51 protein-coding genes, 1 pseudogene and 1 riboswitch (1 of these 53 running past the window's edge) are annotated in these 57,671 nt (G+C 36.7%); of the genes and pseudogenes, 40 read left to right on the top strand and 12 right to left on the bottom strand.

The annotated features are described in order from the left end of the window. The 5 genes from MOC86_RS08735 to MOC86_RS08715 form a co-directional block, all read left to right on the top strand. Window positions 1-433, top strand: partial view of a hypothetical protein gene (locus MOC86_RS08735; RefSeq protein WP_268583794.1) — the 3' portion only. The gene continues 251 nt to the left of window position 1, outside the view; the window shows 433 of its 684 coding nt (coding positions 252-684); its start codon lies beyond the left edge, outside the window; it ends in the stop codon at window positions 431-433. A 166-nt stretch (window positions 434-599) separates the two neighbouring features. Beyond that, complete coding sequence (locus MOC86_RS08730; RefSeq protein ID WP_268583793.1) at window positions 600-1,202, top strand: alpha/beta hydrolase domain-containing protein; 603 nt, start codon at window positions 600-602, stop codon at window positions 1,200-1,202. Window positions 1,203-1,226: 24 nt separating this feature from the next. Then, the gene (locus MOC86_RS08725) at window positions 1,227-2,528 is read left to right on the top strand and encodes a CitMHS family transporter (protein WP_268583792.1); all 1,302 of its coding nucleotides are present in this window, start codon (window positions 1,227-1,229) and stop codon (window positions 2,526-2,528) included. A 10-nt stretch (window positions 2,529-2,538) separates the two neighbouring features. Continuing rightward, window positions 2,539-3,873 (top strand): acyclic terpene utilization AtuA family protein, encoded by a 1,335-nt coding sequence (locus tag MOC86_RS08720; protein WP_268583791.1) that lies wholly within the window; start codon window positions 2,539-2,541, stop codon window positions 3,871-3,873. Further along, window positions 3,857-4,165, top strand: a complete 309-nt coding sequence (locus MOC86_RS08715) for a hypothetical protein (protein ID WP_268583789.1) — start codon at window positions 3,857-3,859, stop codon at window positions 4,163-4,165. The genes MOC86_RS08720 and MOC86_RS08715 overlap by 17 nt, the downstream gene beginning before the upstream one ends. A gap of 29 nt (window positions 4,166-4,194) precedes the next feature. Here the strand turns inward: MOC86_RS08715 and MOC86_RS08710 are convergent, their stop codons facing one another. Continuing rightward, window positions 4,195-4,797 carry a DUF4241 domain-containing protein gene (locus MOC86_RS08710; protein WP_268583788.1) on the bottom strand — a complete coding sequence of 201 codons (603 nt, stop codon included), beginning with the start codon at window positions 4,795-4,797 and terminating at the stop codon, window positions 4,195-4,197. 271 nt (window positions 4,798-5,068) lie between these two features. On the opposite strand from MOC86_RS08710, the gene licT reads away from it, so the two are divergent. The 5 genes from licT (at window position 5,069) to MOC86_RS08685 (ending at window position 13,538) form a co-directional block, all read left to right on the top strand. Continuing rightward, entirely contained in the window at window positions 5,069-5,917 is an 849-nt protein-coding gene (gene licT / locus MOC86_RS08705; RefSeq protein WP_251456470.1) for a BglG family transcription antiterminator LicT, read from the top strand. Window positions 5,918-6,034: 117 nt separating this feature from the next. Further along, a complete protein-coding gene (locus MOC86_RS08700; RefSeq protein ID WP_268583787.1) occupies window positions 6,035-7,906 on the top strand; it encodes a beta-glucoside-specific PTS transporter subunit IIABC in 1,872 nt (623 codons plus the stop codon). 22 nt (window positions 7,907-7,928) lie between these two features. Next, entirely contained in the window at window positions 7,929-9,386 is a 1,458-nt protein-coding gene (locus MOC86_RS08695) for a glycoside hydrolase family 1 protein (RefSeq protein ID WP_268583785.1), read from the top strand. Window positions 9,387-9,674: 288 nt separating this feature from the next. After that, complete coding sequence (locus MOC86_RS08690; protein ID WP_019392190.1) at window positions 9,675-10,235, top strand: TetR/AcrR family transcriptional regulator; 561 nt, start codon at window positions 9,675-9,677, stop codon at window positions 10,233-10,235. Window positions 10,236-10,379: 144 nt separating this feature from the next. After that, window positions 10,380-13,538, top strand: a complete 3,159-nt coding sequence (locus MOC86_RS08685) for a bifunctional cytochrome P450/NADPH--P450 reductase (RefSeq protein ID WP_268583784.1) — start codon at window positions 10,380-10,382, stop codon at window positions 13,536-13,538. Window positions 13,539-13,571: 33 nt separating this feature from the next. Here the strand turns inward: MOC86_RS08685 and MOC86_RS08680 are convergent, their stop codons facing one another. From MOC86_RS08680 to MOC86_RS08675, 3 genes and pseudogenes are all read right to left on the bottom strand, one after another. Continuing rightward, complete coding sequence (locus tag MOC86_RS08680) at window positions 13,572-13,754, bottom strand: YolD-like family protein (protein WP_019392192.1); 183 nt, start codon at window positions 13,752-13,754, stop codon at window positions 13,572-13,574. Between the two features lie 135 nt (window positions 13,755-13,889). Further along, window positions 13,890-14,069, bottom strand: a pseudogene (locus MOC86_RS27465) (helix-turn-helix transcriptional regulator); the annotation flags it as partial. Between the two features lie 25 nt (window positions 14,070-14,094). After that, window positions 14,095-14,928, bottom strand: a complete 834-nt coding sequence (locus MOC86_RS08675; RefSeq protein ID WP_268583782.1) for a hypothetical protein — start codon at window positions 14,926-14,928, stop codon at window positions 14,095-14,097. 138 nt (window positions 14,929-15,066) lie between these two features. Here MOC86_RS08675 and MOC86_RS08670 point away from each other — a divergent pair, with 138 nt between their 5' ends. The 9 genes from MOC86_RS08670 (at window position 15,067) to MOC86_RS08630 (ending at window position 24,736) form a co-directional block, all read left to right on the top strand. Further along, the gene (locus MOC86_RS08670; RefSeq protein ID WP_268583781.1) at window positions 15,067-15,756 is read left to right on the top strand and encodes a class I SAM-dependent methyltransferase; all 690 of its coding nucleotides are present in this window, start codon (window positions 15,067-15,069) and stop codon (window positions 15,754-15,756) included. A 224-nt stretch (window positions 15,757-15,980) separates the two neighbouring features. Next, window positions 15,981-17,309 (top strand): gluconate:H+ symporter, encoded by a 1,329-nt coding sequence (locus MOC86_RS08665; RefSeq protein WP_268583779.1) that lies wholly within the window; start codon window positions 15,981-15,983, stop codon window positions 17,307-17,309. A 414-nt stretch (window positions 17,310-17,723) separates the two neighbouring features. Further along, window positions 17,724-20,057 carry a heavy metal translocating P-type ATPase gene (locus MOC86_RS08660; RefSeq protein WP_268583778.1) on the top strand — a complete coding sequence of 778 codons (2,334 nt, stop codon included), beginning with the start codon at window positions 17,724-17,726 and terminating at the stop codon, window positions 20,055-20,057. 120 nt (window positions 20,058-20,177) lie between these two features. Then, complete coding sequence (locus MOC86_RS08655; protein ID WP_268583777.1) at window positions 20,178-20,876, top strand: thioredoxin domain-containing protein; 699 nt, start codon at window positions 20,178-20,180, stop codon at window positions 20,874-20,876. After that, complete coding sequence (locus MOC86_RS08650) at window positions 20,873-21,295, top strand: disulfide oxidoreductase (RefSeq protein ID WP_243518934.1); 423 nt, start codon at window positions 20,873-20,875, stop codon at window positions 21,293-21,295. The genes MOC86_RS08655 and MOC86_RS08650 overlap by 4 nt, the downstream gene beginning before the upstream one ends. 232 nt (window positions 21,296-21,527) lie before the next feature. Then, the gene (locus MOC86_RS08645) at window positions 21,528-21,866 is read left to right on the top strand and encodes a bile acid:sodium symporter (protein WP_268583776.1); all 339 of its coding nucleotides are present in this window, start codon (window positions 21,528-21,530) and stop codon (window positions 21,864-21,866) included. Between the two features lie 80 nt (window positions 21,867-21,946). Next, on the top strand, window positions 21,947-22,513 hold the full coding sequence (locus MOC86_RS08640; protein WP_268583775.1) for a TetR/AcrR family transcriptional regulator: 567 nt from the start codon (window positions 21,947-21,949) through the stop codon (window positions 22,511-22,513). Window positions 22,514-22,590: 77 nt separating this feature from the next. Beyond that, window positions 22,591-23,535, top strand: a complete 945-nt coding sequence (locus tag MOC86_RS08635; protein WP_268583774.1) for an NAD(P)H-binding protein — start codon at window positions 22,591-22,593, stop codon at window positions 23,533-23,535. 184 nt (window positions 23,536-23,719) lie between these two features. Next, a complete protein-coding gene (locus MOC86_RS08630) occupies window positions 23,720-24,736 on the top strand; it encodes an alpha/beta hydrolase family esterase (RefSeq protein ID WP_268583773.1) in 1,017 nt (338 codons plus the stop codon). A gap of 28 nt (window positions 24,737-24,764) precedes the next feature. Here MOC86_RS08630 and MOC86_RS08625 read toward each other — a convergent pair whose 3' ends face one another. Further along, window positions 24,765-25,790, bottom strand: coding sequence for an AI-2E family transporter (locus MOC86_RS08625; protein ID WP_268583772.1), 1,026 nt, complete (start codon window positions 25,788-25,790; stop codon window positions 24,765-24,767). A gap of 262 nt (window positions 25,791-26,052) precedes the next feature. Further along, on the bottom strand, window positions 26,053-27,486 hold the full coding sequence (gene putP / locus MOC86_RS08620) for a sodium/proline symporter PutP (RefSeq protein ID WP_419146625.1): 1,434 nt from the start codon (window positions 27,484-27,486) through the stop codon (window positions 26,053-26,055). A gap of 466 nt (window positions 27,487-27,952) precedes the next feature. Next, a riboswitch (cobalamin riboswitch) is annotated at window positions 27,953-28,140 on the top strand. Window positions 28,141-28,276: 136 nt separating this feature from the next. Between putP and MOC86_RS08615 the strand changes: the two genes are divergently transcribed. The 12 genes from MOC86_RS08615 (at window position 28,277) to MOC86_RS08560 (ending at window position 41,790) form a co-directional block, all read left to right on the top strand. Beyond that, window positions 28,277-29,809, top strand: a complete 1,533-nt coding sequence (locus MOC86_RS08615; protein WP_268583770.1) for an ABC transporter substrate-binding protein — start codon at window positions 28,277-28,279, stop codon at window positions 29,807-29,809. Continuing rightward, the gene (nikB, locus tag MOC86_RS08610) at window positions 29,810-30,739 is read left to right on the top strand and encodes a nickel ABC transporter permease (RefSeq protein WP_268583769.1); all 930 of its coding nucleotides are present in this window, start codon (window positions 29,810-29,812) and stop codon (window positions 30,737-30,739) included. Between the two features lie 11 nt (window positions 30,740-30,750). Further along, window positions 30,751-31,563, top strand: a complete 813-nt coding sequence (locus tag MOC86_RS08605; RefSeq protein ID WP_268583768.1) for an ABC transporter permease — start codon at window positions 30,751-30,753, stop codon at window positions 31,561-31,563. Between the two features lies 1 nt (window position 31,564). After that, on the top strand, window positions 31,565-32,281 hold the full coding sequence (locus tag MOC86_RS08600) for an ABC transporter ATP-binding protein (RefSeq protein WP_268583767.1): 717 nt from the start codon (window positions 31,565-31,567) through the stop codon (window positions 32,279-32,281). Beyond that, a complete protein-coding gene (locus tag MOC86_RS08595) occupies window positions 32,272-33,021 on the top strand; it encodes an ABC transporter ATP-binding protein (protein WP_268583765.1) in 750 nt (249 codons plus the stop codon). The genes MOC86_RS08600 and MOC86_RS08595 overlap by 10 nt, the downstream gene beginning before the upstream one ends. A gap of 191 nt (window positions 33,022-33,212) precedes the next feature. Further along, window positions 33,213-33,941 (top strand): polysaccharide deacetylase family protein, encoded by a 729-nt coding sequence (locus MOC86_RS08590; RefSeq protein WP_268583764.1) that lies wholly within the window; start codon window positions 33,213-33,215, stop codon window positions 33,939-33,941. Window positions 33,942-33,944: 3 nt separating this feature from the next. After that, window positions 33,945-34,523 (top strand): DedA family protein, encoded by a 579-nt coding sequence (locus MOC86_RS08585; protein WP_268583762.1) that lies wholly within the window; start codon window positions 33,945-33,947, stop codon window positions 34,521-34,523. Window positions 34,524-34,540: 17 nt separating this feature from the next. Next, complete coding sequence (locus MOC86_RS08580) at window positions 34,541-35,674, top strand: MGDG synthase family glycosyltransferase (protein ID WP_268583761.1); 1,134 nt, start codon at window positions 34,541-34,543, stop codon at window positions 35,672-35,674. A 714-nt stretch (window positions 35,675-36,388) separates the two neighbouring features. Then, window positions 36,389-38,086, top strand: coding sequence for an NAD-dependent malic enzyme (locus MOC86_RS08575; protein WP_268583760.1), 1,698 nt, complete (start codon window positions 36,389-36,391; stop codon window positions 38,084-38,086). A gap of 77 nt (window positions 38,087-38,163) precedes the next feature. Beyond that, entirely contained in the window at window positions 38,164-39,120 is a 957-nt protein-coding gene (locus MOC86_RS08570) for an AEC family transporter (RefSeq protein WP_268583759.1), read from the top strand. A 172-nt stretch (window positions 39,121-39,292) separates the two neighbouring features. Then, entirely contained in the window at window positions 39,293-40,045 is a 753-nt protein-coding gene (locus MOC86_RS08565) for a MerR family transcriptional regulator (RefSeq protein WP_268584093.1), read from the top strand. Window positions 40,046-40,050: 5 nt separating this feature from the next. Then, a complete protein-coding gene (locus tag MOC86_RS08560) occupies window positions 40,051-41,790 on the top strand; it encodes an ABC transporter ATP-binding protein (protein ID WP_268583758.1) in 1,740 nt (579 codons plus the stop codon). 34 nt (window positions 41,791-41,824) lie between these two features. Here MOC86_RS08560 and fumC read toward each other — a convergent pair whose 3' ends face one another. Then, on the bottom strand, window positions 41,825-43,213 hold the full coding sequence (fumC, locus tag MOC86_RS08555; protein WP_268583757.1) for a class II fumarate hydratase: 1,389 nt from the start codon (window positions 43,211-43,213) through the stop codon (window positions 41,825-41,827). 291 nt (window positions 43,214-43,504) lie between these two features. Between fumC and nirB the strand changes: the two genes are divergently transcribed. Then, window positions 43,505-45,916, top strand: a complete 2,412-nt coding sequence (gene nirB, locus MOC86_RS08550) for a nitrite reductase large subunit NirB (protein WP_268583756.1) — start codon at window positions 43,505-43,507, stop codon at window positions 45,914-45,916. Between the two features lie 13 nt (window positions 45,917-45,929). Then, window positions 45,930-46,250 (top strand): nitrite reductase small subunit NirD, encoded by a 321-nt coding sequence (gene nirD, locus MOC86_RS08545; protein ID WP_268583754.1) that lies wholly within the window; start codon window positions 45,930-45,932, stop codon window positions 46,248-46,250. Between the two features lie 31 nt (window positions 46,251-46,281). On the opposite strand, the gene MOC86_RS08540 is transcribed toward nirD, so the two are convergent. Both MOC86_RS08540 and MOC86_RS08535 read right to left on the bottom strand, forming a co-directional pair. Beyond that, on the bottom strand, window positions 46,282-46,704 hold the full coding sequence (locus MOC86_RS08540) for a pyridoxamine 5'-phosphate oxidase family protein (protein WP_268583753.1): 423 nt from the start codon (window positions 46,702-46,704) through the stop codon (window positions 46,282-46,284). A gap of 81 nt (window positions 46,705-46,785) precedes the next feature. Beyond that, complete coding sequence (locus tag MOC86_RS08535) at window positions 46,786-47,580, bottom strand: N-acetylmuramoyl-L-alanine amidase (protein WP_268583752.1); 795 nt, start codon at window positions 47,578-47,580, stop codon at window positions 46,786-46,788. A gap of 182 nt (window positions 47,581-47,762) precedes the next feature. Between MOC86_RS08535 and MOC86_RS08530 the strand changes: the two genes are divergently transcribed. Next, complete coding sequence (locus MOC86_RS08530) at window positions 47,763-48,176, top strand: hypothetical protein (protein ID WP_268583751.1); 414 nt, start codon at window positions 47,763-47,765, stop codon at window positions 48,174-48,176. Window positions 48,177-48,210: 34 nt separating this feature from the next. On the opposite strand, the gene MOC86_RS08525 is transcribed toward MOC86_RS08530, so the two are convergent. After that, window positions 48,211-48,792, bottom strand: a complete 582-nt coding sequence (locus MOC86_RS08525; protein WP_268583750.1) for a YhcN/YlaJ family sporulation lipoprotein — start codon at window positions 48,790-48,792, stop codon at window positions 48,211-48,213. Between the two features lie 260 nt (window positions 48,793-49,052). On the opposite strand from MOC86_RS08525, the gene MOC86_RS08520 reads away from it, so the two are divergent. Beyond that, window positions 49,053-50,426: an aspartate kinase gene (locus tag MOC86_RS08520; protein WP_268583748.1), complete on the top strand. Its 1,374-nt coding sequence runs from the start codon at window positions 49,053-49,055 to the stop codon at window positions 50,424-50,426. Window positions 50,427-50,607: 181 nt separating this feature from the next. On the opposite strand, the gene MOC86_RS08515 is transcribed toward MOC86_RS08520, so the two are convergent. Together MOC86_RS08515 and MOC86_RS08510 are read right to left on the bottom strand one after the other, a co-directional pair. Continuing rightward, window positions 50,608-51,180 (bottom strand): Mur ligase family protein, encoded by a 573-nt coding sequence (locus MOC86_RS08515; RefSeq protein WP_268583747.1) that lies wholly within the window; start codon window positions 51,178-51,180, stop codon window positions 50,608-50,610. Continuing rightward, window positions 51,146-51,490, bottom strand: coding sequence for a Mur ligase family protein (locus MOC86_RS08510; RefSeq protein WP_268583746.1), 345 nt, complete (start codon window positions 51,488-51,490; stop codon window positions 51,146-51,148). The genes MOC86_RS08515 and MOC86_RS08510 overlap by 35 nt, the downstream gene beginning before the upstream one ends. Window positions 51,491-51,881: 391 nt before the next feature. Here MOC86_RS08510 and MOC86_RS08505 point away from each other — a divergent pair, with 391 nt between their 5' ends. From MOC86_RS08505 to MOC86_RS08485, 5 genes are all read left to right on the top strand, one after another. Further along, window positions 51,882-52,445 carry a superoxide dismutase family protein gene (locus MOC86_RS08505; protein WP_268583745.1) on the top strand — a complete coding sequence of 188 codons (564 nt, stop codon included), beginning with the start codon at window positions 51,882-51,884 and terminating at the stop codon, window positions 52,443-52,445. 189 nt (window positions 52,446-52,634) lie between these two features. Beyond that, window positions 52,635-53,387, top strand: coding sequence for a DeoR/GlpR family DNA-binding transcription regulator (locus MOC86_RS08500; protein ID WP_019392229.1), 753 nt, complete (start codon window positions 52,635-52,637; stop codon window positions 53,385-53,387). Beyond that, the gene (pfkB, locus tag MOC86_RS08495) at window positions 53,384-54,301 is read left to right on the top strand and encodes a 1-phosphofructokinase (protein ID WP_268583743.1); all 918 of its coding nucleotides are present in this window, start codon (window positions 53,384-53,386) and stop codon (window positions 54,299-54,301) included. The genes MOC86_RS08500 and pfkB overlap by 4 nt, the downstream gene beginning before the upstream one ends. Window positions 54,302-54,313: 12 nt before the next feature. Next, complete coding sequence (locus MOC86_RS08490) at window positions 54,314-56,179, top strand: PTS fructose transporter subunit IIABC (RefSeq protein WP_268583742.1); 1,866 nt, start codon at window positions 54,314-54,316, stop codon at window positions 56,177-56,179. 180 nt (window positions 56,180-56,359) lie between these two features. Further along, window positions 56,360-57,616, top strand: coding sequence for a dicarboxylate/amino acid:cation symporter (locus tag MOC86_RS08485; RefSeq protein WP_268583741.1), 1,257 nt, complete (start codon window positions 56,360-56,362; stop codon window positions 57,614-57,616). Window positions 57,617-57,671 lie beyond the last annotated feature (55 nt).

Here is a 57,671-nt window from a genome sequence, read left to right as displayed (position 1 = left end):
CAGTCCAAAAGAAGTGAAAGGAAAAGAAATTCGGGGAGCGTTTGAAGACGCTCGTTTTGTTATTCGAGTTCCCAGGGACTGGAATGGAAAGCTTGTTGTTTCAGCTCCAGGAGGAAATGCGAGTGAAATGTCTAATGATCTTCTCTTCAGTGATTATGTATTAGAAAAAGGATATGCATATGCTTCAACAGATAAAGGAACATTTGGTGGAGACAATGCACTTATTTCAAAAGACGACTCCCTAGCAGAATGGCATATGAGATTTCGGCAATTAACGAAAGCCGCTCAATCGTATTTATCAGAGCATTATAAAAGTAAACTTATCTCTCCTCAAGCTGAAGGGGCAGGGAAGCTCGTTTCATTAAAGCATCCTATCCCAACATATGCTGTTGGTTATTCTAATGGTGGATATGTTGTACGGCTATGCGCTTGAGCATGATAATGAAAAAAATCCTCTCTTTGATGGTGGAGTTGATATGGCGGGAGTACTATGGAGAGCAAATGAACCAAACTAGATTACATCTTATACGCAAATTGTTCAACATGCAGGAGCCGCTCTTTACGGAAAAGGCAAGAAGAAAGAAAAAGCCATTGAAGAGATGTATGAAGCAGGTCTTCCTAAAGGAACAGAAAACTACTGGTTTTATTCAGATCAGCATAAATGGTTCAATACGTTAAATAGATATCGAGATGAGCTGGATCCAACAGCTAAAAAAACAATACCGTGGCAGCAGTATACGAACTATGATCACTTTGGGCTGCGCAACAGGTCCAATGACTATATTTTTAACGGCTATCATTTTGATAAAAGACCAGATTATGTGAAAAAAACGGTGAAAGAAATTGAGAATACAGGAGAAATCAAAGCCCCGCTTATTACTGTTTTTGGAACATGGGACGCTGTTTTATTCCCTGATGTTCATGCCTATCCGTATGAAAAGCTTGTTAAAAATAATGGAAGCGATGATTATCGTCTTTATATGATTGAAAAAGGTGCGCATTCTGATGCTCTTGTACGTAGTGAATATGACATCGGAAAAGATAGACAGCCGCTTGCTCCTTATGTTCATCAGAGCTTTGACCTTGTTATTGAATGGGTAGAGAACGGCCAAGAGCCACCAAGAAGCAAAAAAATCGCTACACCACAAAATAGACTCAAAGTAGAAAGCATTCAAAATGGAAAGGAAATAGAACCTTATTAGCCGAAACAAGATAGGGGGAAAAACATGATCGCGTTGTTAGGTTTATTAACAATCGGAACTTTTCTTTTTCTCCTCATGACAAAACGGGTTTCTGTTTTAGTTTCTTTAGTACTTGTACCAATTTTGTTTGGTTTAATTGGCGGGTTTGGCCGTGACTTAGGAAATATGATGTTAGACGGACTTATCCAAGTCGCCCCAACCGGAATTATGATTGTTTTCGCTATTTTATACTTTGGCTTAATGCTTGATGCAGGGCTGTTTGATCCAATGATTGTAAAAATAGTGGCTGTCGTAAAAGGTGATCCCTTAAAGATTGTAGTAGGAACAGCTTTTCTGACACTAGTTGTCCATCTAGACGGAGACGGAGCAGCAACATTCATGATTACAATTTCAGCGCTTTTACCTATTTATAAAAAATTGAACATGAATCCTCTTATTCTATCAGGAGTTGTAGGCTTAGCTGCAGGAGTTATGAACATGACACCATGGGGAGGACCAACGGCAAGGGCAATGGCAACACTTGATGCCCAGTCTTCAGATATCTTTAATCCTATTATTCCAGCAATGCTTGGAGGAATGGTTTGGGTCCTATTTGTTGCTTATATATTAGGGAAAAAAGAACAGAGAAGACTTGGGGTTTTAAAAACCGATGAAGACTATAAAATGCTGTCAGAACAAGCAGCAGCTGTTGATGAAAGTGCAAAACGCCCTAATTTATTTTGGTTCAATATTTTATTAACTTTAGCTTTGTTAGTTTCCCTTATTGTTGAACTGCTTCCAATGCCTGTTTTATTCCTTGTGGCCTTTGTTATTGCCTTGTTTATTAACTATCCGCATCCAAAAGACCAGCAAGAAAGGCTTACAAATCATGCAAGCAATATTATTGTTGTTTGTACAATGATTTTTGCTGCAGGTATTTTCACAGGAGTTTTGACAGGAACTAAAATGATTGAAGAGATGTCTTTATCACTTGTCTCTATTATTCCAGATTCACTTGGGGGATATCTTCCTGTTCTTGTTGCTATAACAAGTATGCCACTCAGTTTAGTTTTCACTCCTGATGCGTATTATTTCGGAGTTTTACCCATTTTGAGTGAAACTGCTGCAAACTTTGGAGTGAACCCTCATGAAATTGGAAGAGCAGCTATTTTAGGACAAATGACAACAGGATTTCCGCTTAGTCCTCTAACGGCCTCTACCTTCATTCTTATTGGACTAACAGGAGTAAGCCTAGTTGATCATCAGAAATTTATTTTTAAATGGGCTTTTGGTACAACGCTTGTTATGACTGTTCTCGCTCTTTTAACAGGAGCTATTTCTATTTGAGGTGATAAATATGTTAAGAATCGGATCTGGAGCGGGGTTTTCAGGAGATCGGTTAGAACCTGCGCTTTTATTAGCACAAAGTGGGAAGTTAGACTATCTTGTTTTAGAATGTTTAGCAGAACGCACGATTGCTCTTGCTCAAAAGCGGAAGCAAAAAAATGAAAAAGAAGGGTATGATCTTCTTTTAGAAAAAAGAATAGAGCTTCTTTTACCTTCGCTTCACAAACATAACGTTCGTCTTATTACAAATATGGGTGCTGCAAATCCCATTGAAGCTGCAAAAAAAGTAGTTGAGATTGCCAAAAAGCTTAATATTCCTGTGAAAGTAGCAGCTGTAACTGGTGATGATGTTTTTCACAGCATTGATTTGACAACACCTTCTTTAGAAACAAATGAGCCGTTGTACTCGTATCAAAAAATTGTATCTGCTAATGCGTACATTGGTATAGAGGGGATTATCTCTGCTTTAGAGACAGATGCGGACATTATTGTCACAGGTAGAGCTGCTGATCCTTCCCTTTTTTTAGCTCCTATTGTGCATCACTATGGTTGGTCATTGACAGATTACAATAAGCTTGGGCAAGGAACAGTTATTGGTCACTTGCTTGAGTGTGGAGGGCAAGTTGCAGGAGGATATTTTGCAGATCCTGTTAAAAAACCTGTACAGGACCTCGATACATTAGGGTTTCCGTATGCAGAAATTGAAAAAGACGGAAGGGCGGTTATTAGAAAGTTAGAGGGAACAGGAGGGGAAATAAATTTAGCAACAGTGAAGGAACAGCTTCTCTATGAAGTACTAAATCCTTATGAATATATAACTCCTGATGTACGCGCTGATTTTACTTCTGTCCATTTAGAACAAGTGGAAAAAGATGCTGTTCTCGTTTACGGAGGTAGTGGAAGCGAGAAGCCTGAACATTTAAAAGTAAGTGTTGGCTATCATGCTGGTTTCATTGGGGAAGGGGAAATTTCCTATGGCGGAGAGCATGCACTTAAACGAGCGGAACTTGCAGGAGAAGTTATAGGAAGACGTCTAAATGATTTTTTTCCAGATCTTCAAATCGATTATATCGGCTGTTCTTCGCTGCACTATTCATCATTTAATCATAGAAATCAACCATATGAAGTGAGGATGCGAGTTGCAGGAAGGACAGATACGCTAGAGAGGGCAAGGTTAATAGGAGAAGAAGTTGAAGCTCTCTATACGAACGGACCTGCTGGCGGTGGAGGAGCTAGAAAATATGCTTATGATGTTATTGGGATTGTGTCATCCTTTATACCTCGAGATAAAGTAAAGCTAAGTATAACAGTAGAGGAGCATATAACACATGAAAAAACTATATGATATCGCTCATAGTCGAGCAGGTGACAAAGGGAACACGCTTATGCTTTCCCTTATCCCTTATAATGAACAAGATTATCGTTTGCTTTGTGAAAAGATAACAGCAGAAAAAGTGAGAAAACATTTAGAAGGAATTGTAGAAAGGGAGGTTATCAGATATGAACTTCCTAATATTTCGGCTTTACAATTTGTGTGTTATAACGCTATGCGTGGAGGTGTGACAACATCATTAAGCATTGATACACACGGAAAGAGCCTTAGCTATGCTCTGTTGGAAATGGAAGTTGACGTGTAAAAAAGTCCTGCCTTGTAGGCAGGATTCTCTTACAAAATATTAAAATCTGTCACAAGAGAAACAACATTTCCTTTTTCATCAATCCCCCAATAGGAGGCATAAAATCCATCTCCATATCCAGAAGAGAAGATTAGGGTATTAAGATTATGTTCTTCATCAAGGATTAAATTTCCCCACATATCATCGTGTTCTTCAAGTTTTTCTTCTAGAACGTCATCATAGAAGCTAATAAAGTCATCTCCAAGCTCGTTGATTTTCTTCCTTTCGAGCTCTTCCATCTTTAGTACAGCACTTCCATCAGCAAAACAGCTTAAACCTGTATCAACAGGATGACCAAAAATCATATTTTTCTCAAGATTTTTAATATGTTGACCAGGTTTTGTTGCCATTTCAAAGCGAACTGGCTTTTGATTTGAAAACGTAATAAGAGCTCCGGCGACAGAGTTTTCTTTATCTAATAGTAAAGAAACAGGATATGAGCCAGGTTGAATATTTTTTTGGAAAGGGGTACTTTCCTCAAAAAAATTAGGATCACATGCAACGACATTTCCAGATATAATGGTAATGTTCTCGATAGATTGATAGTGTAGGTTTTCTTCCTCATGAAGAAGAAAAGAAAGTAGCTCTTGCATATGTTTTCATCCTTTCTAAGCCAATAGTCTTTCTTAGTATAACAGCAAATAAGAAAAGAAATTTCAACTCTATACGTTTTTAGTGAAAATAGTACTAAAAAAGTGTTTGCAAGCGCAATCATTATGTTGTATACTAAGTTCATAGACAAGGATTGTTACTGTTCGGCAGGCAAAACCTGAATTCATTAGAGTGTTATAGGCTTCTATAATGCTGTCATGAGTTCGGGTTTTTTTGTTAGCGAACAAAATCTCAGTGACAAGGTGAATCATTATGCGCATAAAGAAAATTTTCAACAATAACGTTATTCTTTCAGAAAGTGAACATAATCAAGAAATAGTTGTAATGGGAAGAGGACTCGCTTTTCAAAAGAAAGCAGGAGACGAAGTTGAGGAAGAGAAGATTGAAAAAACATTCGTTATTCACTCAGAATCTACTGCTAACAAATTATCTGAACTTCTCAAAGATATTCCGTTTCTTCATTTAGAAGTATCAAATGACATTATTGAATTAGCTCAAAAAAAGCTATCATGTCAGCTTAATGAGACGGTATACCTTTCATTAACAGATCATATTCATTTCGCACTAACCCGCTTTAAAGAAGGACTTATCATTAAGAACCCGCTTTTATGGGAAGTTAAGAAATTTTATAAAGATGAACACGCTGTTGCTCTTCTTGCTTTAAATTTGATTGAAGAGCGTACAGGCATCCGTTTACCAGAAGATGAGAGCGCATCAATTGCTCTTCACCTTTTCAATGCCCGTCAAGATTCATCAGGCATGGAAGAGACAATGGAAATGACAAATATCGTCAATAGTGTTGTAAATATTGTGAACTACCACTATGGTATTTCCTTTGATGAAGAGTCTATTAATTACAATCGTTTTATTACACACTTACGCTATTTTGCTTACCGAATGCTACGCGGGGAGCTTGAGCATGATGAAGAAGAAAATTCTCTCTATGAACAAGTGAAAAATCAGTATCCTGCAGCAGATGAATGTACAAAAAAAGTACAGAAATATTTACAAAAAGAGTACAATGTTAAAATGACGAAAGACGAGTTATCATACTTTATTATTCACATTCATAGAGTTTCTAATCGAGAAAAAAATAAATAACGACACTCATTTAGGATTGTTACTGGTTAGCAGGCAAAACCTGAAGAGAACAGAGAAAAGACTACGATCTTTTTGTGTTCCCTTCAGGTTTTTTACGTTAAAAAGGAGGAAAGAGATATGGATAACAAGCAGCTTGGTAATGAAATTGTAGAACTAGTTGGTGGAAAAGGAAACATCATATCCCTTGTCCATTGTGCAACACGCCTTCGTTTCAAGCTTCGAAAGCATAGCGAAGCAAATAAAGATGCTCTAACGAATCACCCAGAGGTGATTACAGTTGTTGAAAAGGGCGGGCAGTTTCAAGTTGTGGTTGGAAACCGCGTTGGAAAAGTATACAGCGAGATTATGAAAAACCATGCGATTAAAGGTGGAGATGAAGGAGCAGAAGGCGGCGGAGAAAAGGTTAGCGTTGTCTCTCGCGTCTTTGAATATATTTCAGGAACGTTCTCGCCGCTTATTCCCGCTTTAGCAGGAGCAGGGATGATCAAAGCCCTCCTTGCCGTGTTAACTCTTTTAAACGTGTTGGATGCTAAAAGTACAACATATGCCGTTTTAAATGCCGCATCTGGAGGAGTGTTTTACTTTCTCCCAGTCTTTGTTGGTATTACAGCAGCACGGAAATTAAATGCAAATCCATTTGTAGGGGGAGCCATTGCAGCAGGACTTTTGGAACCCAATTTTACGGCTCTTATTGAACAGAGTGGAAATATAAACTTTTTAAATATTCCACTTCTTGCAATTGATTACTCTTCAACGGTTTTCCCGATGCTGATTGCGATTGCGATTTATGCACTGCTTGAGAAAGTATTAAAGAAATACACGCCAGATACAATTCAACTATTCTTTGTACCAATGATCAGCTTGCTTATTATGGTTCCTTTGACGGCGCTTGCATTTGGTCCTTTTGCTGAATATGTAAGTGCCGGCATTGCAGCAGGAATTGTCTTTATGCTAGATAAATCAGCAATTCTTACAGGAATTTTAATTGCTGCTGTTTGGCCGATCCTCGTTATTTTAGGAGTTCACTGGGGAATTACGCCAATTTCGATTGCGAACTTTTCACGCGGTGGAGATATGATTAACCCAATTACAGCAGCCGCAACATTTGCTCAAATGGGAATTGCGCTTGGTGTTTACCTTCGCGCTCGCAAAAACAAAAACTTGCAGTCCCTTTCATTAGCTGCCCTTTTATCAGGATTATTTGCAGGGGTAACAGAGCCAATTCTTTATGGAATTATTCTACGCTATAAAAAGCTTATTCCAATCTTACTTGCATCAGGCGGACTTGGAGGAGCCTTTATTGCGGTGTTCGATGTAAGAGTGTTTACGTTTGTATTTAACAGCATGTTCACAATTCCTGCTTATTCTCCAATGGTAGGATATGTGATTGGAATTAGTATTTCATTTGCAGCCGCAACGATTTTAACCTTTATTATTGGAGCTGAAGGCAAAAAGAAAGAAGTGGAAAAAGAAGAAGGAAAAGCAGAGGTAGCAGCAACTGCAGAACCTGCTGTGACTAATATGAAAAACAGTCAAAAAACTGAACTTTCTTCTCCATTAGTTGGAGAAATGATTCCATTAGAAAATGTGGAAGACCCTGTTTTTTCAAGCGGTGCAATGGGAAAAGGTGTAGCTGTTGAACCAACAGAAGGGGTTGTATATGCGCCGTTTGATGGAGAAGTATCTATTTTATTTCCAACAAAGCATGCAATTGGCTTAAAAAGTGAGGATGGAATCGAACTGCTGATCCACGTTGGACTTGACACAGTACAGCTTGATGGCAAACATTTCTCAGCATACGTTTCTCAAGGAGAGAAAGTGAAAAAGGGAACTAAGCTCGTCACATTTGACATTGAAGGTATTCAAAAAGAAGGATACCGAACAACAACGCCTGTTATTGTAACAAATACAGATCAATATTTAGATGTTGTGACATCAACATTTAAGCCTGTGAATAGTAAAGAGCCTGTGTTTACCGTTATAAAATAATAAACTGAGAGGAAGATGAAAAATGGCTACATTTAAACCAACATTTCCAAAAAACTTTTACTGGGGTGGAGCAACTGCTGCTAACCAAATCGAAGGAGCATTTAACGAAGATGGAAAGGGATTATCAGCTGCAGACTTTGTAGAATATATTCCAAAAGAAGAGCGCACAAAAGATAATGCAATGGAAATCACCTCAGAACAAATTCGTAAAACACTTAGCGGTGAGAGTACAGGACGTTTTCCAAAACGTGAAGGAGTAGACTTCTATCATCGCTATAAAGAAGATATCGCTCTTCTTGCTGAAATGGGTTTTACAGCTTTTCGACTTTCTATTCATTGGTCAAGAATTTTTCCAAACGGCTATGATGAAGTGCCAAACGAAGCTGGTCTAGCTTTTTATGATCGCGTGTTTGATGAACTCGCAAAATATAACATTGAGCCAATTGTAACGTTATCTCATTATGAGACACCAAACGGACTAACAGAGAAATATAACGGATGGGCAGGACGTGAAGTGATTGATCATTTTGTACGCTACGCGGAGACGGTCTTTACTCGCTACAAAGACAAAGTAAAGTTTTGGATTTCGTTTAATGAAATTAACGTGATTACATTAAGTCCATTTACAGGAGGAGGGATTGTGTCAGACCGTGAGGAAAATCCGGTACAAACGAAATACCAAGCTCTTCACCATCAGTTTGTAGCAAGTGCTCTTGCGACGAAAAGATTGCATGAAATCAATCCAGAAGGAAAAATGGGTTGCATGTTAGCAAGAATGAGTCACTATGCAAATACACCAAACCCTGAAGATGTCTTAAAAGCTCAAAAAGACAATCAAGATAATTTGTTCTTTACAGATGTTCATGCAAGAGGTGAATATCCAAAATATATGGAGCGTTTCTTCATTGAAAATGATATTAAAATTATCAAAGAAACAGGAGACGATGAAATTATTAAACAGTATCCTGTTGACTATATTACAATTAGTTACTATATGTCTATGCTGTCATCCTCTGCTCCTGAAGGAGAGCGTACAGATGGAAACTTGATGAATTCTCTTAAAAACCCTTATTTAGAAGCATCTGATTGGGGTTGGCAAATTGATCCTGTTGGTTTGCGAATCGTGTTGAATGATATGTATGACCGCTATAGACTTCCAATCTTTATTGTTGAAAATGGCTTAGGTGCATATGACAAAGTAGAAGAAGACGGATCAATTCATGACACGTACCGTATTGATTATTTACGCAAGCACATTGAGCAAATGAAAGAAGCGATAGGAGATGGAGTTGAACTGCTTGGTTACACATCTTGGGGACCAATTGATTTAGTTTCGATGTCAACGAGCGAAATGTCTAAACGATATGGATACGTTTACGTTGATAAAGATGATGATGGAAATGGTACATTAGAAAGAAAGAGAAAAGATTCGTTTTATTGGTATAAGCAAGTCATCGCAAGCAATGGAGAAGAACTATAAGAAACGAAAAAACCGGTATGAACTTACATGCCGGTTTTTTAATCTGTAAATAGAGACCGTTTATTTTGTATGTAATGGAGAAGAAGGGATTTTGGATGCTAAATCTATAGAGTGAAAAAAGAGAGTATTTTTGTGTAAAACGGGAACAGTGATAAGAGATGAAGTTCTTTTCTACACGATTTTCAGAAAGTGTGAAAAGTTTGACTGCTGAACGAGAAAGAAGGTAAAATGAAAATAGAATGAATATTCATTCTTACTTAAGAGATGCTTGTTGAGAGGATGGACATCATGCAAAATAAGCGCGATAAGATTATGGATGCTGCACTCGAGCTTTTTGCAGAGCGAGGTTTTAACGCTACAACAGTTCCAACAATCGCTTTAAATGCTGAAGTAGGAGCAGGGACCATTTATCGTTATTTTGAGCATAAAGAAGCTCTTGTTAATGCTGTTTTTCAGCGGTGCGTAGAAAGCTTTTCACACCATTTACAAGAGAACTATCCGAGTGATTCCGGTATTAGAGAACAGTTTCGACACTTGTTTTTTAAAGTAGTTGGTTTTGCCCGAGATCATGTTTATGCTTTTTCATTTTTAGAAAGCCAAAGCAATGCGCCCTATCTAGATTCAAAAAGTATTGACATTTTCCAAGAAATGATGGATTTTTTCTATCAATTTTTAGAGGAAGGAAAGAAAGTAAATGTTATTCGCTCTGTACCAACAGAAGCGCTGTTTGCGATTGTGTACGGTGCATATGTTGAGATAGCAAAACTTTTGCGTAAAAAGATTCTTTCAGAAAGTGATCAGCTTATGAATAGTTTAGAAGCGTGTTGTTGGGATGCGGTGAGAGTGTAGAAATTCTACCGCTTTCTTATTAAGGAGAAAAGAATGAACATTCATTCCGTTACATTAATTTATGAAAATAGAATGATAGATACCTATATTTTTCGTCAGTCTATCTTATGAAACAATTGCACAAAAAAAGAGGAGGCTTTTCTCATGGAAAAAGAACGTACTATTCCACAACCTAAAACTTATGGACCGTTAGGCAGCTTACCGCTTATGGATAAAGATAAGCCAATGCAAACATTTATGAAAATTGGTCAGGAACTAGGCCCTATTTTTCAATTTCAATTTCCACACGCTTTAGGAACATTTGTCTCAGGACATGATTTAGTTGCTGAAGTATGTGATGAAGAGAAGTTTCAAAAGCAGCTAGGAGTGTCTCTTACAAGCGCTAGAGAGTTTGCAGGTGACGGACTTTTTACAAGTTATACAGAAGAGCCGAATTGGAAAAAAGCCCATAATATTTTATTACCAAGCTTTAGTCAACGCGCAATGAAAGGTTATCATCATATGATGCTTGATATTGCAACACAGCTTGTTGAAAAATGGGAACGTCTAAATAAAGAAGAAGAAATTGATGTACCAGAAGATATGACTCGTTTAACACTAGATACCATCGGTCTTTGCGGCTTTGGTTATCGTTTCAATAGCTTCTACCGAGAAGGAGCTCATCCATTTGTAGATAGTATGGTGAGAGCATTGGATGAATCAATGAATAAAATGAATCGTTTACCTATTCAAGATAAGCTGATGGTGCGTAAAAAACGTCAATTTCAAGAGGACAAAATGTTCATGTTTGAACTAGCTGATGAGATTATTAAAGAGCGTAAAAAACAAGGAGAGGTAGATGGAGACGATCTTCTTGCCCATATGCTAAATGGAAAAGATCCTGAAACAGGAGAGAAACTAGATGATGAAAATATTCGCTACCAAATGATTACGTTTTTAATTGCGGGTCATGAAACAACGAGCGGTCTTTTATCATTTGCGATTTACTATCTCTTGAAAAATCCGCGCGTGCTCAAGAAAGCATACAAGGAAGTTGATGAAGTATTAACAGGAATGCCTACTTATGAAGATGTAAGAAAGCTAAAATATATTCGAATGATTTTAAACGAAGCCCTACGACTTTGGCCAACTGCTCCAGCTTTTTCTCTTTATGCGAAAGAGGATATTATGCTAGGAGGAAAATATCCAATAGAAAAGAACCAAAGCGTAAGCGTTCTTTTAGGAAATCTTCACCGAGACAAAAGAGTGTGGGGAGAAAATGTGGAAGAATTCCGACCAGAACGGTTCCAAGATGAAGAGAAAATTCCAATGCATGCGTACAAACCGTTTGGAAACGGTCAGCGCGCATGTATTGGTCAACAGTTTGCACTACATGAAGCAACGCTTGTACTAGGAATGATCCTGCAAAGATTTAATATTGTAGATCACAGAAACTACGAACTAAAAGTAAAAGAAACTTTAACATTAAAACCTGATAATTTTACAATTCAAGTAAGTCCTCGAGAGCGCGAATATGCAGCTCTAAACGATCATACAAGCGAAAACAAAGCAGCTGAAAAAGTAGAACAAGACGTTATCATTGAAGAGCATAACACACCGCTTCTTGTTCTTCATGGATCAAATTTAGGCACTGCTGAAGGAATTGCAAATGAACTTGCTGAACTTGGCGAGAGATACGGTTTCTCCACAACTATTGCTGCTTTGAACAGCTATAGTGGCAAGCTGCCAACATCAGGCGTTGTCTTAATTGTTTCAGCTTCCTATAATGGAAAAGCTCCAGATAATGCAACGGAGTTTGTGAACTGGTTAGAAACGTCAAAAAATGATTTATCAGGTGTTCACTATGCTGTGTTTGGATGTGGGGACAGAAACTGGGCAAGTACGTATCAACGCATACCGAGAGTTATTGATGAAAAAATGACTGAGCTTGGTGCAGAACGGATTGTAGATAGAGGAGAAGGAGATGCAAGCGGCGACTTTGAGCTTCATCTTGATGAGTGGAAAAATCAATTGACGAAAAAAGTGAAAGAAACATTTAACGTCGAAGAAACGAAAGAAGTAGCAGAGAAAAAAGGATTAAACGTGACATTTGTAAAAGAAAACGTTCAGCATCCACTTGTCAAAACGTATAAAGCACAAGAAGCAGAAGTTCTGTTAAATAAGGAGCTTCAGCGAGAAGAAAGTGGTAGAAGTACACGTCATATTGAAATCTCTTTACCAAATGGTGTTTCTTATAAGGAAGGAGATCACCTCGGTATTCTTCCGCAAAATAGTGCTGAGCTTGTTAATCGAGTATTGAAGCGTTACGGATTAGACGGCAGTGAGAGCATTATGTTAGAAGGCGATGAATATGGACTTCAACACTTACCGTTGAACAAACCTGTACGAGTGCGAGATGTTTTAACTTTTAATGTTGAATTGCAAGAACCTGTTTCAAGAAAAGCACTACAGGAGTTAGCGGAAGCAACCGTTTGTCCGCCACATAAATATGAACTTGAAGCCCTCCTAGGAGATCACTATAGTGAAAACGTGACGAACAAACGATTAACAATGCTGTCTCTTCTTGAAAAATATGAGGCATGTGAATTGTCATTTGAGCGCTTTTTAACACTTTGCCCACCGTTAAAACCGCGCTATTATTCTATTTCAAGTTCACCGCTTAAGAGCAATCAAAAAGCAAGTATTACAGTAAGTGTAGTAGAAGAAAAAGCATGGAGTGGAGATGGAATGTATCATGGTGTTGCTTCATCTTACCTTGCTCAATGTCAAGCTGGTGAAAAAGTGATGATGTTTATTAATACACCTCAGTCTCGTTTTGAGCTTCCAGCTGACGAAAGTACACCGCTTATTATGGTTGGACCAGGAACAGGCGTTGCTCCGTTCAGAGGCTTTTTACAAGCCAGATCTGTGTTAAAAGAGAAAGGAAAAACACTCGGAGAAGCCCATCTTTATTTTGGTTGCCGAAATGAAGCCCATGATTTTATTTACAAAGATGAACTTGAAAAAGCAGAAAGTGACGGTATTGTAACACTGCATACGGCATTTTCAAGAATGGAAAGCTGTGACAAAACGTACGTTCAACACTTAATAGAACAGGATGCAGCAGAAGTGATTTCTATTCTTGTTGAAAAAGAAGGAGCTCTTTACATTTGCGGAGACGGCAAAAGTATGGCTCCTGCTGTAGAAAGTACGTTGAAAAAGGCATATCAAGACATAGAACATAAAAGTGAAGAAGAAGCAGAGCGTTTTCTTCTCGATTTAGAAGAACAAGGCCGCTTCGCAAAAGATGTTTGGGCAGGATAAATAGCAAAAGGAGCTAACTAAAGTTAGCTCCTTTTATTGTATATCTTGAATGCCTGATAAACGAATCGAAAAAATATTTTGCTTTTCATCTTTCAGAAATAAAGTTTGATCTAAGAGGTTAAGATTATGAACGCGCCCTTGACAAGTTTGCAGAAGCCCATCTTCATAATAGTTAATTGTAAGCAACCGGTTTTTTCGTAGCGCTTTTAAAATCATGACATTCTCCTTTGTTATTTATATTAAAATTTTTAATGTTTTATAGAATTTCCTTACTTTTATTATATACAAAAAAGGTAAGCGTTTTCAATAAAGTTATGAACAATTTGTGAATCATTGTGCAAAAGAAAAAAATTAGGGAATGGTATAGCGGGTAAACAGCTTAAAAACAAGCTCTCTTCGTGTGAATACACCTGTTTTAAGAAAGATAGATTTTAAATGATCTTGCACTGTATAAGGAGAAAGAAAGAGATCATTTGCTATTTCTTTAGTTGAAGAACCTTTAATTAAATAATCTAGGATATTACTTTCACGTTTTGATAAATTATAATACTTTTTATTAAATGGTTAGAATATCTGTTGAAGAGGCCTGAGCAATATTTATGGCTATGTTGAAATCCTCTTTATCTTTTATTAAGAGTAAAGAGGAAAGCGTTAGAAATCCGTACTTTTGAAGAGCAAGTAACGTATGTGCTGACCCTTCCTCACTTCCTAGTGTCCGGTAGCAGAGAGCTTGAATTGACTTTGGCAATTTGTCTCCTTCTAACGATTCAGAAGCTCTTAGGGTATCTAACATCTTTATCCCTGTTTTTGTATAAGATATCAGTTTAAGATCAGGAGAAAATAACAGCATTTTAGGTTGTAAAGGAACGGGTTCTAAAAATAAATGATAAAAGGTCTGAAGTCCACGACCAATCGAGGAAGAAAGGTTTTCAATAAGCTCTTTTTCTTCACTTTGAAAGTGTTCTTCTGTTTTGAATAACGTTAAATACCCAAAACATTGATTTTTATATACCAAAACAGCACGAAGTTCGTCCTTGAATCCGGCGGGTTTTAAGATAGATGTGTATCTGTAACTTTTCTTAAGTTGTTCTTCTTTTTGTTCACTTAGCACGGCTACTCGTATTTCTTCATAAAAAAGTCTTGCATAGTGATTTACGTCTTGTTGTAAATATTCATTTTTAAAAATCTGATGATGAATACTTTCAATGTTATGCTCTGTAACAGCTCCTATAGAAAGTAATGTGTGAGGGTCTACTGCAGACAGGCAATATGCTTGAAAAGAGAGTTCTTGCTGTAAAAGTGTGATAACACGTTGCCGGTATGTCCAAGACGATGTGTATGTTTTTTCTAAGCGATGTAAAGCTGTATCAATTTCACGCCACTTTTTCATATCATTGCTCCTGATATTTTTATTTCCCCATGTTTCTGGGATCGTCTTTTTTTTCTTCTTCTTTATAATTGAGAATAGTTCTTAATTAATTTTATCGAAAAGAGTAGAGATTAGAAAGACTTTATAGGAGGAGAAAAGATGAAGGAAGTAAGCAATATGAATTGGCATAGTGATGAAGTATATAATTATCAAGCGAAAATACCCTTGAAAATTCCAGGATATGATGAACTTTATAAGATGATGAATTATCTTATGTCAGTATATGTCTCTTCAGAAAACAAGCATATTCATATGCTTATCGTTGGGGCTGGAGGAGGACAAGAACTTATAACTCTCGGGAATAGAAATAAGGGATGGGCATTTACAGGAGTAGACCCTTCTATAAAAATGCTTAGTATCGCACAACAGCGCACTAAGAAAGCAGGGATAAACGCCACTTTTATACATGGAGAGGTAGAAAGCATAACAGGAAAATTCACAGGTGCAACTTACATGCTTGTGCTTCACTTTTTGAAGGAAGCAGAACAAGAGAAGTTGCTAAAAGAAATAAGTGAGCGATTAAAAAGTGGCGCTCCTCTTTTTGTAGCTTCTATTGTTGGTGAAAAGGGAAGCGAGTTTCAATGGCAGATGAAAGCATGGAAAGAATACATGCTTTCAAACGGAATTCCTATTGAAGAGTGGCTTAACTTTGAAAAATCAATAGATAATACCATTCATCTTATTTCAAGTGCGAAAATGAAGCATCTTTTAAACAGATCAGGATTTACAGAAGTAACAAAGTTTTATAAAGGTTGTTTAGTAGAAGGGTGGGTGGGGATAAATGGATAAAAAGCATTTTAATGGTTCTTTTTTCCTGTCTTTCATAAAAAATCGATAAAAAATAAAAAGATTAAATTTTTTTTAGTCAAATCCATTGATATAAGAAATATTTTTCCTTATAATTGATTTATAGATTGAAAGTGCTTTCAGAAAACAGTACGTTTTGAAAGCGCTCGCCATATACTAAAAATTTGAAATTCAGACATGATATACAACAGGAAGGGGAATGAACCTTGGATTTCTATCTACTAATTATGACGCTAATATCTATCGCAATTGTGGTTGTTGGAGTTTCGGTGTTCAAATGGCATGCTTTCATTAGTTTGCTTGTAGCTAGTTTATTTTTGGCTATAACATCAGGACTCTCGTTAGATAAAATTGTAACCTCTTATGAAAGCGGTGTCGGCGGTGTACTTGGACACCTAGTTGGAATTTTAGCACTTGGAACAATTTTAGGAAAAATGATGGCTGAATCAGGAGCCGGTATGAGAGTTGCTGACTTCTTCATTCGATCTTTCGGACGTAAGAAACTTCCATGGGCAATGCTTATTTCAGGATTTGTTATCGGTATTCCGGTCTTTTTTGAAGTAGGAATTATTATCTTAATTCCACTTGTTATTTCGATTTATAAAACAACAAAGCAAAACATTCTATTAATTGCACTTCCAGTTATCGCAGGTCTTTCGATTGTGCACGGAATTGTACCTCCGCACCCTGGGGCAATGACAGCCATTGGGATTTATAACGCAGACCTTGGCAAAGTTTTAATTTATTCTCTTATTATTGCCATTCCAGCTGCAATTGTTGCAGGACCAGTTTTTGCAAAATGGGTTCATAAACGAGTAATTCCAGAAAAAGAGCCCGAGCTTATTCGTATTAATACATCATCAAGCAGTTTACCAAGCACAGGCGTTTCGTTTTTCGTTATTTTACTTCCGATTCTTTTAATGGTTCTGTCTGTTGTAGCACCTACAATTGAAGCGTTACCAAAGTTTGTTATTCAGGCATTAGAGTTTATTGGTAATCCACTTGTAGCTCTTTTACTTGCATGTTTTGCTGCTTTCTATCTTTTAGGATTCCGTCAAGGCATGGATAAAAATATGGTGAAAAAGCTTACTGAAGATGCTGTACTGCCTGTTTGTTCTATCATTTTAATCGTTGGTGCTGGTGGAGGATTTAAACAAATTTTAATTGATAGCGGTGTTGGAGAGTCAATTGCTCAGATGGCTGAGCATCTATCCCTTTCACCAATTGTCCTTGCCTTTTTAGTAGCTGGTCTAATTCGTATTGCAACAGGTTCTGCAACTGTTGCCCTTACAACAGCTGCTGGTATTGTATCACCTGTTGTCGCAAACATGACAGGCGTGAACTTAGAGCTTCTTGTTATTGCAACAGGCGCAGGTTCACTTATGTTCTCCCACGTCAATGATGCTGGCTTCTGGCTTGTTAAAGAGTATTTAGGTTTAACTGTAAAAGAAACGTTCAAAACATGGACTGTACTTGAAACACTTCTTTCCTTCATTGCTTTTGCTGGTGTGTTAATTTTCGATATTTTTGTATAAGCAATAAAAAAGGCGTTCTTCTCTTTGGGAAGAACGCTTTTTTATAATGGAGTTCATCGCTGATTAAGGCGTTAGCCTCTACTATACTGGTGGAGGTATGGCGATTCTTCTTTTCCTCCTATCATGGTCTTTCACTATTCAAATTTATAAAAGAAAAGACATTTAAAGCCTGCTTACAACAGGCTTTTTTTATATGACAAAAACACAAATTTAACCTTTGTACGAACCTCTTTAAAATGCATTGGATATGAATAAACAAACGTTAATATTCCGAAAATAGAGATTGACACAAAATGGCCCTATTGAATATAATGAAGTTAATACATGAACATATGCTCATATAAGGCGGTTAAGTCTTTTGATCTTTATTCATAGGAAAAATGTATTTTTATGGAGAAAGTAAGGTGAGGGCTAGTGGAAGATCGGAGAGAAAGAGTGAAGAGAGAACTTTTGTTAGAAGGTCTTGATTGTGCGAACTGTGCAATGAAAATCGAAAATGGAGTAAAGGCACTAGAAGGTATTGATCGTTGTACAGTGAACTTTGCGACTAAAATGTTGACATTTGATGTAGAAATGAACGAAGAAGAGAAAGCGCTAGAAAGTGTTAAAAAGAAAGTACATTCACTTGATTCACATATTAAAATTAAAGAAAAAGGTGTAGAGACGTATACGCTCTATTTGAACGGTCTTGATTGTGCGCATTGCGCAGGGAAAATAGAGTCAGAAATGGGCAAGATTCCCGCTGTTCAGAAAGCAAGCGTTGATTTTGTTTCAAAAATGCTTCACATCACGCTTGCTTCTGAAGCTTCCTGGAATAGAGAAAAAGAAAAAGTTATTCAAAAAATTAATAAAATTGAATCTGGAATCACAGTGGAAGAGGAAGAAAGTTCTTCAAAGGAAAAGGATGAGCATGGGCGTTCTATATTATGGCGTTTAGGTGGAGGAGTTTTGCTAACAGGAATAGCGATGTTTGCTTCTTTACCGTTTCCTTTTGAATTTGCACTGTTTCTTATCGCATACGCTATTGTTGGTGGAGACGTTGTGTATAGGGCAGCAAGGAACATTATTAGAGGGCGCGTGTTTGATGAGCATTTCTTAATGACCATTGCAACGATTGGGGCATTTCTGATTGGCGAATATGCAGAGGGCGTTGCTGTTATGCTTTTTTATCAAACTGGTGAATGGTTCCAAAGTCTAGCTGTTAATCGTTCTCGTAAATCAATCAGCGAAATGATGAACATTCGTCCTGATTATGCAAATCTTAAAGAAAGTGAAGGGAACAAGAAAGTTTCACCAGAAGAGGTGAAACAAGGCGATATTATTGTTGTGAAGCCTGGCGAAAAAATTCCTTTAGATGGGATGGTCCTAAATGGAAGTTCATCAGTAGATACTTCCGCTCTTACAGGAGAATCGCTTCCACGTGAGGTTGAGAAAGGAAGCGAAGTGCTGAGCGGATTCGTAAATAAACAAGGTTTATTAGAAGTAACGGTTACAAAAGAATACGGAGAATCAACGGTTTCAAAAATATTAGATCTTGTTCAAAACGCGAGCAGTCGAAAAGCGCCCACTGAAAATTTTATTACTAAATTTGCCCGCTATTATACGCCTATTGTTGTCATTATTGCTTTTCTTCTCGCTTTCTTGCCTCCACTCCTTTTCACAGGGGCAACGTTAGCTGACTGGACATATAGAGCACTTGTCTTTCTTGTTATTTCATGTCCATGTGCGCTTGTTGTTTCTATTCCACTAACGTTTTTTGGAGGAATTGGAGCAGCATCTAGACGAGGTATTCTTGTAAAAGGTGGAAACTATTTAGAGGCACTAAATGATGTGAGATATGTTGTGTTTGATAAAACAGGAACACTCACAGAAGGTGTATTTGAAGTTGTTCATGTACATGCTGAAAAAAGTTTTACGAAAGAACAAGTCTTATATTATGCGGCATATGCTGAGCAACATTCTAATCATCCAATTGCAGAATCAGTAAAAAAAGCATACAACGGTAAAGTGAATGAAGGGCTAATTACAAGCTATAGTGAAAAAGCGGGTCATGGGATTGAAGCAGTTGTAGATGAAGCACAAGTTTTAGCTGGAAATGAAAAACTTATGAATTTGTATTCTATTTCCTATAGCAGAGCAAGTGAGTATGGAACAATTATTTATGTTGCAGTAAATAATCGCTATGCAGGCTATCTTGTTATTTCCGATAAAATAAAACAAGATGCTAAAAAAGCCCTAAAGTCTTTAAAAAGGCTTGGTATTAAAAAAACAATGATGCTTACAGGAGATCAAAAAAGCGTTGGAGAAAACGTTGGAAAACAATTAGGGATTGATGGAGTATATGCTGAGCTTTTACCACAGCACAAAGTTGAAAAAGTAGAAGAGCTTGACAAGGCTAAAGAAAAAGCGGAAAAACTGATTTTTGTGGGAGATGGGCTCAATGATACGCCTGTTCTTGCTAGAGCTGACGTTGGGATTGCAATGGGAGGACTTGGATCTGATGCAGCGATTGAAGCAGCAGATATTGTTATTATGACAGATGAGCCTTCTAAAATTGCTGAAGCAATCTCTCTTGCTAAACGAACAAGAAAAATTGTATGGCAAAACATTAGCTTTGCTCTTGGCGTTAAGGCAATTTTTCTTCTTCTTGGAGCGTTTGGAATTGCTACAATGTGGGAAGCTGTATTCTCAGATGTAGGTGTTACGCTTTTAGCTGTCTTAAATGCGATGCGAATTTTAAAAAGATAGGGAGAAAAGCCGAATTTTCGGCTTTTTTTCTTGAAAAGAAAAAAGGAGAAAGAAAAGGGTTTCTGCTATACTAATGAAGAATACTAGTTTAGAAGAAACTGATAGGAACGAGGTGATGAATTGAAAAGTAACCAAAGCTTTCGTTTGAAAGTAGCTGCTCTTATTACAGGGGTGTTAGCAATGGGTATCGCTTTTTTTCTTTTATCAGCAAACAGCAATTCAACTAAAACAAGTACAACTTCTTCAGAGGATGAAATAGCTCATTCCTTTTCCTTAAACAACCAACCGTTGCTTGGTGAGGAAGATGCACCTGTTACAGTTGTTGAATTTGGAGATTTTAAATGTCCAGCATGTAAAGCATGGGGAGAAGAGATTTTTCCAAAGCTTCAAAAAGAATATCTTGAAAAAGATAGCGTGAATTTTTCATATGTAAACGTGCTTTTCCATGGGGAAGAGTCTGAGCTAAGCGCTCTAGGAGCTGAATCGATACTAAAGCGAGATCCTAAGTCTTACTGGAATTTTCATAAAGCTTTATTCAATGCCCAACCAACGCAAAATCATAATGAAAAATGGGTAACTGTTTCAAAGCTTACAGAGATTGCAGGAAATACAACAAATGTGGATCTTGTGCAGTTTAAACAAGATATCGAGGCAAAAAGTATGCTTTCAGATGTTGAAAAAGATATGTCTCTTGTGGAGGATTATCATGTTGTTTCAACTCCAACTGTAATGATTAATAACAAAGTTGTAGAAGATCCGTTCAACTATAGCGAAATTCAAAAAGCAATTGAGGAAGAACTAGAGGAGAGTACATCATGACTGAAAAAAACAATCGTTCCATCATCTTTTTATACGTTGCTTGGCTTGCTTCTATTATTGCAACGTTAGGAAGTTTATATTTTAGTGAAGTACGCGGATATGTGCCGTGCGAGATGTGCTGGTATCAGCGCATTGCTATGTATCCTTTAACAGTAACAATGGGGATTGCTGTTTTTAAAAGAGATCTGGCTGTTAAAAAATATGTTTTACCAGCCTCTATTATTGGCGGGCTGATTTCTGTTTTTCATTATTTAGAACAAAAGGTACCAGGATTTGCAGCCATTAAACCATGTTCAATGGGTGTTCCTTGTAGCGGAGAGTATATTAACTGGTTGGGCTTTATTACCATTCCATTCTTAGCTTTCGTTGCTTTTCTTATTATCACAATTTGCTTACTGTTTGTAAAAAAGGAAGACTAAAATGAGCATAGTGGAAAAGATGCAGCCACTTGTAATTTTAAGCGCTATGATGATAGGATTCTTCCTTTCTAAAATAGCGCTTTTTGCTACATATGCACCTCTCTTTCTTTTGCTTTTTCTATTTTTTATATGTTTTTGCTTCCTTTCCTTTTAGCGATCATTATAAAAAGGAGAAAGGGGAGTACAAAAGTGGAGAGCATTTTTTACAAGCAAAGGAATGCTATTCTTAAGTTTGTCTGTAATGATGATGTTTACTTCAGAAGGAAGCTATCTTTCTCGTCATTTCTCAGTTTTATACGTGTTATTGCTTCCTCTTCTTGTTTTCTTTACCATTGCTTTTCTAGCCGTTTTTTTAATTAGTAAAATATTAAGATTTAAAACAAGTGATAGAGTAAGTCTTCATTTTATTACACTTGCAAGAAATTCACCACTTGCCCTTGCTATGGCTGCAGCAGCCTTTGAAAATCAACCAGAGGTTTCTCTTGCACTTATCCTTGGACCACTTATTGAGCTCCCGCTGCTAGCCTTTGTTGCTTATTTATTGTTGCAGAGAAAGGAATATCGGAATTGATATTTCTTTCTTTGTAATTGACAAATGTAGGGGTTTTTTCTATAATTTTATTGAACATCGGTCAATAAAGGGGAGAAATGATGTCACCTCGAAAAGCTGTAAAACATGAGCTAACAAGAGAAATGATATTAAACGTAGCACGAAAGCTATTTGCTACAGAAGGATATAGTCATGTCTCAATGAGGAAGATTGCTAAAGAGCTAGACTATAGCCATGGAGCGCTCTATTATCACTTTCAAAACAAGGCAGAGCTTTTTTCTGCACTTGTTAAAGAAGATTTTTCACTTTTAGATGAAAAGTTTTATGAAGTGATGAAAAGAGATATAGGCGCTGACGAGAAACTTCAGTCTGTGCTTTTAACTTTCATTGAATTTGGTCTCACATATCCAAATCACTATGAGGTTATGTTTCTTACAAAAGATAAAGAAGTAAAGTTTTATCACCATAGTGGCCCAGAAGAAAGCTACAAAAGGTTTGCAGAGGCTCTTAGTACACTTTCTAAAACGAAGCTATCGATAAGTGAAGCATGGTCTATCTTCTTATCTCTTCATGGATTTGTAGCACACTACTCATACTGTGAGCAGTCGTTTGAAGAAGTGAAGGATATGGCAAAAGCACACGTTATGTTTTTATTAAAAAAGATTTAAAAATAGATGAGGAGTTTCCTCATTTATTTTTACCTTTTAATTAACCGGTGGTCAAAAAATAAAAGGAAGTGATGGATATGAAGAAAGCTCTTGTTATAGGAGCAACAGGTGGAATGGGGAGTGCTCTTGTATATGAATTGATTGAAAGAGGAATCAAAGTTATTGCTTTTGCTCGAAATGAAAGAAAACTTCACCGTTTTTTCGGAAAAGAAGACCTTGTTACAATTCAAACAGGGGATGTTTTTCATAATTTATCTTCCTCTGTTGCCGGAGCTGAAATTATTTTCCATGCTGGGGCACTTCCATACGCCCAATGGCAAGAAAAACAGGAACCATTTATGAGGTGTATCATAAAAGCAGCAAAAGAAAACAAAGCGAAGCTTGTCGTTGTTGACAATATCTATGCTTATGGAAGAAGTAAAGGAGAAAAAGTGAGAGAAAATGACGAGAAAAGCCCTCATACAAAAAAGGGGAAGATTCGGCTTCGCTTAGAACACTTGTTAGAAGAATCAAAAGTTCCTTATCTTCTTGCTCATTTTCCCGATTTTTACGGCCCACGAGCAGAGAATACACAGATTGACTATTTGCTTCAAAGTATCATTAAAAATAAAAAAGCAATGTTTGTTGGAAATCAAACAATAAAAAGAGAATATATTTATACTCCAGACGGAGCAAAAGCTCTTGTAGAACTTGCTCTTTGTAAAGAAGCTTACGGAGAGACGTGGAATATCCCTGGCTATAGCGGAATTTCAGGATCCGAATTTCTTTCTTATATTAGAGAATACACAAATTATCAGAAACGAGTAGGAACAGCCACAAAAACAATGGTACGGCTTATTGGCATTTTTGATCGTAATATGAAGGAATTTATAGAAATGTTTTATTTAAATGAGGACCCTCTTTTTCTAGACGGAACAAAATACGAGCATAGAATCGGAAAAATTCCAAGAACTCCTTATAAGGAAGGAATAAAACAAACCATTGATTATATGAGGACAGAAAAGACAGGAAACGCTTCTTAAGCGTTTCTTTTTTTTTTTTTTACAAAATTTGAGAAAAGAAAAGCTATTCTTCTTTTTCCTACACTAATTATGTGTAAGTCACATATATATATAGGTATACCCATTAAAACTATGAGGATTATTTAAGAACTTTTTCGTAACTTTCATATTTTTGCAATCGTTTTCATAAAAGGAGGAAAAAAGAGTGTTAAAAGCCTTGCAAGCATTTTTCTCTCTCGCACTTTGTCCACTGTTTGGTAGTCCTTCTGCATCAAGTGATTGTAGTTTTGAAACAAGAGAAACGTTTAAGGAAGGGGAGTATGGAGGAAAAAGCTACAAGCTTTACGTTCCAAGTACGTATGACAAAGAAAAAGCATCTCCATTACTTGTTATGCTTCACGGCTGTACCCAGTGTGCAACGGACTTTGCGATTGGTACTGAGATGAATATGCTAGCGGAAGAACACAATTTTCTTGTCCTCTACCCAGAACAAGATGCTAAAAGTAATCCAAACAAGTGTTGGAATTGGTTTGAACCTCTTCATCAAGCGCGTGGTAGAGGAGAGCCTGCAGCCATCGCCGGAATGATTGAAGAAATAAAAGAAGCGTACACAATTGATAATCATAAAGTGTTTATTGCAGGAATGTCAGCTGGAGGAGCAATGAGTATTATTATGGCTGCAGCCTATCCAGAAATTTTCTCAGGACTTGGAGTTGGAGCAGGATTAGAATATAAAGGAGCTACAAGCGTTTTTGATGCTTTAAATGTTATGAACAATGGAGGACCAAATCCGTTTGAACAAGGTTACTTAGCATATAAAGAAATGGGAGAAAGGGCAAGAGTTATTCCAACTATTGTTTTTCATGGAAGCTCTGATACAACAGTTGCACCAATTAACGGAGAGCAAGTTGTTTCACAATGGATCGTTACAAATGATCTAGTGGAAAGGCATAATGCAGGATGGATTTGTCATGGAGTAAATGAAACAATAAAAGGAAAAGTGAGAAATGGAAAAGAATATACACATGACTTGTATCGAAACAAACGAGGGGAATCTATTGTTGAGAAATATACGGTATTGAACATGGGGCATGCATGGTCAGGAGGAAATGAAAATGGAAGCTTTACAGATTCTGAAGGACCTCATGCAAGTAAGATCATGTGGGATTTTTTTATTAGAGAAAATGGGGAAAATGGATATTCAAATCAAAAAAGCTCTTGAAGAAATCTTTTCAAGAGCTTTTTTCATGTTAAGATTTTTCTTCTTTATTGTTTGTAACCCCTAATACATCAAGTAAAAATACAAAGACAGGTATTCCGACAATCAATCCCCATACTCCAAAAAAGTGTTCTGAAAAAATAAGCACAATAAAGGTGAAAAAAACCGGAAGCTCTGTTTTGGCTGACATAAGTTTTGGATTTAGAAGGTAAGCTTCAATAGCATGAATAACCATAATCATAATCAATAAGTATAGAATCATTGTAAATCCACCAATTGTATATCCAATGATGGAAAGTGGGATAAGCGAGAGGATAACCCCAGCAACAGGAATAAGACCGAGGAAGAAAATTAAAATCGCTAGCCCAAACAGCTGTGGGAAATCAAAAAACCAAAGGCCGATTGTTGTAAGAACACAGTTTACAAGAGCAATAATAAACTGAGCTTCAATGACTTTTCCAAATGTCCTAACGAATTTACGACCGAAGAAAGCAATCTCTGTGTAAAAAGCAGACAGCTTACTTTGCTGAAACTTTTTGCTGAACATAATAAGTCTTTGTTTTTCCAAGAGGAAGAACATGCTTAAAATTAAAGACAAAAAGATTTGGACACTTAGAATACTAAGATCTGTTAAGTATTTGTATAAAAAATTAAATCCTTGTTCAATATAAGTATTTAAATTTACGCTATCAAATGTATTTGAGATAAAGGAGAAGAAAGGAATATCTTCTGGATTTAGATAAAATGCTTTAATTTGTTTTACAAGCTCTTCAACTTGTGTTTTAATAACTGGATAAAATCTAAAGCCACCTACAATAAGTCCAGTGACAAGTAAAACATAAAGAATAAGCACGATGAGCTTTTGGCTGATGGGTACCCATTTATGCACCCATTTTGTAACAAACGTTTGCACTCTATCCATTAAAAAAGTAAAAATAAACGTTAACAAAATAAAATTGATCATGCTTTTTAGAGCGAAAAGAGCAAGCGCTAAAATGAGGAAAATCAAGAAGCGTCTAAAACCGCGGTTTTCCCAGAGTTTTGCTAATCCAGTCATTGTTTACATCTCCCATAAAAAATATAGTGTACTCTTGTTTAACCCGCTATTATGGGAAACTACAGAAAATATTAAAAGGAATATTTAAAAACTGCTGTGCATTTCCGAACGTGTATCGTGTTAAACCTATCTCTTAATATTATATGCTTTTCATGTTTAATTTTAAAGCTGTATTAGCGATTTTGAATATTTAATTAAAGATGAAAAGAGAAAAACTCCCTTTGAAAGCAAAGAGAGTTTCTAAATATAAATGAAACGTACATTATTTCTGACTGTCTTTTAAGACTTCTTCCATTTTACTAAACGTGTTTTGAACACTTTGAGAAGGAGTTGTCGTAAAGAAACTTACAACTACAACGGCAAGTAAGCTTGCGAAGAAGCCTGGAATCATTTCATACATAAAATCAGACATCCCTGTTTGTACCCAAGCAAGCACAACAACAGTACCTACAATAATTCCGGCAAGAGCACCCCACTTTGTCATACGTCTCCAGAATAGACTCAAAAGAATAGCAGGACCAAATGCTGAACCGAAACCAGCCCATGCATAGCCAACAAGATCTAAGATAGTGCTATTTGGTGTATATGAGAGAATAACCGCAATTACGGCAACAATTAAAACAGCGAGTCGCCCAACTGTAACAAGCTCTTTATCAGAGGCATTTCTCCGGAAGAACGTTTTATAAAAGTCCTCTGTTGCTGCACTTGATGTTACAAGAAGCTGAGATGAAATTGTGCTCATAATAGCGGCTAAAATAGCGGCTAGTAAAAATCCTGTAATATAAGAGTTAAATAAAATGTCAGATAACAGGATAAAGATCGTTTCAGGATCATTCAATGTTATGTTATTTTCTGTAACATAGGCTAATCCAAATAGTCCTGTTAAGCAGGCTCCAATAATAGCAATAATCATCCAGCCCATTCCAATACGTCGAGCTGGTTTTAATTCTTTTATAGAACTAATAGCCATAAAACGAACAATAATGTGGGGTTGGCCGAAATATCCTAATCCCCAGGCAAGAAGTGAGAAGAGACCAATAACTGTTGTTCCTTTGAAAAGATCCAAATGTGTTTCATCAATGCTTTTGATGGTATCAAATACATTCGTTGGTCCACCTAAGTCGAATAGCACAACAACTGGTACTAGAATAAGAGCAAGAAACATAATAATACCTTGCACAAAATCCGTTAAGCTTACAGCTAGAAAGCCACCAAAAAGCGTATAAGCAACAACAACAATAGCGATGAGAAACATTCCATAACGATAGTCTAATCCAAAAGCAGATTCAAATAATCGTCCACCTGATACTAATCCAGATGAAGTATAAAGTGTAAAGAAAACTAAAATAACAAGTGCTGATACTAATCGCAGTATACGGCTTTTATCTTCAAATCGGTTTTCAAAATAGTCAGGAATCGTAATGGAGTCATCAGCAACATATGTGTATGTTCGAAGCCGTGGAGCTACAAGTAAATAATTTAAGTATGCTCCAATGGATAGCCCGACAGCAAGCCATATTCCAGATAATCCTGTTGTATACAATGCACCAGGAAGCCCCATAAGCATCCATCCGCTCATGTCAGATGCTCCTGCTGAAAGGGCAGTAACTGCTGGACCAAGTCCGCGTCCTCCTAACATGTACCCCGATATATCATCTGTTGATTTTTTATATGCATACCAACCTATTGCGAGCATCCCTAAAAAGTAAATGCCCAATGTAATATAAGAACCAATGCCCACCAAATCTCTCCCTTGTTTGTTTTTACGCTTTAAGCGCTGATGAAGTGAATTATTTCTCTTATTCTATGAGAAAATAATTTAACTATTCGGACTATTATTGTAAAGTAAAAAAGACTAGGAGTAAAGTCTGTTTTGAGTAAATATGACTATTATCACCGAAAAAGGTAAAAATATCAAAGAGCCAATAAAATGATATGTTTAAGGGAATATAGCTTGTTTTAAAGAATTTGAAGAGAAGGAATATAGTTCTTTTTACCTATTTGGAATCCCTTGTTAAATTCGTATTCTTATAAGAAAGAGAGAAGCGATTTATTCTCTTTCTCTTCATATTGCAATTGGATACATTTGCTTTATAATATAGAAGAGCTGCATTTGTAGTTATTAGAATGTTAGACTTTAAAAAGTGCAAAAAATAAAAATTTTATAAAGTTTGGAAACAGGTGTAAAGCATAGTTTGCTTGCTTAAAAGGGAAGTCGATGAAATTTCGACACGGACCCGCCACTGTGAATGGAGTATAGGAGCTTTAAATAGACCACTGAACAAAAGTTCGGGAAGGAATAAGGCTCTTTTCCTTAGTCAGGAGACCTGCCTGTTTTAACATCGCTGTTCGACCTACGGGAGTTTAGGGAGGTGGTTAGAATGCCTGTTTTCTTAAACTTTATGAATATAAAAGCATGTCTAACCTTTGAAAGGGGAGACATGCTTATTTTTTTAGCCTAGATAAATAAAAGGAGAGATAAGAAAATGAAAAAAGCACGCAGTTATCCGGTTATTTTAGCTCTATTATGTTTTATTTTTTTAGCTGTAGCAGGCTGTGCAGAAGGACAAGATAGGGCAGAGTCAGACTCAAAAAAATTATCCTTTGCATTTCCGTGGAGCCCAAAGAGCCTTGATCCACACGGTAGCGATAGCTGGGAAGTAATGCGATCTGGTGCAGGGGAAACACTTGTAAAACTTAATGAAGACTTAAAACCAGAACCTTGGTTAGCAAGCAGCTGGGAAAGAAAAGATGGCAAAACGTGGACCTTCACATTAAGGGAAAATGTAAGCTTTCATAATGGAGAGAAAATGAGCGCTGAAAGTGTAAAAAAATCGCTTCTACGTTCAAATGAAAAAGATTTAAAGGTTAAAGATTTACTAAACTTGGAAACTATCCGTATTATTGATCATCACAAAATTGAGATTGTTACAAAACAACCAAACGAAGCTTTAATTTCACATCTAGCCGATCCATCTACAATTATTGCAGATGTCTCTACATTAGATGAAAAAGAGGAATATCCTGCCCTTACAGGAGTTTTTCAATTTGAGAAATTTAACAAAGACGAATCGCTGATTATGAAGAGAAATGAGGGCTACTGGGGACAGAAAGCAAGAGTTGAAGAGATTGATATAAAATTCATATCAGATGGAAATACGAGACTTATGGCTTTACAATCAGGAGATGTTGACGGTGCTGTTGATATTTCAACAGATCAAATTAGCGTGCTGAAAAACAGCGACAATATAAATGTCTTAACTGCTCCTTCACTTCGAACTCATATGATGATGTTCAATATGAACTCAGCTCGTGTAACAAATCTTTCCGTTCGACAAGCAATTGATAAAGTCTTGCCGAGAGAAGAGATCTTAACGTCTATTATGAAAAATGAAGGAACGAAAGGAAACGGTCCATTTCCAGAAGTATTGTCTTTTGGAAAAGTAAAGCAGAGCCAAGAAAATCAGTCTTTTGATTCGTTAATGAAACAAGGAGGCTATACGAAAGAGGATGGAATATGGACTAAGAGTGGAGAGCCTTTGCAACTAACAATGCTGACTTTTCCTCAACGACCAGAGTTGACGGTAATGGCTGAAACGATTCAAAGTTCCCTATTAAAAGAAGGGATAAAAGTAAAGGTAAGAAGCGTGGAAAATATTGATGATGTTCTTGCGGAGGATAATTGGGACTTATCTATGTATAGCATGCTGACAGCACATACGGGAGATCCTCAATACTTCTTAAACTTGTTTTATAATTCTAAGAGCCTAGCAAATGTAAGTCATTATAATTCAGCTAAGGTAGACAAACTGTTAACAGAGTTAAATCAAACTTCTGGAGAAAAAGAGCGTGAAGAAATCGCAATAAAAATCGGTAATCAAATTAATAAAGATATTCCTCAATCTTTTATCGTTTATCCAAATACCGTATTTGGAGTGAATGAAAAGGTGAAAAACTTTGAGCCAAGTCCAATCGAGTATTACTATATTACTCCAAACGTTGATGTGAGCTCATCTTAAATGATTCGCTTTATCGCTGAACGCGTTGTACAGCTTGTTCTTGTGGTTTTTCTTATGTCAACATTCACTTTTTTATTGCTTAGGATAGCCCCCGGAGATCCTGCACGCCTCATGTTAACAGCTCATAACGTGCCTGCATCACAGGAAGCTTTAGATAGCGTAAGAGAAGAGCTTGGCTTAACAAGCACACTCCCCGTTCAATATGTGCATTGGATAAAAGACGTATTTACAGGACAGTGGGGAGTGTCCTATATGTCAAAACAGCCTGTACTTGAAGAAATTGTGAGAAGAATTCCAGCCACATTTGAACTAGCCCTAGGCGGTTTAGGGGTTATGCTTTTTATGACTTTTCTTTTTGGAATGTCAACAGCCCTCCGTTCACAAGGAATAGTGAATCATTTTGGGAAGGGACTTGCGCTTGTTGGCTCATCTCTTCCATCATTTTGGCTAGGATTTTTACTTATATATATTTGTTCTGTAAAGTATCAGTTGCTTCCTTCAATGGGAAGAGGGAGCTTAGAAAATTTAGTATTGCCAGCTATCACACTCGGTTTTGGACTTGGAACAGTGTATGCCCGCGTATTCAGAGAGCATTTGCTTGATGTTTTACAAAAGCCTTTCGTGAAAGCAGCAAGAGCAAGAGGTCAGTCCGAGTTTTCTCTTTTAACAGGTGAAGTATTAAAACATGCTATATTACCAATGATTACGATGACAGGGACGAGCTTTGCTTTTATGCTTGGCGGGAGTATCATTGTTGAAACGGTTTTTTCTTGGCCTGGATTAGGCCGTTACATCATTGATGCAATTAATATGAGAGACTATCCTATTATTCAAGGGTATGTTATTTTTACGACTTTTTTATTTGTGCTAATTCATATTTTAATAGATATATTGTGTAGTTTTGTTGACCCTCGGTTACGGGCCAACTAGGAGGAAAAAGAATGACACATCAGTTTTATAACAAATATAGCCGAGGGATGAAAGGTGTAAGTTTTCTTATCGTTCTTTTACTTGTGGGACTGTTAGCGCCTCTTTTGGCACCGCATAATCCTTTAGATACGAATTTGGCCCAGCGGTTACATCCGCCAAGTTCTACTTATCCATTTGGCACAGATCATGTTGGAAGATGTATACTGTCTCGTATTTTGTATGGAATGAGAATAAGTATTGGAGGAGCTTTCCTCATTATGATTAGTACGCTTCTTATTAGCCTTCCAATTGGTCTTCTAGCAGGATACAAAAGTAGAAAGGGTACCTTTTTTCTGCGCATTATGGATGGTTTTCTAGCTGTGCCTGATATTGTTCTTACTATTGCTATTGTTGGTGTGCTAGGGCAAGGATTTATAAATATGATGATTGCGGTTGTAATTGTTCGGTGGGCAAACTATGTGCGCATTGTGCGTAGTTTTGTTTTAAATATTTGTGAGGAAGATTACATAAAAGGAGCAAGAATGGCTGGAAATACGCACTTTCAAGTGATGGTAAGATATGTTATTCCCTCTATTTTTACGCCACTTGCTGTTTTTATCTCTCTTGATATGGGCAAGATTGTGCTTTTAATGGCAGGGTTATCTTTTCTTGGATTAGGTGTACAACCACCAACGCCTGAATGGGGAGTTATGCTTCATGATGGAGCTTCTTATTTTCAAAGTGCTCCACACGTTATGCTTTTTCCAGGGCTCTTTGTTTTACTTTTTGTATTAGCATGTCAGCTTATAAGCGAAGATTTAAAAAAGAATAGTGGTGAACGTTAAATTGAAAAATGACGCGTTGTTGCAGGTGGAAAATTTAGAAATCTCCACAATTATAAAGGAGAAGAAGGTCCCTCTCATAAAAGGAGCTTCATTTCATATTCAAAAGGGAGAAATTGTTGCTTTAGTAGGAGAGAGCGGTTGTGGAAAAAGCCTAACAGCTCATGCCTTAGTTGGCCTGCTTGAAAAGAACTGTCAAGTGACAGGAGGAGCCATTTATTATAAAAGTAAACGTTTGGATGACAGAAATAAAAAAGATTTTCAGCGGATAAGAGGACGTGAAGTAGGCTTGCTTATCCAGGAATCTTTGAACGGTTTAAACCCGCTTCACACTGTGAAAAAACATATAAAAAGAACGCTTAAAAAGCATAGAGATTTACCAAAGGATAAAAAGCATATTTATGAGCTCTTACAAAGTGTGGGATTTAAAGATCCAGGCTATATTTTATCTTCCTATCCATTTGAACTTAGCGGTGGTATGCGTCAGCGCATTCTTCTCTCGATGATGCTTAGTTTAAAACCATCTCTTCTTATTGCAGATGAACCAACAACAGCTCTTGACACAATCAATAAAGAAAAAGTAATGCAGTTGCTAAAAAAACTTCAAAAACAATATGGGTTAACTGTTTTGCTTATTTCTCATGATCAAGAGAGTGTGGCAAGAATTGCAGATCGAGTCATTAGAATGAAGAAAGGAGGAAAGATAAGCGTATGTTCTTAAAACTAGAGTCAGTTACAAAAGAATATGGAATACAAAGACGCTTTCGTTCCTCCTCTATAACCGCCGTGGATACGGTAAGTTTGAATATAGAAAAAGGAGAGCGGGTAGGATTAGTCGGGGAGAGTGGAAGTGGGAAAAGTACATTAGCAAAACTAATTACAAAATTTGAGAGCATTACAAAAGGTGAAATTTTTATAAATGGATATTCTGTACATAATGGGGATTTGAGCGAGCTTGAGTTATATAAAAAAGTTCAGCTCGTTTTTCAAGACTCCTCTTTTTCCCTCTCTCCGCGGATGTCTGTTAAAGCTCTTATAGAAGAGCCATTGCGAAATTTCTTTAAGTTGAATAAGGAAGAAAGAGAGAAGAAATGCTTTTTGTTGATTCAAAAAGTGGGTCTTGATGAAACATTCTTAGAAAGATATCCAAGAGAGTTAAGCGGAGGGCAGAAGCAGCGAGTATGTATTGCAAGGGCAATAGCTGTAGAGCCTGAGCTTATTATATTTGATGAAAGTCTCGCAAGTCTTGATCAAACGGCTCAAATGTCTATCATTAATATGCTTCTTAGTTTACAAAAAGAAAAAGGGTTAGCATACTTATTTATTACCCATGATTTAGCATCAGCCAAAAAGCTTTGTGAAGGGATTGCTGTGATGTACAAAGGTAAACTTGTTGAAGTAGTAAAAGACTGGAAAACCGAGCCGTTTACACATCCTTATGCAAAACTCCTTTTTTCATAAAAATGAAGTAAAAACCATCTTTTTATAGATGGTTTTATTTTTTACCATAAAAAGTAATCGAAATGAACTATAATTAACGCTATAATACAAAGAAAAATGAAAATCAGCTTGATTATTCTATATTTTTGAAACGCTTTAAGGTTTCAATCGTTATAATAGAGGAGAAAAAGTGAAAGGAAAGAGGGGAGACCTTGTTTATTGTAGAACTATTATTTGTTGCAATTATCTTGTTTCTTATTTACAGCATTTTGCCAACGCTTTTCATTCGTTTGTCTTCTCTTCGTATTGTGAAGAAAGGCGTAGAAGAAAAAAAGATTTCTCTCACTTTTGACGATGGTCCACATCCTCAATATACGAAGAACCTTCTTGATTTATTGAAAAGGCACAATGTAAAAGCAACTTTTTTTGTTGTAGGAGAGCATGCTTTAAAGCACCCGCACTTATTAAGAAGAATGGTTATTGAAGGCCATGAAATAGGGATTCATCACTATAAACACAAAAGTGGATGGTTTTTAACACCTGGAAAATTGAAAAAAGAACTCAAAATGTGCCAAGAGGCGATCGAGCATATTACAGGAAAAGAAGTGAGATATTATAGACCGCCATGGGGCCATTTTAATATATGTACACTAGTATTAGCAAAAACATATCAAATTATTATGTGGTCTGTAATCTTACAAGATTGGAAAACCGAAAAGGGAGAAAGCACTCTCTCAAAACGCTTAATCGAAGGGCTTGGTGATGGTCATATTTATCTTTTACACGATAATGGTTCCACATTTGGAGCCGAAGAACAGGCTCCTCGTGTTATGATTGAGCAGCTTTCTTTGTTTTTAGATGAAATGCACAAAAGAAATTTCACCTGTGTAAGCTTACAAGACCTTATAGTAGGGAAGAAACACTATAGAATAGGACATTAAAAAATGAATGTAGATCAAATTACTGAGTATTTACTAACATATGGATATTGGATTATTTTACTTGTGTTATTTTGTGGAATTGTTGGAATACCGGCTCCAGAAGAGACGTTTCTTGTCTTTATAGGTATGCTTATTGCCAAACATCAGCTTTCATTTTATGAGAGCATTGGAAGTGCTTTTGCAGGAACATTAGTTGGAATGCTCTGTGCCTATTTTATAGGAAGAAAAGTTGGTAGCCCATTTGTAAAAAAGTTTGGTAAATACATTAAGATCACAGAGGAGAACAGGGAGGAAACATATAGTAACTTTAAACGCCATGGGAAGTTATCAACGTTGTTGTGTTTGTTCATTCCGGGTTTTCGCCAAATAACACCGTACGTAGCTGGAATCACGGGATTTCCAGTTCTTTCATACCTGTTTTTTGCAACACTTGGGAGCGGCTTATGGGTTGTATTGTATATTATAGGCGGCTATTTTATTGGAAATCGTATCCCTGTTGAATATGTCTCATTTTTAGGACTAGCAGCATTGATTGGATTTGTTGTAGTGATTATTGTGAAAAAACGAAAGAAAACAAGCTAAATAAGGAGGTGCATTTCTTGAAGAAAGTTCTTTTTTTACCTTTATTTCAAATGCCATCTGGTCATCACCAAGTGGCAGATGCACTTATGTATGAAATTGAAAAAACAACGGAAAATGTAACATGTAAAAAAGTAGATTTCTTAAGCTATTGGAATAAACATATCGAGAAAGTGGTGGAATCTAGTTATTTAAAAATGATTCATGCTTTTCCTAATATGTATGACTGGGTTTATCGCAATTTTATGTACAACCAATTTACAAACAAGCAAGTTTCTTTACTAAATCGCATTTATAGTTTGCGTTTTGAGGAAAAGATGCTTCAGCTAATTCAAGAAGAACAGCCTGATTCTATCGTTTGCACACACTGTTTTCCTTCTGCTATTTTAAGTCGCTTAAAGCAGCGCAAGGCTATCGATATTCCTGTTGTGAATGTATATACGGATTTCTTTATCAACAGTATTTGGGGTGGGGCTGAAATTGACTACCATTTAGTGAATGATATACAGATGAAGCAAGAGCTTATCCAACGTTTTTCTATTCCTGCTTCACATATTTTTATAACAGGAATTCCTGTAAACGGGAAGATTGGAAAAGAGTGCAGCTCTTCTAAAAAAATGAAAAAGCAGATTTTAGTTGCAGGAGGAAGTATTGGATTAGGGAAAATGAATGATTACCTCCAGCAAATTAAACATTCAAGCAATTATCACTATACCGTTTTATGTGGGAAAAATGAAAAGCTGTACGAAGAATTAAAGAGATGGAACATACCTCATATTGAACCAAAGGCCTTTATTTCTTCCCGTGAGGAAATGAACGAATTATATGCAAGAGCAGATGCACTTGTAACAAAGCCGGGAGGAATTACAATTAGTGAAGCATTAAAGCTAGGTTTGCCTATTTTTATTCATTCCTCGCTTCCAGGTCAAGAGCGGATCAATTTAAAACGAATCATTGATAAAGGGCTTGCTGTAATGCTTCATGAAGACCAAGGATTTGAAGAGCAGCTTTCAATTGTTCTAGAAGACAAATGGAAAAGAAGAAGTCTTATTAAACGAATGGAAGACATGGTAAACAAACGCGAAAAAATTGCATATGAAATTATTGTAGATATTGCTGTTAAAACCTCGTTGCTTCATGTGCGTCATGTTTAATAAGGAAAGTTTGTAAGTAACTTTTTCAATTGAGATGTTAAATGAACGTAAGGTGATAATATGAAAAGCTATTATTTCTTTCTCTTTTTTGAGTTATCCACCTTCATCTTTTAAGTACTTCATTGAAGAAAAAGCATTCTTTCTAACCCTTTTTGATCTTCTATTTTAGGTGAAATTAGGGTGAAAAGTCTCCTTTAAAAAGGATAATATGGTCTTTTAGGACAAGATTTAAGAAAAATGAATGATATGAAGAAGAAAAATTCTCAGAAAGTGTTTTTCTACAATTTGTAATTATTATACAGAAAAATAGCAAAAACCCTCTTTTGAAAGAGGGTTTTTTTTTATTTACAAATTTATTGAGAAAGAAATAAAAGCCTGATGCTTTGAAGGGTAAAGAAATCTAACCCTTTAAAGTGAGTAAAATACGAAAATAAAAGACACATTAAATTAATTTATGTTATTTAAAAAAGAGATTGATTTTTCATAATTTAATTTACTTACTTAATATGTAGATGCTTGTTTTCGAAAAAACAGGGGTATATAATATCCTACTGTAGGACATAAGTCAATGGACGATTGATTAAAAAATGTGTACAAATTAGAAACAAATAGCTTTATGGTAAAGATAAAATACCAATACACAATTAGGGGTACTATAATGTGTGAGTATTTGTCTTACACCTTGTGCACGAGAACATTAAAGGAGCGGATTTTATGCGTCACTTACACGTATCTTCTGATGCGATTGAAACAACTTTAAGAGGAAAAGACGTACTAGCAATGCCAATGCTTAATAAAGGTGTGGCATTTACTGAAGAGGAAAGAAAAGAACTTAGACTTGAAGGTCTTCTTCCTCCAACTATTTTAACACTTGATGAGCAAGTAAAACGCGCTTATGAGCAGTTCAAAGCTCAGCCGGATAACTTACGTAAAAATGTTTCTTTAAATGACTTGCATAATCGTAATGAAGTGCTATTTTACAGACTTTTAACAGATCATCTTAGTGAAATGCTTCCAGTTGTGTACACGCCAACTGTTGGACAAGCCATTCAAGAATATAGCCATGAATACCGCCGTCCTGGTGGGGTATATCTTTCAATTGATAATCCAGAAGGTATTGAGCAAGCGTTCAAGAACACTGGAAAATCACCTGAAGATATTGATTTAATGGTTATTACGGACTCTGAAAGTATTCTTGGAATTGGTGACTGGGGTGTTGGTGGAATTAACATCGCGATTGGTAAATTAGCTGTTTATACAGCAGCTGCTGGTATTGATCCAAGCCGTGTGTTACCAGTTGTTCTTGATGTTGGTACAAACAACAAAGAACTTTTAGAAGATCCACTTTATATTGGAAATCGTCATGAACGTATTCGTGGGGATCGCTATAACGAATTTGTCGATACATTCATTGAAAAAGCATTAGAACAGTTTCCAAATGCGCTTCTTCATTGGGAAGACTTTGGTAATGTAAATGCTCGCCACATTATCGAAAAATATGGAAAGAAAATTCTAACGTTTAATGATGATATTCAAGGTACAGGAGCTGTTACACTTGCCGCTGTATTCTCAGCTGTTCAAGTAACAAAAACACCGATTAGCGAACATCGCGTTGTTATCTTTGGACCAGGAACAGCAGGTATCGGAGTTGCTGATCAAATTCGTGATGCAATGGTTCTTGAGGGGATTTCTAAAGAAGAAGCACATGCACGCTTCTGGCCAATTGACTACCGTGGTCTTTTAATTGACGACATGGATGATTTATTAGGTTTCCAAGAACCTTATGCACGTAAGGCATCAGAAGTTGAAGGCTTTGCGCGTGATGACGAGGGTAAAATTTCACTATTAGAAGTCGTTAAACAAGTGAAGCCAACGATCTTAATTGGAACATCTGGTCAAGCAGGTGCGTTCACAGAAGAAATCGTAAAAGAGATGGCAAAACATGTAGAACGTCCAGCCATTTTACCGATGTCTAATCCAACAAAACTTGCTGAAGCTGTTCCAGAAGATTTACTGAACTGGACAGATGGAAAAGCTCTAATTGCAACAGGTAGTCCATTTGATCCTGTAACATACAAAGGCGTAACATATGAGATTGGACAATCCAACAACGCATTTGTATTCCCTGGATTAGGACTAGGTTCAATTGTAGTAAAAGCAAAAGTTATTACAGATAGTATGTTTGCAGCTTGTGCTGATGCTGTAGCAAAAATGGTAGATAGTTCTAAACCTGGTGCATCACTACTTCCAAGCATAAAACAACTTCGTGAGGTTTCCGTATCAGTAGCCATCGAAGTTGCAAAAGCAGCAATTGAAGCCGGTGTTGCTGAAGAAGTACCAGGAGATGTAGAAAAAGCGGTAAATGATGCAATTTGGAATCCTGTTTACCGTACAATCAAAGCAACTAAATAAGCATTAACAGAGAGTGAGGTTTGAGTTTCTCTACTCAAGCTTCTCTCTTTTCTGTTTTATTTTAAGGAGGATTTTTCATGGGAATTGAGCATATTCTTGTTATTTTAGCCCCCATCTTTTTCGTTATTGCATTAGGCTATTTAGCAGGATACTTTAAAAAATACAATATGGAAACATCAAAGGGGCTTAACACGTTTGTTACAAAATTTGCGTTACCTGCCCATCTATTTGTAGGGGTTGTAACAACATCAAAACAACAATTTATTGAAAAATGGCCATTTGTTGTAACTATGTTTTTAGGTATTGTTGGTTTTTATATTATTCTACTTATTGTTTCTCGTTATGCTTTTAAAATGGATTTAACAGGAGCATCCATGATTTCATTGAACTCTGCTCAACCAACGTTCGCTTTTATGGGAATTCCTGTACTAGGGAGTTTATTTGGAGCAGATGCAGTAGCAATTCCAATTGCCATTACAGGGATTGTTGTAAATGCACTTTTAGATCCACTTTCTATTATTTTCGGTACAATTGGACAACGTGGAGATAATAAAGAGGAAAAAAGCGAGAGCTTGTGGAAGATTACCATTAAATCGGTTCTTCATGGTTTATCAGAACCGCTTGCATGTGTTCCGCTTATCGGGATTGTCATTGTATTAATTGGTATTCCAATTCCTGAACTTTTCAATGATATGTTAAACCAAATTGGTACAACAACATCTGGTGTAGCCCTGTTCGCTGTTGGGGTAACAATTGGAGTTCGTAAAATTAGTTTCAGCGTTGTGTCATTTGCAATTGCATTATTAAAAGTTGCTGTACAACCACTTGTAATGTTAGGAATTGCTACAATGATTGGTCTTTCAGCAGACGATACAGTAAAAGCAATGTTACTTGTAGCTTTTCCAGGTTCTGCAGTTGCAGCACTAATTGCAACGCGATTTGAAAAACGCGAAGCAGAAACAGCTTCAGCTTTCGTTATTAGTGCCATCCTTTCGTTGATTACGTTACCAATTCTTATTACATGGTTAATGTAACAAAATATGATTTATAATGGAAGGCATTTTTGAACATTAAGGAAGAAAGAACTCTACTTTTTAAGTAGAGTTCTTTTTTTGTGAAGTTTTTTTCTATAATAGAGGAAAAAAGTCTTGCATCTTACGTAACGTAACATTTTAAGATAGAGAAGGAAAGGAATGATGGAAGGTGATGAAATATAGCATTGGTCAGTTTGCAAAGAAAACAGGTGTTACGGTAAGAACACTGCGTTACTATGAAGAAATCGGTTTATTAATTCCGGAGTGTACAAAAACCAACCGGCGTTTTTATTATGATTCTCATCTTAGCTCTCTACAAAAAATTATTTCATTGAAGTATATCGGTCTTTCGCTTGAAAAAATTAAGAAGTATCTTAATGAAGAAGTATGGGATCTGCGACAAAGTCTTCTGTTTCAACGTCAAATCATGGAGAAGGAAAGAGAGAAACTTACAAATATTATTAAAGCGCTCGACAATGCGCTGGCGATTTCTAAAGAACAAAAAGAACTAAGTCCTTCTATATATGTGGCTATTATTGATAGTTTTCAAATGGAAGAAAAAAGTAAGAAAGCATTGAAGCAAATTTTGCCGGAAGATACAATTGATCGTATTTTTAACATTTCAGATGAAGAGCAAATTTTGCTGAATCAAAAATGGGTTAACATTTTTGTAGAACTAACAGATCTTTATAAGGAAGGAATAGAATCTAGTTCGCTTCTTGTTCAAAAATGTATTGGAAAAGTATATGATTTGCTCGTATCTTTTGTGGGAGAAGACTTATCTTTAATAAAAGAAATAAAAGAAGAAGATTTACCACAAGACTTATTGAAACTTCCTTCACCTTTTTCAGAAGAACAGCAAAAATGGATGGATGAAGCTTTTGAGCATCACTTTACTTTAATAGAAAAGAAAGAGAAAGGATAAGGGATATGGAGAAGGAAAATACAAAAGCAAACTTAGCCTCATTTTGGCAGTTACTAAAGAGCATAAAGCTTCCTAAAGCTATTATGATAACGGCATTAACGTTAAGTTTATTAGAAACAGGGGCTGCTCTTATTGTTCCACTTTTTACAAAAAATTTAGTAGATAAAGCAGCTTCATCTGCTCTTGAGACATCTGTCATTGTTATACTCATTCTTGCTTTTATGTTACAAGCTATTTCAGGTGGTATTTCCTCCTATCTGATTATGTACGTAGGGGAAATTGTGGTCTCTCGCTTACGAAGTAACCTTTGGCGGAAAGTTCTTTTTTTAGAAGTTCCTTACTTTGATAAACATCAGTCAGGCGAAACAATGAGTAGAATTACGCAAGATACAAATACAATTAAGACCCTTGTGACTCAGCATCTTGTTTCATTTTTAACAGGTATTGTCTCAATTGTTGGATCTGTTATTATTTTGCTTTTTATCGACTGGAAAATGACGCTTGTTATGATATTGGCAGTTCCTTTCTCGCTACTTCTTATTATCCCACTAGGACGAAAAATGTACAAAATTTCAAAAGCGACTCAAGACGAACTTGCTTCATTTTCAGGAGAGCTTGGACGTGTGCTTGGTGAAATCCGTCTTGTGAAAATGTATAGTGCAGAAAATGTAGAGGTTGAAAAAGGAGAGGAAGGAATTAAAAAGCTGTTTCGCTTTGGATTAAAAGAAGCTCGAATTCAGTCTGTGCTTCATCCCTTTATGACACTTATTATGATGTTGGTAATTGTGATTCTTATTGGATACGGGGGAGTAAGAGTTGCTTCTGGGACCCTTACAGCAGGATCTCTTGTTGCAATTATTATTTACATGTTCCAAATTATCGTTCCATTTAGTCAGATGGCAACATCTTTTTCTGCTCTTCAAAAAGCACTTGGGGCGACAGAGAGAATTGGAGAAATGCTGAACTTACGAACGGAAGAAAAACAGAAAGGGAAAAATTTAGACGAAGCACTTGTAGATATTGAACTTAAGGATATTTCTTTTTCCTATAACGATGAAACCCATATCTTAAGAGATATTAACCTTCGTATTCCAAAAGGAAAAACAACTGCTTTTGTTGGTCCAAGTGGTGGAGGGAAAACAACGCTATTTTCGCTCCTAGAGCGATTTTATAAGCCAACTTCGGGAAGTATTACAATAGGAGAAGAAGATATTGATAGCTTTACGCTTTCTTCTTGGAGAAAAGCGATTAGCTATGTTTCACAAGAAAGTCCTATCATGTCAGGAACAATTCGAGAGAATATTTGCTATGGAGTAGGCAGAGAAGTGAGCGATGAGGAAGTAAAAGAAGCTGCTAAACTTGCTAATGCAAAAGAGTTTATTGATAATCTTTCAGATGGATTTCATACAGAGGTAGGAGAAAGAGGAATAAAGCTTTCAGGAGGACAGCGCCAGCGCATAGCTATTGCAAGAGCTCTTATCAGAGATCCAAAAATTTTGTTTCTTGATGAAGCAACGTCTAACTTAGACAGCTCTTCAGAACACCTTGTGCAACAAGCTTTAAATCGTTTAATGAAAGGCCGAACAACCCTTATTATTGCTCATAGACTTTCCACTGTTGTTCATGCCGATCAACTTGTTGTAATCGAAAAAGGGGAAATATCAGGTGTTGGGACACACGAAGAGCTTTTGAAGAACCACAATCTTTATCAAAAGCTTGTGCGGCAACAGCAAACGGAAAGATAAAAAACGTGCGGTATAGAAACCGCACGTTTTTTATTTAAACGGAAGGACTAATCATGTTTTCAGGTTTTACAACTTTGTCAAATTGCTCTTCTGTAAGAAGATCTAATTTTAGAGCCGCTTCTTTTAATGTTAATCCTTCTTGATGAGCATATTTAGCAATTTTAGCCGCATTTTCATATCCAATATGAGGATTTAAGGCTGTTACAAGCATAAGTGAATTTTGAACATTTTCTTGGATTTTTTCCAAGTTTGGTTCAATTCCTACAGCACATTTATCGTTGAATGCTTTCATTGAATCGGCAAGAATTCTTGCTGACTGAAGGAAGTTATAAATGATTACCGGTTTAAAGACGTTAAGTTCAAAGTTTCCTTGACTTGCTGCAAACCCGATTGTTGCATCATTTCCCATTACTTGAGAAACAACCATTGTCATTGCTTCACTTTGTGTTGGGTTTACTTTTCCTGGCATAATAGAGCTTCCTGGTTCATTAGCAGGGATTATAATCTCTCCAATTCCGCAGCGAGGACCGCTTGCTAACCAGCGTACATCATTAGCAATTTTCATTAAATCTGCCCCAAGAGCTTTTAAGGCACCGTGTGCGTATACAACTTCGTCATGACTTGTTAAGGCATGAAATTTATTCTGAGCAGAAGTGAACGTTTTACCAGTGATTTTACTAATTTCAGCTGCTACACGATCTCCAAATTCAGGGTGTGCATTAATGCCTGTACCAACAGCCGTGCCGCCAATAGCAAGCTCTTTTAGGTAGCCGATGCTCTCTTCTACCATTTTTTCACTTTTTTCAAGCATGCGGTACCATCCACTAATTTCTTGACCAAGTGTAAGTGGAGTTGCATCTTGAAGGTGTGTACGACCAATCTTAATGATGGAATCAAACTGCTCTGATTTTTGTTGGAACGTTTCTTTTAACGTACGTAATGAAGGAAGAAGATGATCTTCAACTGCAATTACGCCTGCAACATGAAGAGCCGTTGGAAACGTGTCATTTGAGCTTTGAGACATGTTAACATCATCATTTGGATGAAGACGCTCTTCGCTTCCTGCTTCTTGTAAAATTTGATTTCCTCTGTTCGCGATTACTTCATTTGTATTCATATTTGACTGTGTACCGCTTCCTGTTTGCCAAACAACAAGTGGAAAGTGGTTTGTTAACTTTTCTTCAATTACTTCATCCGCAGCTTTTGCAATTGCGTCTGCTTTTTCTTTTGATAATTTTCCTAAGTTATAGTTACTTAGTGCCGCGCTTTTCTTTAAAATAGCAAATGCTTTGATCACTTCAAGAGGCATTTTTTCTGTTCCAATTGGGAAGTTTTCTTTGCTGCGCTGTGTTTGAGCAGCCCATAGTTTGTCTGCTGGTACTTTCATTTCGCCAAGCGTATCTTTTTCAATACGGTATTCCATTGTAGATCCCCCTTGAAATAAATAAAATAGTGGTTGTCTATTCAATATTACCATATTTTTATGATATGGTCACAGCGCTTTCATTTTTCTTTCCTTTATTCTTTTTCTTCAGAAAGTGTTTTTCTTCTAGAACGTAAGCCCTCCTTGATAGAAAGCGTTTTCTAAAAATGGTTGAATTATCAGAATTTACAAAAAACATGTAAGGAAAACTCACAAACTGATTTTAAAAAAGACGCAAATTTGTAAATATGTAAATACAATATATGTTTTAATTCCAGAGGGGGAACTGTAGTGGAAAAGCAAAAACTCGTTGTAATTGGAAATGGAATGGCTGGTGTTCGAGCTGTAGAAGAGATTTTAAAATTAGACCCTAATCGCTTTTCGATTACGATTTTTGGAAGTGAGCCACATCCAAACTATAACAGAATTATGTTATCAAAAGTCCTTCAAGGGGATACGGAGATTTCAGATATTGTGTTAAATAGTCTAGAGTGGTATGAGGAAAATAACATTACTCTTCATAAAGGTGAAGAAGTAATCAAAATTGATCGTGAATCTAAAATGTTATTCACTAATAAAGGGCGCGAAGAAAGCTATGATAAATTAATCATTGCTACAGGTTCAAACCCGCTTATGATTCCATTCAAAGGAATAGACAAAGAAGGGGTTGTTACATTTAGAGATATAGCAGATTGCGAAAAAATGGTGGATGCATCAAAACAGTACAAGAAAGCAGCTGTTATCGGAGGTGGACTTCTAGGGCTTGAAGCGGCGAGAGGATTGCTCAATCTAGGGATGAAAGTCGATGTTATTCAAAATATGCCGTACGTTATGAATAGACAGCTTGATGAAACAGCTGGAAACTTGCTTCAAAAGTCACTCGGAGAACAGGGAATGAATATTCTTGTTAATCATGATACAGACGAGTTTTTAGGTGAAGAGAGGGTAACGGGAATTCGCTTTAAAGACGGTTCGGAAATAAAGGCGGATTTGATTGTAATGGCAATTGGAATTGTTCCAAATACCTCTCTTGCAAAAGAAAGTGGTTTGACGGTTAACCGAGGAATTGCCGTTGATGACCATCTACAAACGAGCGATCCGGACATTTTCTCAGTTGGAGAGTGTGCTGAACATAGAGGAATTGCTTACGGTCTTGTTGCACCGCTTTATGAGCAAGGAAAAGTATTGGCACATCGCATTCTTGAACATGATTGTGCTCCATATGAAGGTTCTGTTTTGTCCACGCAGCTTAAAGTATCAGGCGTAGACGTATTTTCAGCTGGAGAGTTTATGGAACATGAAGTGGAAAATGCCTATGCCATTAAAATATTTGATGAAGTATCGAATGTTTACAAAAAGCTTCTTGTAAAAGATGAGAAATTAATTGGAGCTGTGCTTTTTGGTGATACAAAGGATGGAAATAAACTTTTCCAAATGATTCAAAAAGGAAGCACTATTGAGGGATTGAGTCCAACTCTTTTCTCAACAAATAGTGGAAAAGAAGAGAGTCTTGTTGCTTCGATGAGTGATGATGACATTATCTGTGGCTGTAATGGAGTTTCAAAAGGCACCATTTGTAGCGCGGTTTCAGAAGGCGGATTAACGAGCGTTGATGAAGTCAAAGATGTCACATCAGCGTGTCGCTCGTGTGGAGGCTGTAAACCACTTGTAGCTGAACTGATTAGTTTAACAGCCGGAAGTGAAGTAGAACAAAAAGAAGCGATTTGTTCATGTACGACTCTTTCTCGTGATGAAGTTGTAGCGGAGATTAAAGAAAAAGGCTTAACACACAGCAAAGAAGTGATGAATGTTCTAGGATGGAAAAATGATGAAGGATGTTCAAAGTGTCGTCCAGCGCTTAACTACTATCTTGGTATGATCGATCCAGAGCAGTATGAAGATGAACGCGAGTCTCGATTTGTAAATGAGCGAATGCATGCCAATATTCAAAAAGATGGAACATTTTCTGTTGTACCGAGAATGTACGGAGGTGTTACAAATCCAAAAGAGCTTCGCAAAATTGCTGATGTTGCAGATAAATATAATATTCCTCTCGTTAAAGTAACAGGTGGGCAACGATTAGATCTCCTTGGAGCAAAGAAAGAGGATTTACCGAAAATTTGGGAAGAGCTTGATATGCCGTCAGGATATGCATATGGAAAAACGCTTCGCACCGTTAAAACGTGTGTAGGAGAATCATTTTGTCGCTTTGGTACTCAAGATTCTATGGGGCTTGGCATTAAATTAGAGAATAAATTTCAACGACTCCAAACCCCACACAAAGTAAAAATGAGCGTTTCAGCTTGTCCGCGTAACTGTGCAGAGTCAGGCATTAAAGATGTAGGGATTGTAGGAATTGAAGGAGCTTTTGAAATTTATGTTGGTGGAAATGGAGGAACCCACTTAAGAGCAGGAGATTTACTTTGTAAAGTAGCGACAGAAGAAGAAGTGATGGAAATGTCCTCAGCTTTTTTACAATATTACCGTGAAAATGCAAATTATTTAGAGAGAACCTCAGCTTTTGTAGAACGCGTTGGTCTTGCTCACATTAAAGAAGTACTTGATAACATGGATACAAGAACAGAGCTTAACATTCGAATGGATAAAGCATTAGCTGTTACAACAGATCCTTGGCGTGAAATTATTGAAAATAAAAATACGAAAAACGAACTCTTTACAAATGTAATGCTTCAAAAAAGCTAAGGGGGAAAAGTAGATGAAAAGCACAGTAAAGTCAAAAGTAGAGATTGGGCATCTTAGCGATTTTCCAAAGCAGCTTGGAAAAACCGTTATTGTAGGGGAAGAAGAGCTTGCCGTTTTTAGACTGTCAGATCAAAAGGTGAAAGCTGTCACAAACAGATGTCCACATAAGAATGGTGTACTTGCTGAAGGGATTGTGAGCGGTGAATTTGTTTTCTGTCCGATGCATGACTGGAAAATATCCCTTCAAGATGGAAAGGTGCAGGCTCCTGATATAGGGTGTGTCCATACTTACGAAGCTGTTGTAGAAAATGAAAGAGTATATGTCATGATATAAAAAAACGCGAGTTCTTTGAACTCGCGTTTTTTTATACCGTCACTGTTTGTGGTTTTTGACCTTTCTCGTTCATAAGGCGAATTTGAGAAGGAGTAATTTTTAAGATGATATAGTTTGGATCATCTTTTTCATCAAACCAGTGCTCGAACTCGTCTTCCCAAAGCTCGTTTTTCATTTTTTGATCCTCATAGATTTCAGCAGTACCTTCAATTTCAACATATGAGTCTCCAAAACCTTTACCATCATAACCTAGTAAAATATGAACGTTTGAGTTTTTTTCGATTTCTTCTGTTTTATGTGTTTCTTTGCTTGTTGGTGTATAAAGTGTTAAATCGTCATTAAAAAATGTCATGTAACGAGAATTTGGTTTGTTTCCTTCAATTGTTGCAAGTGTACCAATCTTATTATTTTCTAATACTTTTGCAATTTTTTCTTTTACATCTTGAACTGTCATAATCATTCCACTCCTTTGTTTTAACTCTTATTCCTATTATTCCATCTTTAAAGAGTTGTTAAACATGAAGAGTGTGTTCAACTACTGAATTATTACAGTAACGATAAAACTTTTAAACTCCTTTTCTTGTAGCACTTGCACAAATTCATGTGCTTTTTGAAACGATTGAAAGCTTCCAGAAACAACGGAATACTCTTTATTTTCATCTTCTTTCTCAATGAGGATGAAAGTTTCGATACCTGTTTCAAGAAGCTCTTGTTGCCTGATAAGAGCTTCTTTCTCTGTCTTAAAGTTTCCTGTTATAACACGATAGTACATTATCTCAGAAACAGTTGGATGCAGATTGAAAAATGCAGCAATTCCCTGTGCATGCCCTCTAGCAATCATTTTTAGGTAGGTTTTATCTTGGAGAAGTTTTGCATCCTCTACATTAGAAATGAAGCCGTTCTCAGTAAGGATAGCAGGCATATTAGTTTCTCTTAGTACGAAGATATTAGCCCTTTTTTGTCCTCGGTCTGGGATGGTAATTGTTCTAGTAATAGACCCGTGTAAAACATCCTGTAATTCGAGACTGTTAGTAGATTTTGTGTAAACGAAATCTTCGTACCCTCTTCTTGTTCTAATGCTGCTCGCATTACAATGAATGGAAATGTAAAGATCGGCATTCCAGTTATTAGCGCTTTTCACCCGATCATATAGAGGGATAAACACATCATGATCACGGCTCATTTTAACTTGCACGTTTTCATAATTAAGAACGAGAATTTCTCGAAGGAATAGGGCTATTGATAGGTTAACCTCTTTTTCAACAATTCCATTTGCTGTAGCTCCTGAATCTGTTCCACCATGGCCAGGATCAATGAATACTTTTAGCATTGTGTCATCTCCTTTCATTGTCTCTTACCGTATCGTATGAAAGAAAAAGAGAGTAAGCGTAGATAAAACAACTAGATTAAGAGAGTTTTTTCACTATTTTTTCTTCTTTTGTCTAAAACAAATAGAAAAAACGTCTAAAAAAAAGAGTGGACAATATAATAGAAGTAAAAGGAGTGAAAGAGATGGTTTTTGCTGCTTCTTTATACCTTGCGGCGGGCTTTTCATTTCTCATTGGAATGAAAAGAGACGTTAAGTTAAAAATTGGGGGAGTTTTTATAGGGCTTTTTCTTCTCTTTTTAAGCGGTGTTTTTTTAATTCGTTATAAAACAGGCTATTATGGTCTTTCAGAGCAAGAGTGGCTGAATAAAAGTGGCGTAACAGCATTAGGAGATTGGGTACTTCCTTTTTATTTCATTGGTTCTTTTTTGTTGCTTTTTTTGATTGATTATCGTTTTTTCTATGTGGCTTTTACGAGTAAAGGAGTTTCGAAATGGGGGCTGCTTTGTCTAACAAGTATATTTAACGTGCTCTATTTAATTGGATTTGCCATTTGTCTTGCGCTTGTTACGGTGAGTCTTTATCCGATCTGGCGATAAAACGCCTCATTCTTAATGAATGAGGCGTAATTGTTTATCGACCTTCTGGGAAGACGCGACGTACAAGCTCTGAGAACTCTTGTCCAATGCCTTCAACAGGTTTGCCATTTTGAATGTCGTTTACATAACCACCAACGCGTTTTACAAAGTCTGGGTTTGAAGATACGTATACTTCATCAACATTATTGTCCGCTTTTTTCACTACATTGCGCACTTTTTCTTTCATTTTATCTGTCATTTCACCTTTTTGGTTGTTATCCAATACAGTAGCAACATAAGCATTTTCGCCTGTTACAATGACGTGAGCTGTTTTTACTCCATCAATATTTTCAATTTTTCCTTTTAAGTTCTGATCAACGCGCATATCGTCGTTATTATTGTTGTCGTTGTCATTGTTGTTATCGTCGTTATTGATTTGGTAAGGACCAGCATCGTTCATATCATAGTTATTCATATTGTTATCTGTTGCATCGTTCATGCCGCGATCATAATCAGCATTGTAGCGAACGTCACGCGCATTATTGTCCATCCCACCTTGACCTTGTTGGTTGTCGTTTGCTCCACAGCCTGTTGCTAGAAGAAGAACAGCACCAAGAGTAAAAATAGAAAATTTCAAAGTGTTCACTCCTTTGTAGTATTGATACGTTTGTTAATTTGCGTCATAAAGGTGCACATTATACAAAGGATGAAAAAATATATCATAAAAAGCAAAAGAAAAACGTTTTTGTACCTTTAATAAATACATTTGTTCTTTTCTCGTGGAATTTTTGAAAGTTTTTTTCAATAAAAGCTTAATTTTTTGAAAATTTGTGCTATGATAGTAACAATATTTTATTTCAGCATTGTAAACAATCTATTGAAGAAGGTGTATGAGGAATGAAAGTAGCAAAATTTGGTGGAAGCTCTGTTGCGAGTGCAGAAAAGTTTATGAAAGTTGCGGATATCGTCATGGCGGATCAGGAGAGACGTATTGTGGTAGTTTCTGCTCCAGGAAAACGATTTAAAGACGATATAAAGATGACAGATTTGCTCATTGCTTTGACAAACCAAATTTTAACAGGAAATTCCTATGCGGAAGAGTTTAAAGCAATTATTGTGCGCTATAAAGAAATTGCAGATGGCTTGAAGCTAAAAAGTTATATTTGTGATGAGATTGCAGAAAATCTCCAAGACATTATTGATACATACAAAGACGACGCTAACCGTCTGTTAGATAGTGTAAAAGCAAGTGGTGAAGACAATAATGCAAGGCTTATAGCTTTTTATCTCCAAAGTTTAGGTTTAAAAGCGCAATATGTAAATCCAAAAGAAGCGGGCATCTTTGTAACAGACGAGCCAGGAAATGCTCAAGTTCTAGAACAATCGTATAGAGAGCTAGCCAATCTAAGAGAACGAGAAGAAATTCTAGTTATTCCCGGGTTTTTTGGCTACTCAGAACAAGGAAATATTGTAACATTCCCGCGGGGAGGGTCTGATATTACGGGTTCCATCGTAGCAGCGGGTGTAAAAGCAACAATGTATGAAAATTTTACAGATGTAGATTCTATCGTGTGCGTCAATCCTACAATTGTCGAAAAGCCAAAAGATATTAAGGAAATTACGTATAGAGAAATGCGCGAGCTATCTTACGCAGGATTTTCTGTTTTCCATGATGAAGCTCTTCATCCTGTTGTAAGTCAAAAAATCCCTGTTTGTGTGAAAAATACGAACAACCCACAAGCGCCAGGGACGTTAATTGTAGCAGAGCGTGATTATTTAAAACAACAGGTGGCAGGAATTGCAAGTGATGAAGGATTTTGTAGCATTTATGTTTCAAAATATTTAATGAACAGAGAAATTGGTTTTGGACGTCGACTGCTACAAATTTTAGAAGATGAACAGATTTCTTATGAACATACGCCATCTGGCATTGATGATATGTCTATTATTTTGCGAAAATGTCAGCTTACAAATGGAAAAGAAGAAAGAGTGCTTGAACGCATTCAAAAAGAGCTGAAGGTTGATGATGTTAAAGTCCAGTATGGTTTAGCTTTAATTATGGTAGTAGGAGAAGGGATGACAAGCTCTGTTGGAGTGGCAGCTAAAGCAACAAATGCATTCGCTGAAGCGGGAGTAAACCTTGAACTGATTAATCAAGGATCTTCAGAAGTAAGCATGATGTTTGGCGTAAAAGAAACAGAACTAAATAAGGCTGTGCAATCTCTGTACAAAGCGTATTTTGAACAACCTGTATCAGCGTTAACTGTATAAAAAAGAGCGGTCAAAATTGACCGCTCTTTTTTATACGAGAACTTTTTGTTCTTTGTTGAAATATTGATGAATTACATCGTATTCACAGTATGGAACATTTTCTTTTCCAATGACTTGATAGCCATCAAAACCAAGACCAGTTAGTACAATAAGGTCATCTTTATCCGCAAGTGAAAGAGCTTTATGAATACCGCAAAATCAAACGTTTATGAGGAAGATTTGTAACAGCTTTAACAAGACTTTCTAATGCTTCTGGTGTATGTGCATAATCTAGAATAATTTGGTGAATTGGATAATTGGTAAGGAGCTGGAATCTTCCTTCAGGGCCTGTAATAAAGTTTGCTGCTGTTAAAAGATCTTGTATCGATATTTTCATAAGAAGACATGCAGAGAAAGCAGCAAGAAAGTTCGCGATATTATGATCTCCATGAATGGGAGCTTTGACAAGGTAGTTATCTCTGTATACATGCGATTGAAAGACTGTCCCCGTTTTCTCTACTTTTATGACCTTAGCAAAAACATCTGCCTTTTGTTTCATACTATATGTAATAACTTGTCCTTTAAATAAAGATAAAATGTCTTTGCTCATTCCCTCATCATCTAGATTAACAACAGCTTTCTTAGCGCGTGTAAAAAGCTTCAGCTTTGCCTTTTTGTATTCTTCAAAGCTGTTATGAAAATCAAGATGATCTGGCGTTAAATTCGTGTGAACGGCTATATCAAATAAAATCCTTTCTACTCGTTTTTTGCTCAATAGCGATAGAGGTTACTTCCATTGAAACTGCTTTTAACCCTTTTTGAACAAAGTGAGAAAAAGTTTCATGAAGGTCAGGTGCTTCAGGGGTTGTATGGGTCGTGTGAGTGAAGTTAAGTTCTTTTTCATGATCCCAAATACCAGCTGTTCCAATTGACCCTGTTCTCATTCCAACTCCATTTAATAGAGAGCGTACATATGCGGTAATCGTTGTTTTTCCATTTGTACCCGTTATACCAACAGTTGTTAAGGTTTGATTAGCATGATGATAGAAATAGGAAGAGAAAAGACCCATCACAGTTTGTGCCACGCAGGCAGAAAAACGCTGTGTTTTTTCGTGCGTTTCGAGAATCATAGGAGATAGAAGAAACGGTTCCTTCTAAAGGTCCATAAAGGCTTTGAAATGGCAGGCTATCTTTGTGATTATGAAAAGAAATTTTCATCTAGATTCGCTCCCTCTTATTATGATGTCCCTAAAAAAGTATGCGATCATGCTGTTTACGGTCATGAGATATTTCGCTTCATATTAAGCTAACGACGTAAAAATATATTTGGATTCTATATTTCAAAAAAGATAGTTTCCACTTTCCCGAAAGCATCCTTTATGAAACCGATTTACTTCAACGAAAAAATAGTAAAAGGGTTTAAAAAAAGTTGATTTGATGCAAACTGAACGTGACAACAGAAAAAGGAGTTTTTCCATGAATAAAAGCATTCACGTTTTTTTGTTGAGTATCCTTTTTTTAACAGCATGCAGTGGAGCAAATACAGAAACACAGCATCACAATTCTATAGAAGTAAGTGAAAAAGCCGAAGATATGTATAAAACAACACTGAAAGATATTGATGGGAATACAATTGGAACAGCCACGTTAACAGAAGGTAAAAACGGGGTTACCATTCACTTGAAAGCGGAGAACTTACCATCAGGTATACATGGATTTCATATTCATGAAAAAGGGGAATGTAAAGGAGCTGGATTTGAATCTGCTGGAGGTCATTTTAATCCCTATAATAAAGAACACGGGTTAGACAATCTGAAGGGTCCGCATGCAGGGGATTTGCCGAATATTGAAGTTGACCAGAATGGCAAGGTAGATGTAAAAGTTGTAGCTCCTCTTGTTACATTAGAAGGAGGAAAAGAGAACTCTCTGTTTGATGAAGATGGCAGTGCTCTTATGATTCACGAGAAAGCAGATGATAACAAAACAAATCCTGCCGGAGATGCAGGAAGTAGAATTGCATGTGGAGTTATTCAAAAATAAATGATAGGGTGCAGTTTTCCTGCACTCTTTTTCTTTTGTAAAAAAGTAGAGCAACCCGTTGTGAAAGATTATGAATGTTTGTCTGAATAATTTTGACGGTTTTTGATAGAAAATGATTGATTTTGAAAGATGTTCATGTTAAATTAAGTTAAGCAAAAGATGAAAGCGTTTGAAAGAGGCGATGTCTTCATGCTAACACAAGAGCGACATGAGTTAATTTTAAATCTCTTAGAAGAAAAAGACACAATTAAAATTAGTGAACTGATTCATATAACAGGAGCTTCTGAGTCTACAATAAGACGAGATCTCAGTCAGCTTGAAGAAGAAAACGTACTCAAACGCATACACGGAGGGGCAACCCTTTCTCGTAAAAAAGCGTTTGAGATGAGCGTTGCTGAAAAATCAGCTCGAAACATTGAAGAAAAACGAAAGATCGCTCACTATGCGGCAAGCCTAATTGAATCTGGCGACTGTATTTTCTTAGATGCAGGAACAACCACATATGAAATGATTCCGTTTTTAACTGATAAAGATATCACAGTAGTGACGAACGGATTACCCCATGTAGCTCACTTAGTACAAAATGAAATTGTTCTTTTTGTTATCGGAGGAGCTGTGAAACATAAAACAGGGGCCCTAATCGGAGTTAATGCGCTTGAAAGTCTAAAGCAATACAGGTTTGATAAAGCATTTATTGGAGCGAACGGTGTTGATGCTGTTTATGGATATACAACACCAGATCCAGAAGAGGCAATGGTTAAACGATGTGCTATAAATCTTGCAAAAGAGAGCTTTATCTTGGCAGATGAGACAAAAATCTCAGAAGTGAGTTTTGCTAAAATTGCAGATTTAAACCAAGCCGTTGTCATTACAAATGAACTAGAAGATGAACAAAAAGCTCTATTAAAAGAAAAAACAGATATAAAGGTTGTGACAACATGATTTATACGTGTACATTAAATCCTTCCGTTGACTATGTTGTTCATGTGAAGGAATTTGACTTAGGTGGATTAAATCGAACTTCATTTGATACAAAACATCCAGGGGGAAAAGGAATTAACGTTTCGCGTGTCTTGCATCGACTTGGATTAGAAAGTACAGCACTTGGTTATACAGGTGGATTCACAGGCCAGTACATTAAAGATATCCTTGAACAAGAAGGCACAAAAACGGCATTTGTGGAAGTTAATGAAGATACACGCATTAATATTAAGCTTAAGGCAGATGAAGAAACAGAAATTAATGGACAAGGCCCAACGCTAACTGAAGAGAATCTACAGGCATTGTATCAACAGTTCTCTTCATTAGAAGAAGGAGACTTTGTTGTTTTAGCAGGAAGCATTCCAAGTTCTGCACCGAAAGATATTTACGTGACGCTAACAAAGCTAGCTCGTAAAAAGGGCGCGCACGTTGTTGTAGATACAAGTGGAAAAGACTTATTAGATATCGTAAAAGAAGGACCATTTTTCATTAAACCAAATCATCACGAACTTGGTGAACTCTTTGATGTTAGTATTCAAACAGCTGAAGAAGCTGTACCATATGCAAGAAAATTAATGGACATGGGAGCTGAGAACGTTATTGTTTCAATGGCTGGACAAGGTTCTTTACTTGTTACAAAAGATAATGTCTACAGAGCCAATGTTCCAAAAGGCGAACTGAAAAATTCAGTTGGTGCAGGCGATTCTCTTGTAGCTGGTTTCTTAGCTAGTTATGTGAAAGACGGAGATTTTGCAAAAGCATTACAAGTTGGAGCAGCTACAGGAAGTGCAACAGCATTTTCAATTGAACTTTGTACGAAAGACCATATGGAATCGTTACTACCGCAGATTCATGTTACAGGTATGGATGAGTAAGGGGGAAACAAAATGAAGATTACAGATTTACTAAAAAAAGATACGATTATTTTATCGCTTCAGAGTACAGAAAAAGCTAATGTAATTGATGAACTAGTTGGCAAACTTGATGAAGCAGGACGTTTATCAAGTCGAGAAGGGTTCAAAGAGGCAATTTTAGCTCGTGAAGCACAAAGTACAACAGGAATTGGTGAAGGCATCGCTATTCCACATGCAAAAACAAGCGCTGTTGATACGCCTGCAATTGCTTTTGGTGTATCAAAGCAAGGTGTAGATTATGAGTCACTTGACGGTCAAAATGCTCATTTATTTTTCATGATTGCGGCAACAGAAGGAGCTAATAATGCTCACCTTGAGACATTATCAAGACTTTCTTCTTTTCTAATGGATGCGAATTTCCGTGAAACGCTTCTTCATGCATCTTCAGAAGACGAAGTGATTGCAGCAATTGATGCAAAAGAAAGAGAAGAAGAAGGCGAAGAAGAAGTTGAACAACCTTCAGAAGGATTAATTTTAGCTGTTACAGCCTGTCCAACAGGAATTGCTCATACGTACATGGCAGCTGATAGCTTAAAAGCAAAAGCTAAAGAATTAAATATGAATGTTAAAGTTGAAACAAACGGCTCAACAGGTGTTAAAAATGCACTTACTGCTGAAGATATCGAAAATGCAGCAGGAATTATCGTTGCAGCTGATAAGCAAGTTGAAATGGAACGTTTTAAAGGCAAAAAAATTATCCAGGTTCCGGTAGCTCGTGCCATTCGTGAACCACAGATGCTTTTAGAAAAAGCATCTAGAGGTGAAGGAAGTACGTATCAAGGAAACGGTGGCAGTGATAAAAGTGAAGAATCGGGTTCATCTGAAAAGAAAGGAAATGCTTTCTATAAGCATTTAATGAACGGAATTTCAAATATGCTTCCGTTTGTTGTAGGTGGCGGACTTCTTATTGCTATTTCTTTCTTGTTTGGTATTGATCAAGATGGCGGAATTAACAACCCATTCGCAAAAGTTTTAAATCAAATTGGGGCTGAAAACGCATTCCAACTATTAGTCCCTGTTTTAGCAGGTTATATTGCAATGAGTATTGCAGATCGTCCTGGTCTAGCTCCAGGTATGGTTGGTGGATACTTAGCTTTCACAGCAAACGCTGGATTTTTAGGTGGACTTATTGCAGGTTTCTTAGCAGGTTATGTTGTATTAGGAATTAAACGTGCTTTAAAAGGTTTACCACAGTCATTAGAAGGATTAAAACCTGTTCTTCTTTATCCGTTTTTAGGAATGTTAATTACGGGTCTTATCATGGTCTACGTAATCAATGGTCCTGTGGAAGCAATTAACACAGGTCTTCAAAACTGGTTAGGCGGTTTTGGTACAGGAAGCTTAGTTTTCCTTGGTATTCTGTTAGGTGGAATGACGGCAATTGACATGGGTGGCCCAATTAACAAAGCAGCATTTGCCTTTGGTATTGCAATGATTGATGCTGGAAACTATGCTCCACATGCAGCTGTTATGGCTGGTGGAATGGTACCACCACTTGGTTTGGCACTTGCAACAACAATTTTCCGTAAAAAGTTTACACAACAAGAACGTAATACAGGAAAAACGTGTTACGTTATGGGCTTAACGTTCATTACAGAGGGAGCAATCCCGTTTGCAGCAGCAGATCCACTTCGCGTTATTCCAGCTGCAGTTGTGGGTGCAGCAACTGCTGGTGCTTTAACAATGGCGTTTCATATTAAGCTTCTTGCGCCACACGGTGGAATCATCGTCTTCCCATTTGTGCAAGGAAGCGCACTTCTATATCTATTAGCAGTTGTAATCGGAGCGATTGTAACAGCGTTACTTGTAGGAATATTAAAGAAAACAAAGAGTGAATAAAATAGAGTCGTTCTTCTTAAATTAAGAACGGCTTTTTTTGACGAAAAATATGATTTAATGGATATTTTTGAATGTTACCTCTTGGGCTATATGATATAGTAAAAAGAGGAAAAGCACCTACAGAAAAAGATTTCCGAATATTTAAAAATTAATTAATTTAAAAGTGAAGGAGGAATAAGGATGAAATCTAATTTAACAGTAAAAATCATTATTGCTTTAATTTTAGGGGCAGTTGTCGGAATTTCTTTACATGTAATCTCCCCTGATACTTTTGAGGGTGTTAACAAATACTTATTTGTCCCATTAGGCCAGATTTTTCTAAAACTTATTCAAATGTTAGTTGTTCCAATTGTTCTTTTTTCTATCATTTTAGGAGTAGCTGGGCTTGGTGATCCTAAAAAGATTGGTATTATTGGAACGAAGACAATTGCTTTCTTTCTTATTACAACCGCTTTAGCTATTACAATAGGGATTACTCTTGCGTCTATCATTCAACCTGGTACATTAATGGACGTTGATGCTTCATCAAGTCCAGGATTTGAGGCTGAAAAAACACCAGGCTTTGTAGAAACTCTTTTAAACATTATTCCATCAAACCCTATTGCTGCTATGAGTAGTGGCGACATGTTGCAAATTATCTTTTTTGCTGTATTTATTGGAGTAGGGCTTGCTGTACTAGGGGGGAAAACAGCAGGTATTTTAAAAATAGTAGAGCAAGGAAACGAACTTATGATGTACTTAGTAAACGTTGTAATGAAGTTTGCTCCATATGGTACATTTGGTTTAATCGCGACAGCTTCAGGCTCACAAGGATGGGAAGCAATCAGATCAATGGGTCTTTATATGAGTGTTGTATTAATTGCTTTAGCTCTTCATTTTTTCGTTGTCTATGGAGGAGCAGTCGCACTTTTAGGAAAGTACAATCCGTTTACATTTTTCAAAAAGTTCTTCCCAGCAGCAACAGTCGCATTTAGCTTATCAAGCAGCAATGCCGTTTTGCCACTTAGTATGAAAACGGCACAAAATGAATTGAAAGTTCCAAAAGCAATCAGTGGTTTCGTACAACCGCTTGGGGCGACAATCAACATGGATGGAACTGCTATCATGCAAGGTGTTGCAACTGTTTTCATCGCTCAAGTTTATGACGTGAATCTAACGTTATCACAACTTGCTATGGTTGTATTAACAGCTGTACTTGCAAGCATCGGAACAGCAGGAGTTCCTGGTGTAGGTTTAATCATGTTAGCAATGGTATTAGAATCTGTTGGTTTGCCTGTAGCAGGAATTGGATTGATTATCGGAGTAGACCGTCTTCTTGACATGGTGAGAACCGCTGTTAATATTACAGGAGACGCAGCATGTGCGATGTATATTACAAAGTCTGAAGAACAAAAAGGACGTTTACATTTAAATGAGTCACTTGATATGAAAAATTAATCTTAACAAAAAGACTTCCCATTATAATAGGAAGTCTTTTCAGCTTGTAGACAAA

This window comes from Priestia endophytica (assembly GCF_026790145.1).
Taxonomy (GTDB): domain Bacteria; phylum Bacillota; class Bacilli; order Bacillales; family Bacillaceae_H; genus Bacillus_I; species Bacillus_I endophytica_A.
The sequence above is the reverse complement of the archived record's forward strand: the minus strand, read 5'-3'. Positions and strand labels throughout refer to the sequence as shown.

Bases quoted from the DNA above. Each gene is read 5' to 3' on its own strand.
- MOC86_RS08720 (WP_268583791.1), top strand. From the start codon at position 2,539: ATGTTAAGAATCGGATCTGGAGCGGGGTTTTCAGGAGATCGGTTAGAA.
- putP (WP_419146625.1), bottom strand. From the start codon at position 27,486: ATGCTCGCAATAGGTTGGTATGCATATAAAAAATCAACAGATGATATA.
- MOC86_RS08575 (WP_268583760.1), top strand. From the start codon at position 36,389: ATGCGTCACTTACACGTATCTTCTGATGCGATTGAAACAACTTTAAGA.
- pfkB (WP_268583743.1), top strand. From the start codon at position 53,384: ATGATTTATACGTGTACATTAAATCCTTCCGTTGACTATGTTGTTCAT.
- MOC86_RS08560 (WP_268583758.1), top strand. From the start codon at position 40,051: ATGGAGAAGGAAAATACAAAAGCAAACTTAGCCTCATTTTGGCAGTTA.
- MOC86_RS08625 (WP_268583772.1), bottom strand. From the start codon at position 25,790: ATGACTGGATTAGCAAAACTCTGGGAAAACCGCGGTTTTAGACGCTTC.
- fumC (WP_268583757.1), bottom strand. From the start codon at position 43,213: ATGGAATACCGTATTGAAAAAGATACGCTTGGCGAAATGAAAGTACCA.
- MOC86_RS08540 (WP_268583753.1), bottom strand. From the start codon at position 46,704: ATGACAGTTCAAGATGTAAAAGAAAAAATTGCAAAAGTATTAGAAAAT.
- MOC86_RS08605 (WP_268583768.1), top strand. From the start codon at position 30,751: ATGACACATCAGTTTTATAACAAATATAGCCGAGGGATGAAAGGTGTA.
- MOC86_RS08490 (WP_268583742.1), top strand. From the start codon at position 54,314: ATGAAGATTACAGATTTACTAAAAAAAGATACGATTATTTTATCGCTT.
- MOC86_RS08565 (WP_268584093.1), top strand. From the start codon at position 39,293: ATGAAATATAGCATTGGTCAGTTTGCAAAGAAAACAGGTGTTACGGTA.
- MOC86_RS08530 (WP_268583751.1), top strand. From the start codon at position 47,763: ATGGTTTTTGCTGCTTCTTTATACCTTGCGGCGGGCTTTTCATTTCTC.
- nirD (WP_268583754.1), top strand. From the start codon at position 45,930: ATGAAAAGCACAGTAAAGTCAAAAGTAGAGATTGGGCATCTTAGCGAT.
- licT (WP_251456470.1), top strand. From the start codon at position 5,069: ATGCGCATAAAGAAAATTTTCAACAATAACGTTATTCTTTCAGAAAGT.
- MOC86_RS08670 (WP_268583781.1), top strand. From the start codon at position 15,067: ATGAAGGAAGTAAGCAATATGAATTGGCATAGTGATGAAGTATATAAT.
- MOC86_RS08595 (WP_268583765.1), top strand. From the start codon at position 32,272: ATGTTCTTAAAACTAGAGTCAGTTACAAAAGAATATGGAATACAAAGA.
- MOC86_RS08635 (WP_268583774.1), top strand. From the start codon at position 22,591: ATGAAGAAAGCTCTTGTTATAGGAGCAACAGGTGGAATGGGGAGTGCT.
- MOC86_RS08715 (WP_268583789.1), top strand. From the start codon at position 3,857: ATGAAAAAACTATATGATATCGCTCATAGTCGAGCAGGTGACAAAGGG.
- MOC86_RS08485 (WP_268583741.1), top strand. From the start codon at position 56,360: ATGAAATCTAATTTAACAGTAAAAATCATTATTGCTTTAATTTTAGGG.
- MOC86_RS08505 (WP_268583745.1), top strand. From the start codon at position 51,882: ATGAATAAAAGCATTCACGTTTTTTTGTTGAGTATCCTTTTTTTAACA.
- MOC86_RS08695 (WP_268583785.1), top strand. From the start codon at position 7,929: ATGGCTACATTTAAACCAACATTTCCAAAAAACTTTTACTGGGGTGGA.
- MOC86_RS08535 (WP_268583752.1), bottom strand. From the start codon at position 47,580: ATGCTAAAAGTATTCATTGATCCTGGCCATGGTGGAACAGATTCAGGA.
- MOC86_RS08690 (WP_019392190.1), top strand. From the start codon at position 9,675: ATGCAAAATAAGCGCGATAAGATTATGGATGCTGCACTCGAGCTTTTT.
- MOC86_RS08725 (WP_268583792.1), top strand. From the start codon at position 1,227: ATGATCGCGTTGTTAGGTTTATTAACAATCGGAACTTTTCTTTTTCTC.
- MOC86_RS08675 (WP_268583782.1), bottom strand. From the start codon at position 14,928: ATGAAAAAGTGGCGTGAAATTGATACAGCTTTACATCGCTTAGAAAAA.
- nikB (WP_268583769.1), top strand. From the start codon at position 29,810: ATGATTCGCTTTATCGCTGAACGCGTTGTACAGCTTGTTCTTGTGGTT.
- MOC86_RS08615 (WP_268583770.1), top strand. From the start codon at position 28,277: ATGAAAAAAGCACGCAGTTATCCGGTTATTTTAGCTCTATTATGTTTT.
- MOC86_RS08520 (WP_268583748.1), top strand. From the start codon at position 49,053: ATGAAAGTAGCAAAATTTGGTGGAAGCTCTGTTGCGAGTGCAGAAAAG.
- MOC86_RS08700 (WP_268583787.1), top strand. From the start codon at position 6,035: ATGGATAACAAGCAGCTTGGTAATGAAATTGTAGAACTAGTTGGTGGA.
- MOC86_RS08640 (WP_268583775.1), top strand. From the start codon at position 21,947: ATGTCACCTCGAAAAGCTGTAAAACATGAGCTAACAAGAGAAATGATA.
- MOC86_RS08585 (WP_268583762.1), top strand. From the start codon at position 33,945: ATGAATGTAGATCAAATTACTGAGTATTTACTAACATATGGATATTGG.
- MOC86_RS08680 (WP_019392192.1), bottom strand. From the start codon at position 13,754: ATGATTTTAAAAGCGCTACGAAAAAACCGGTTGCTTACAATTAACTAT.
- MOC86_RS08650 (WP_243518934.1), top strand. From the start codon at position 20,873: ATGACTGAAAAAAACAATCGTTCCATCATCTTTTTATACGTTGCTTGG.
- MOC86_RS08685 (WP_268583784.1), top strand. From the start codon at position 10,380: ATGGAAAAAGAACGTACTATTCCACAACCTAAAACTTATGGACCGTTA.
- MOC86_RS08710 (WP_268583788.1), bottom strand. From the start codon at position 4,797: ATGCAAGAGCTACTTTCTTTTCTTCTTCATGAGGAAGAAAACCTACAC.
- MOC86_RS08570 (WP_268583759.1), top strand. From the start codon at position 38,164: ATGGGAATTGAGCATATTCTTGTTATTTTAGCCCCCATCTTTTTCGTT.
- MOC86_RS08730 (WP_268583793.1), top strand. From the start codon at position 600: ATGTATGAAGCAGGTCTTCCTAAAGGAACAGAAAACTACTGGTTTTAT.
- MOC86_RS08500 (WP_019392229.1), top strand. From the start codon at position 52,635: ATGCTAACACAAGAGCGACATGAGTTAATTTTAAATCTCTTAGAAGAA.